At 58.5% G+C, this 57,671-nt stretch carries 43 protein-coding genes and 7 pseudogenes (1 of these 50 running past the window's edge); 35 read left to right on the forward strand and 15 right to left on the reverse strand.

The window, feature by feature from the left end:
• From SD70_RS38255 to SD70_RS18155, 16 genes and pseudogenes are all read left to right on the forward strand, one after another.
• On the forward strand, nucleotides 1–245 hold a 245-nt coding region (locus SD70_RS38255), incomplete at its 5' end, for a hypothetical protein (protein WP_231571288.1).
• Nucleotides 246–314: 69 nt separating this feature from the next.
• Complete coding sequence (locus tag SD70_RS33535) at nucleotides 315–4,130, forward strand: cadherin-like beta sandwich domain-containing protein (protein ID WP_197081073.1); 3,816 nt, start codon at nucleotides 315–317, stop codon at nucleotides 4,128–4,130.
• A gap of 18 nt (nucleotides 4,131–4,148) precedes the next feature.
• Nucleotides 4,149–4,778, forward strand: a complete 630-nt coding sequence (locus SD70_RS18100; RefSeq protein ID WP_052487592.1) for an alpha/beta hydrolase — start codon at nucleotides 4,149–4,151, stop codon at nucleotides 4,776–4,778.
• A complete protein-coding gene (locus SD70_RS33540) occupies nucleotides 4,766–5,155 on the forward strand; it encodes a hypothetical protein (protein ID WP_052487593.1) in 390 nt (129 codons plus the stop codon). Before SD70_RS18100 ends, SD70_RS33540 begins: the two co-directional genes overlap by 13 nt.
• Nucleotides 5,156–5,237: 82 nt before the next feature.
• Nucleotides 5,238–7,367: a sensor histidine kinase gene (locus SD70_RS18105; RefSeq protein ID WP_041048948.1), complete on the forward strand. Its 2,130-nt coding sequence runs from the start codon at nucleotides 5,238–5,240 to the stop codon at nucleotides 7,365–7,367.
• Nucleotides 7,368–7,370: 3 nt separating this feature from the next.
• Entirely contained in the window at nucleotides 7,371–8,072 is a 702-nt protein-coding gene (locus tag SD70_RS18110; RefSeq protein WP_041048949.1) for a response regulator transcription factor, read from the forward strand.
• 357 nt (nucleotides 8,073–8,429) lie between these two features.
• Nucleotides 8,430–8,906 carry an NAD-dependent epimerase/dehydratase family protein gene (locus SD70_RS18115; protein WP_156158082.1) on the forward strand — a complete coding sequence of 159 codons (477 nt, stop codon included), beginning with the start codon at nucleotides 8,430–8,432 and terminating at the stop codon, nucleotides 8,904–8,906.
• Between the two features lie 300 nt (nucleotides 8,907–9,206).
• Nucleotides 9,207–9,302: pseudogene (locus SD70_RS38260) on the forward strand (GntR family transcriptional regulator); the annotation flags it as partial.
• 223 nt (nucleotides 9,303–9,525) lie between these two features.
• Nucleotides 9,526–10,599 (forward strand): aminotransferase-like domain-containing protein, encoded by a 1,074-nt coding sequence (locus SD70_RS18120; RefSeq protein WP_231571289.1) that lies wholly within the window; start codon nucleotides 9,526–9,528, stop codon nucleotides 10,597–10,599.
• Between the two features lie 341 nt (nucleotides 10,600–10,940).
• Nucleotides 10,941–12,187: pseudogene (gene ilvA / locus SD70_RS18125) on the forward strand (threonine ammonia-lyase IlvA).
• 435 nt (nucleotides 12,188–12,622) lie between these two features.
• Nucleotides 12,623–13,680, forward strand: a pseudogene (locus SD70_RS18130) (BMP family lipoprotein).
• Nucleotides 13,681–13,825: 145 nt separating this feature from the next.
• Nucleotides 13,826–15,367, forward strand: coding sequence for an ABC transporter ATP-binding protein (locus tag SD70_RS18135; protein ID WP_231571290.1), 1,542 nt, complete (start codon nucleotides 13,826–13,828; stop codon nucleotides 15,365–15,367).
• Entirely contained in the window at nucleotides 15,360–16,442 is a 1,083-nt protein-coding gene (locus SD70_RS18140) for an ABC transporter permease (RefSeq protein ID WP_041048953.1), read from the forward strand. Before SD70_RS18135 ends, SD70_RS18140 begins: the two co-directional genes overlap by 8 nt.
• Complete coding sequence (locus tag SD70_RS18145; RefSeq protein WP_041048954.1) at nucleotides 16,439–17,401, forward strand: ABC transporter permease; 963 nt, start codon at nucleotides 16,439–16,441, stop codon at nucleotides 17,399–17,401. The genes SD70_RS18140 and SD70_RS18145 overlap by 4 nt, the downstream gene beginning before the upstream one ends.
• A gap of 462 nt (nucleotides 17,402–17,863) precedes the next feature.
• Nucleotides 17,864–18,313 carry a MarR family winged helix-turn-helix transcriptional regulator gene (locus SD70_RS18150; RefSeq protein ID WP_041048955.1) on the forward strand — a complete coding sequence of 150 codons (450 nt, stop codon included), beginning with the start codon at nucleotides 17,864–17,866 and terminating at the stop codon, nucleotides 18,311–18,313.
• A gap of 140 nt (nucleotides 18,314–18,453) precedes the next feature.
• The gene (locus SD70_RS18155) at nucleotides 18,454–19,833 is read left to right on the forward strand and encodes an MFS transporter (protein WP_052487594.1); all 1,380 of its coding nucleotides are present in this window, start codon (nucleotides 18,454–18,456) and stop codon (nucleotides 19,831–19,833) included.
• A 64-nt stretch (nucleotides 19,834–19,897) separates the two neighbouring features.
• Here SD70_RS18155 and SD70_RS33545 read toward each other — a convergent pair whose 3' ends face one another.
• Entirely contained in the window at nucleotides 19,898–20,932 is a 1,035-nt protein-coding gene (locus SD70_RS33545) for an SDR family NAD(P)-dependent oxidoreductase (protein ID WP_052487595.1), read from the reverse strand.
• Nucleotides 20,933–21,349: 417 nt separating this feature from the next.
• Nucleotides 21,350–22,324, reverse strand: a complete 975-nt coding sequence (locus SD70_RS18165) for an AraC family transcriptional regulator (protein ID WP_082053461.1) — start codon at nucleotides 22,322–22,324, stop codon at nucleotides 21,350–21,352.
• Nucleotides 22,325–22,509: 185 nt separating this feature from the next.
• On the opposite strand from SD70_RS18165, the gene SD70_RS18170 reads away from it, so the two are divergent.
• The 5 genes from SD70_RS18170 (at nucleotide 22,510) to SD70_RS18190 (ending at nucleotide 29,248) form a co-directional block, all read left to right on the forward strand.
• Nucleotides 22,510–23,691 carry a galactokinase gene (locus SD70_RS18170; RefSeq protein ID WP_041048956.1) on the forward strand — a complete coding sequence of 394 codons (1,182 nt, stop codon included), beginning with the start codon at nucleotides 22,510–22,512 and terminating at the stop codon, nucleotides 23,689–23,691.
• Nucleotides 23,692–23,759: 68 nt separating this feature from the next.
• Entirely contained in the window at nucleotides 23,760–24,752 is a 993-nt protein-coding gene (gene galE, locus SD70_RS18175) for a UDP-glucose 4-epimerase GalE (protein WP_041048957.1), read from the forward strand.
• Nucleotides 24,753–24,773: 21 nt separating this feature from the next.
• Nucleotides 24,774–26,429: a UDP-glucose--hexose-1-phosphate uridylyltransferase gene (locus SD70_RS18180; protein ID WP_082053462.1), complete on the forward strand. Its 1,656-nt coding sequence runs from the start codon at nucleotides 24,774–24,776 to the stop codon at nucleotides 26,427–26,429.
• Nucleotides 26,430–27,013: 584 nt separating this feature from the next.
• Nucleotides 27,014–28,207, forward strand: a complete 1,194-nt coding sequence (locus SD70_RS18185; protein WP_156158085.1) for a hypothetical protein — start codon at nucleotides 27,014–27,016, stop codon at nucleotides 28,205–28,207.
• A gap of 138 nt (nucleotides 28,208–28,345) precedes the next feature.
• Nucleotides 28,346–29,248: a DMT family transporter gene (locus tag SD70_RS18190; RefSeq protein ID WP_041048959.1), complete on the forward strand. Its 903-nt coding sequence runs from the start codon at nucleotides 28,346–28,348 to the stop codon at nucleotides 29,246–29,248.
• Between the two features lie 60 nt (nucleotides 29,249–29,308).
• On the opposite strand, the gene SD70_RS18195 is transcribed toward SD70_RS18190, so the two are convergent.
• Together SD70_RS18195 and SD70_RS18200 are read right to left on the reverse strand one after the other, a co-directional pair.
• A complete protein-coding gene (locus tag SD70_RS18195) occupies nucleotides 29,309–30,268 on the reverse strand; it encodes an ABC transporter permease subunit (RefSeq protein WP_041048960.1) in 960 nt (319 codons plus the stop codon).
• Nucleotides 30,269–30,271: 3 nt separating this feature from the next.
• A complete protein-coding gene (locus SD70_RS18200; protein ID WP_041048961.1) occupies nucleotides 30,272–31,339 on the reverse strand; it encodes an ABC transporter permease subunit in 1,068 nt (355 codons plus the stop codon).
• Between the two features lie 219 nt (nucleotides 31,340–31,558).
• Between SD70_RS18200 and SD70_RS18205 the strand changes: the two genes are divergently transcribed.
• The 4 genes and pseudogenes from SD70_RS18205 (at nucleotide 31,559) to SD70_RS18220 (ending at nucleotide 34,896) form a co-directional block, all read left to right on the forward strand.
• Nucleotides 31,559–32,410, forward strand: a complete 852-nt coding sequence (locus tag SD70_RS18205) for a carbon-nitrogen hydrolase family protein (RefSeq protein WP_041048962.1) — start codon at nucleotides 31,559–31,561, stop codon at nucleotides 32,408–32,410.
• A gap of 49 nt (nucleotides 32,411–32,459) precedes the next feature.
• Nucleotides 32,460–33,112 (forward strand): annotated as a pseudogene (locus SD70_RS18210) (GNAT family N-acetyltransferase).
• Nucleotides 33,113–33,178: 66 nt separating this feature from the next.
• Nucleotides 33,179–33,849 (forward strand): annotated as a pseudogene (locus SD70_RS18215) (GNAT family N-acetyltransferase).
• 129 nt (nucleotides 33,850–33,978) lie between these two features.
• The gene (locus SD70_RS18220) at nucleotides 33,979–34,896 is read left to right on the forward strand and encodes a GNAT family N-acetyltransferase (RefSeq protein ID WP_052487596.1); all 918 of its coding nucleotides are present in this window, start codon (nucleotides 33,979–33,981) and stop codon (nucleotides 34,894–34,896) included.
• 848 nt (nucleotides 34,897–35,744) lie between these two features.
• Here SD70_RS18220 and SD70_RS18225 read toward each other — a convergent pair.
• From SD70_RS18225 to SD70_RS18250, 6 genes and pseudogenes are all read right to left on the reverse strand, one after another.
• Complete coding sequence (locus tag SD70_RS18225; protein WP_041048963.1) at nucleotides 35,745–35,927, reverse strand: hypothetical protein; 183 nt, start codon at nucleotides 35,925–35,927, stop codon at nucleotides 35,745–35,747.
• A gap of 166 nt (nucleotides 35,928–36,093) precedes the next feature.
• The gene (locus tag SD70_RS18230) at nucleotides 36,094–36,612 is read right to left on the reverse strand and encodes an SRPBCC family protein (RefSeq protein ID WP_041048964.1); all 519 of its coding nucleotides are present in this window, start codon (nucleotides 36,610–36,612) and stop codon (nucleotides 36,094–36,096) included.
• A gap of 76 nt (nucleotides 36,613–36,688) precedes the next feature.
• A complete protein-coding gene (locus tag SD70_RS18235; RefSeq protein WP_041048966.1) occupies nucleotides 36,689–37,156 on the reverse strand; it encodes an HIT family protein in 468 nt (155 codons plus the stop codon).
• Between the two features lie 212 nt (nucleotides 37,157–37,368).
• Nucleotides 37,369–38,289, reverse strand: a pseudogene (locus tag SD70_RS38265) (phosphotransferase).
• Between the two features lie 101 nt (nucleotides 38,290–38,390).
• Entirely contained in the window at nucleotides 38,391–41,675 is a 3,285-nt protein-coding gene (locus SD70_RS18245; RefSeq protein WP_231571291.1) for an SNF2-related protein, read from the reverse strand.
• Between the two features lie 368 nt (nucleotides 41,676–42,043).
• Complete coding sequence (locus tag SD70_RS18250; protein ID WP_041048968.1) at nucleotides 42,044–43,663, reverse strand: SWIM zinc finger family protein; 1,620 nt, start codon at nucleotides 43,661–43,663, stop codon at nucleotides 42,044–42,046.
• A 289-nt stretch (nucleotides 43,664–43,952) separates the two neighbouring features.
• Here SD70_RS18250 and recQ point away from each other — a divergent pair, with 289 nt between their 5' ends.
• Both recQ and SD70_RS18260 read left to right on the forward strand, forming a co-directional pair.
• The gene (recQ, locus tag SD70_RS18255) at nucleotides 43,953–45,740 is read left to right on the forward strand and encodes a DNA helicase RecQ (protein ID WP_041048969.1); all 1,788 of its coding nucleotides are present in this window, start codon (nucleotides 43,953–43,955) and stop codon (nucleotides 45,738–45,740) included.
• 594 nt (nucleotides 45,741–46,334) lie between these two features.
• Complete coding sequence (locus SD70_RS18260) at nucleotides 46,335–46,628, forward strand: 4a-hydroxytetrahydrobiopterin dehydratase (RefSeq protein ID WP_041048970.1); 294 nt, start codon at nucleotides 46,335–46,337, stop codon at nucleotides 46,626–46,628.
• On the opposite strand, the gene SD70_RS18265 is transcribed toward SD70_RS18260, so the two are convergent.
• Nucleotides 46,613–47,053 (reverse strand): GNAT family N-acetyltransferase, encoded by a 441-nt coding sequence (locus SD70_RS18265; RefSeq protein ID WP_331436812.1) that lies wholly within the window; start codon nucleotides 47,051–47,053, stop codon nucleotides 46,613–46,615. The two genes, SD70_RS18260 and SD70_RS18265, sit on opposite strands and share 16 nt — an antisense overlap.
• A gap of 131 nt (nucleotides 47,054–47,184) precedes the next feature.
• Between SD70_RS18265 and SD70_RS18270 the strand changes: the two genes are divergently transcribed.
• Nucleotides 47,185–47,676 (forward strand): GNAT family N-acetyltransferase, encoded by a 492-nt coding sequence (locus SD70_RS18270; protein ID WP_041048971.1) that lies wholly within the window; start codon nucleotides 47,185–47,187, stop codon nucleotides 47,674–47,676.
• A gap of 47 nt (nucleotides 47,677–47,723) precedes the next feature.
• A complete protein-coding gene (locus tag SD70_RS18275) occupies nucleotides 47,724–48,560 on the forward strand; it encodes a sulfurtransferase (RefSeq protein ID WP_041048972.1) in 837 nt (278 codons plus the stop codon).
• Nucleotides 48,561–49,509: 949 nt separating this feature from the next.
• Here the strand turns inward: SD70_RS18275 and SD70_RS18280 are convergent.
• The gene (locus SD70_RS18280) at nucleotides 49,510–50,061 is read right to left on the reverse strand and encodes a TetR/AcrR family transcriptional regulator (RefSeq protein ID WP_041048998.1); all 552 of its coding nucleotides are present in this window, start codon (nucleotides 50,059–50,061) and stop codon (nucleotides 49,510–49,512) included.
• Between the two features lie 393 nt (nucleotides 50,062–50,454).
• Here SD70_RS18280 and SD70_RS18285 point away from each other — a divergent pair, with 393 nt between their 5' ends.
• The 3 genes from SD70_RS18285 (at nucleotide 50,455) to SD70_RS18300 (ending at nucleotide 53,279) form a co-directional block, all read left to right on the forward strand.
• Nucleotides 50,455–50,859: a VOC family protein gene (locus SD70_RS18285; protein WP_041048973.1), complete on the forward strand. Its 405-nt coding sequence runs from the start codon at nucleotides 50,455–50,457 to the stop codon at nucleotides 50,857–50,859.
• Between the two features lie 774 nt (nucleotides 50,860–51,633).
• The gene (gene argC / locus SD70_RS18295; RefSeq protein WP_041048975.1) at nucleotides 51,634–52,587 is read left to right on the forward strand and encodes an N-acetyl-gamma-glutamyl-phosphate reductase; all 954 of its coding nucleotides are present in this window, start codon (nucleotides 51,634–51,636) and stop codon (nucleotides 52,585–52,587) included.
• Between the two features lie 167 nt (nucleotides 52,588–52,754).
• On the forward strand, nucleotides 52,755–53,279 hold the full coding sequence (locus tag SD70_RS18300; protein WP_041048976.1) for a DinB family protein: 525 nt from the start codon (nucleotides 52,755–52,757) through the stop codon (nucleotides 53,277–53,279).
• A gap of 124 nt (nucleotides 53,280–53,403) precedes the next feature.
• Here SD70_RS18300 and SD70_RS18305 read toward each other — a convergent pair whose 3' ends face one another.
• Entirely contained in the window at nucleotides 53,404–54,282 is an 879-nt protein-coding gene (locus tag SD70_RS18305) for a pentapeptide repeat-containing protein (protein ID WP_041048977.1), read from the reverse strand.
• Nucleotides 54,283–54,497: 215 nt separating this feature from the next.
• On the opposite strand from SD70_RS18305, the gene SD70_RS35000 reads away from it, so the two are divergent.
• Complete coding sequence (locus SD70_RS35000; RefSeq protein WP_331436813.1) at nucleotides 54,498–54,686, forward strand: DUF1272 domain-containing protein; 189 nt, start codon at nucleotides 54,498–54,500, stop codon at nucleotides 54,684–54,686.
• A gap of 333 nt (nucleotides 54,687–55,019) precedes the next feature.
• Here SD70_RS35000 and SD70_RS18310 read toward each other — a convergent pair whose 3' ends face one another.
• Nucleotides 55,020–55,847, reverse strand: a complete 828-nt coding sequence (locus SD70_RS18310) for a helix-turn-helix domain-containing protein (RefSeq protein ID WP_041048978.1) — start codon at nucleotides 55,845–55,847, stop codon at nucleotides 55,020–55,022.
• Nucleotides 55,848–55,984: 137 nt separating this feature from the next.
• Between SD70_RS18310 and SD70_RS18315 the strand changes: the two genes are divergently transcribed.
• Nucleotides 55,985–56,434 carry an SRPBCC family protein gene (locus tag SD70_RS18315; protein ID WP_041048979.1) on the forward strand — a complete coding sequence of 150 codons (450 nt, stop codon included), beginning with the start codon at nucleotides 55,985–55,987 and terminating at the stop codon, nucleotides 56,432–56,434.
• On the opposite strand, the gene SD70_RS18320 is transcribed toward SD70_RS18315, so the two are convergent.
• Nucleotides 56,395–57,183, reverse strand: a complete 789-nt coding sequence (locus SD70_RS18320; protein WP_052487600.1) for an exodeoxyribonuclease III — start codon at nucleotides 57,181–57,183, stop codon at nucleotides 56,395–56,397. The genes SD70_RS18315 and SD70_RS18320 overlap by 40 nt on opposite strands.
• 318 nt (nucleotides 57,184–57,501) lie before the next feature.
• Here SD70_RS18320 and SD70_RS18325 point away from each other — a divergent pair.
• Nucleotides 57,502–57,671, forward strand: a pseudogene (locus SD70_RS18325) (GNAT family N-acetyltransferase) (it continues 381 nt past the right edge of the window).

Genomic DNA, 57,671 nt, shown 5'->3' on the forward strand with positions numbered 1-57,671 from the left:
ATAATGATGAATTTTATTGGACCACTTTTCAAGCAGGTTTCAGGTTACAGAAGATATGGCTGCACTGCGGATTGGAAATGTGGGTCTCCGGCATCGCCCACACTCGTGTTCCCTCGAACAGGGAAAGTAAAGGTGGGAACACGAGTTCAAAGGCGCACGCTACGCTCCAAGGCCTACATTTCCATCCTCCGTTCTGCCTTTCTTGGGCAACCCGGGGATTTATTTTTAAACCAAATTTAAACTGACGGCACTATTCTTATACCTTGTTGGGAGTACATGCAAGATGAATGAACATCGGGAGCGTGCATGGGAAGATGAGAGATTGGGTTTCACGAGGGCTGCGGCTGTTCATAGCCGGCATTTTGTTCATCGGGGGGGCGGCCGGAACGCCGCTGTTTGAAAAACGTGCGCAAGCGGCAGAGTACAGCTGGGGAAGCGATACAGCGATTACTGCCAGCGATTTGACGGGAGTTGAATATAACGGAAAATTCGTGGCCGTCGATAAAGCCGGAGAGGTGCTGAACTCCTCGGACGGCAAAACCTGGACGAAGGTAACAACCATTTCGAATGCGAGACTGAACGGGGTAGTATTTTCGTTCCAAGCTGCTGCGTTCGTCGCTGTCGGAACGGACACCGTAACCGGCGCTGCCGTTGCCTTCACATCTTGGGATAACGGGGCGACGTGGAATAGGCATAACGTAGGGGTCAATGCGGAATTAAAATCCGTTTCTTCCGCACAGATGGACAATACGATTGTGGCTGTAGGGGACAACGGTACGATCGTCGTTTCTTCGGACGGCGGAACGAGCTGGCATACGCCCGCGAGCGTCCCTTCGGGGTCGGCGCCCTCTTTCACCGGCACGGCCTTCTCCCCCAACGGCATGTTTATTGCGGTAGGCTCGGGGGGCGCATGCTGGTATTCCACTGATAGTGGAGAGAACTGGCAAGCCCTTTCGCTCGGCACGTCGGAAAACTTGAACGGCGTTGTGCAGCTTGGGGTCTTTTACGTGCTTGGCGACAACAATACAGTTTATATGGTTTGGCCGGATTCGAAATCCATTTACAAGGTTACCGGATTTCCCGACAGCGTGGCCGGAAGGAAATTTACAAGCATAGCAAGCGATTATCCTAACTCATATGTCATTGTGGGGAATAACGGAACCGTGCTCACTTCTCCCAACGGCAGCAGCAACTGGACGGACGAGTCGGTCGCAGGCGGCCCTGACTTCAATGCCATTATCGAATCGAATGGCGGGTTATATACGGCGGTGGGGACAAACGGCGCGATCTATCATCGCTTGAGCAGCAATGCGAATCTTTCCGCTCTGACTGTGGGACAAGCTTCACTAAGCCCTTCTTTTTCTGCGGCTGTAACAGGCTACTCGGCAAACGTTTCGAATGAGGTAAATTCGATCGGCATCAAAGCAGCCCTCGCGGACGGGAAGGCGCAGGGGCTGACGATTGGCGGTCAGACTGCAGCAAACAATGCAGCCATGAATGTCTCTTTGAGTGTGGGTCCCAATCCGATCGATATCGTGGTGAAGGCCCAGGACGGGACAACGAAGACGTATACGGTGACCGTGAACCGGGACATTTCCAAAAACTTGTCCCATCTGACGATCGACAGCGGAAAGTTGCAGCCGGATTTTGCACCCGGCCAGCCATACTATACGGCGACCGTCGCCCAATCGGTCAACCAGCTTGCCATCACGCCGACGCTTGAAGACTCGGCAGCTGCAATCAAGTTGGGAGGCAATCCGGTCGCGAACGGCCAGACGGTCAGCGTTCCCTTATCGTCAGGAGACAACACGATAATCCTGCAAATATTCGGTCAGATCCCGGGTGTCCATCAGGATTATACGCTTCAGGTTTACCGTACGTCAGCGCCTTACGATATCATGCTATCCCGGACAAGCGTAAGGGAAGATGCGGCGATCGGGACGACGGTCGGAAGCTTGACAGCGGCCGATGCGGATGCGGGAGATACGTTTACCTTCAGCTTGGCCGACGGCACCGGTGCGGATGATAACTCCAGCTTTGCGATTTCGGGCGGCCAATTAGTGACGAATGCGACTTTTCGGGCTTCGGCGAAAAGCCTTTACCGCATTCGGGTGCAAGTAACCGATTCCGCAGGAAACATCTATGAGAAGCCGTTCCAAATTCAAATCGAGGATGTGACCGCCCCCGTTATTACGGGAGTGACGGACCAGGCCAGCTATACATCCGCAGTGGCGCCGGATTCCCCCGATTCGGATATCGCAAGTGTCGAGCTCAGCCGGGATGGAGCGCCGGTTGCAGGATATGCGCTCGGTACGCCGATCAGCGCCACAGGCCGCTATGTGTTGAAAGTTTCGGATACGTCGGGAAATGCAAGCAGTGTACAGTTTTCCGTGCTTTCAGCCAACACCGCTTTGGCGGATGTGCAGCTTGACGGAACTGCCTTGAGCGAGTCGCCCGAAACCGCCGGTCTGTATACCGCCTTTGTCTCCACTGACGAAGAGACCGCCATGGCGGCCGTATCGCCCGCGGATGCGGGCGCGACCGTGACCGTTAACGGGCAGGCGGCGTCCGGCGGGCAAGCGGTGCCTATACGGCTGCGGTACGGGACGAATGAGATTCCTATTATCGTAACGGCTCAAGACGGCGTGCATATTCGATCGTATACGTTGAAGATCACTAGAAAATTGAGCTCCGTCGCTCGCTTGTCGTCGCTTGAAATTTCCGGGGCGACCCTCGAGCCCGCTTTTAACGAAAACGTGACTTCCTACCAGGCAACCGCGCCTTTTGACGCGAGTGCGGTTTCCGTCACGGCGGCAGTGTATGATTTGCGTGCCGCATTGACCATTAACGGACAGGGGGCCGTCAGCGGGCAAGCCATACCGCCTATCGCGCTTGGCGCAGAGGATAGAACGATTCAGATCGTAGTCACCGCGCAGGACGGCTCTACGCAACCATATACCGTTATCGTTCACAGGGAGGACGCACCGGGGCCGACCCAAGAGGAGCTGGACGCACAGGCTGTGACTTGGGATTTGGCCGGCCTGTCCATCGGCTATGTGCCAGGCGACTCCGAGAGCGGGGTAACCGGAAACTTGAAGCTGCCCGCTACAGGTGCAAACGGTACTGTTATTTCATGGAGCAGCAGCAAGCCGGCGGTTGTTTCGAACAGCGGGGCAGTCATTCGTCCTTCTTACAGCAGCGGGAATGCGGACGTCACGCTGACGGCGGAAGTTGCGAAGAACGGGGCAAGAGGGTCGAAAACGTTCCGGCTGGTTATTAAAGCCGAACCGATGCGGCCAACTGTCCCGTCCGATCCGGGAGACACCGGATCGGATGGCCCGGGGGCGGGAGCCGCTGTGCCGGAGAGCCCGGCACCGGGGGGCTCGGCGGTAACCCCTCCACCGCATACGGATGCCGGGCCGGCGCCGGACTTGTCGCAGAAACGAGACGAAGGCGCTGCGGCTGCGGGTTCCTACTTCATGTCAAAGGTCGTCGATGCTGCCGCTGTCGTTTCTTATTTCCAATCAAAAGCCGCAACGGCCAAACAGTCCCCGGCCATTCAGCCATTCCCGGATACGCAGCAACATTGGGCTGAGCGGGCGATTCGCACTTTTGCCGAGCTGGACATTGCCCACGGCTACGGAGACGGAACCTTTAAGCCGGACAACCAAATTACACGCGCCGAATTCGCGTTCCTGTTGACGCGCGCATTCGATATCCAGGCAGGCGGCTCCCAAGCCGACGCTTCGTTCTCCGATCTGAACGGCCATTGGGCTCAAGCCGTAATCGTGACGCTCGCTGATGCGGGGATTACCGGCGGCTACGGGGATGGCTCCTTCCGGCCTGACAAACCGATCTCCCGGGAGGAGATGGTCGTCATGCTGTCGCGCGTTCTGAACCTTCAGGCGCTGCCAAAGGATGGCGATAAGGGCAGCTTTACCGATCTGGGCGATTCTTACGCTTCCGAGCAAATCCGCGCGGCCGCGCAAGCGGGTATTATAAACGGCATGGCGGACGGCAGCTTCGTGCCGAAACAAAACGCTACGCGAGCAGAAGCTCTGACCGTTCTGCTAAACGCTTTGAACCGCATTCCGCAAATCAAAGCGGTTTTGGATACGTTCCAATCATAACTTTGGAGGACTATGGGAATGTTCATTCCGATCGTTATGCTGACGATCATTGGGGGAGCGATGCTCTATTTTGGAACGGCGGGCGTGCTTCTTTTGTTTGCACCTAAAGGGAAAAGAGTGACCTTGGAGCAGCTCGGGGCGGAGCCGATAACCCAGGATTTGTCCGGGCTTCCCGCTTTGTCGAAATATAGGGCGAGAGACGGGGCCGAACTGGAGTATCGATACTATCCCGCTCGCGGCGTTCCGGACAAGCCGGTGTTCATTTTGCTGCACGGCATCAGCGTGGACGGCAAGTATCTTCATACTTTGGCAAGCCGGATAGCGCAAAGGGCGATGGCTCACGTATACGTACCTAATTTCCGAGGATACGGCGAAGGGCCGCAAAGAAGAGGGGATATCGATTACGTCGGCCAGTTGGAAGACGATTTGGCGGATTTGATCCGCTTCATCCATATGGATCACCCGTCGATGCCGATCGCACTCGGAGGGCATTCGGCCGGGGGCGGTACGGCGCTTCGTTTCGCAGCCGGCAAATACGGAGCGCTTGTCGATGCCTGCCTGCTGCTTTCGCCTGCGCTTCCGCCGAGCGCTCCCATCCATAAAAAAGAGAAGCCCGCCAGCTTACCAGTCTCAGTATGCCTCGTCTGATCGGACTTATGATGCTGAACGCGGTAGGCGTGCAGGCGCTGGGCGGATTGCCGGTCATGCAAATCAACAAGCCCGAGGAGACGCTGGACGGCACGGAAACGCTGTCGCTCAGCTACCGTCTGCTCGTTTCGCGCATGCCGCCGCTCCGTTACGAGCCGTTCTTGCGGGCGCTGCCCGGATCGTCGCTTGTTCTCGTCGGCGAGCGGGATGAAGAGTTTGCGGCGGAGAAGTACGGCCCGCTCTTCGCTCTGCATACCGATGCCAAAGTCGAAGTGCTTCCGGGCCTGACTCATGACGGCATTTTGCTCGGCGAAGAAACGTTTCGCAAGGTTGAGGCGTGGTGGAACAAGCTTGATTTGAAACCGCGCGGGACTTAAACAATTTCGTGCACCCGGCTCGTAAGGCTTATGTTAAACTAATAGCAGTAGATGCGATTCGACTCGATTTGGGGAGGAACCGATGCGGAAGTCCGCGCTTCACAGCGTAATGCTGCTTATACTGTTGGTCGGCACGGTATTTTGCGCTGGCGAAGCCGGGGCTGCAGCGCAAACGCCATATGCTGTCCGCGGTGTACTGGATGCAACGGGCTGGAGCATGGAGCGGGATGGAGACATTCCGCTGGATGGAGAATGGGAGTTTTATTGGAACCGGCTTTTGGACCCGCATGAACTGAACGATCCGTCCTCCCTCTTGAATCCCTCCTATGTGAAAGTGCCAAAGGAGTGGCGCAGCTATACGATCGACGCCAAGCCTCTATCCAACGAGGGATATGCGACGTATCGGCTGCGAATCGGACTGGCTCCCGAAGAGTTGCATAAGCATGAGGCGCTGTACATTTCAGGGGTAGCCACGGCCTACCGCCTCTGGATCGACGGCATCCTGGCCGCTTCGAACGGCACTGTAGGGACCAGCCGAGACAGCATGATTCCGCGGAACTACGCCAAAATTGTGACGTTTACGCCGGATAAGCAGGAAATCGAGCTTGTGCTGCAAGTTTCCAACTTCGTTCAGCGAAAAGGCGGATTATGGGCGGCGATCCGGCTTGGGAGCGAGCAGCAAATGAGCTACGAACGGGACAAAAGGGTCACGGTCGAAGCCTCGCTGTCGGCGAGTCTTGCGATCATGGGGTTGTATCACCTCGTGCTTTTCCTGCTCAGACGCAAAGACAAATCGCCGCTGTTTTTTGGCGCGCTCTGTTTGCTCATTGCCGTACGGACGCTGTTCGTAGGCGAGGCGCTGGCGATTCGGCTGTTTCCGGACATCAGCTGGGAATGGGGCGCTAAGCTGGAGTATCTCGGCGTACTGCTCGGCATTGCCATGGTCATGGCGCTCGTATATGCCCAATACCCCGGCGAAATGGGCAGAAAGCTGCGCAATGCCGCCGTCTGGATCAGCGTCTGTTGCGCAGCGGCGGTACTTGCTACAACCGCCGGTTTCTATACTCGTCTGATGCTTGCTTTTCAGCTATGGATATTACTGTGCTTCGGATATGTCGCCTTCGTATACGTTCTGGCGCTGCTAAGAAGGAAGGAAGCCGCCGGTTCCAACTGCGTTGCGCTCTTTCTATTCATCGCTGCAGCCGTTAACGATACTTTGTACTACAATCATGTCGTTGCCACGGGAGATTCGTTTCCTCTCGGCTTGGTCGGAGCGCTGTTTATGCAATCGTTCGTTTTGTCGCGCAAATTTTCCCGTTCTTTCAAGCAGGTGGAGAAGCTTTCCGACGAGCTGGCAATCATCAACGAAACGTTGGAAGAAAAAATTAAAGAAAGAACCGTGCAGCTTCGCCAGTCGGTGGCCGGCTTGCAAAAGGCCAACGACGAGCTCTCGCAGCTGGAAGGGTCCCGACGCCGCCTGATGTCCGGCATTTCGCACGAGCTCGGCACGCCGCTTACGCTTATCCAAGGTTATGTGAACGGGATGATGGACGGAGTCATCGACCCGGGAGATCCGAAATATTTGCGGCTGATTTACGAGAAAACCGTGCATCTGGACCGGATCATCGGCGACTTGATGGAATTGTCCAGGCTGGAAGCGAGGCAGATGGCGTTTCTCTTTGAACCGCTTCCGGCGGAAGACTATTTTCGCCATATCTATGATAAATACGAGCTTGAGCTTCATTCGAACGGCCTGCAATTCGAGTGGAGCGGACTCGGGACGGCTGAGGAGAGCCCGGAGAGCGGCGGCGCAATCGCCGTTTTTTCGGGCGATCCGCTTCGGGTGGAGCAAGTCGTCTCCAATTTGCTTACTAACGCCACAAAGTTCACGTCCGCAGGCGGGACGATCCGGATGGAGCTGCGGTATGAGCCGGAGCCGGGCAGTGTCGTTTTGCGCGTATCGGATACCGGGGAAGGCATTCCCGAGGAGGACCTTCCGTTTATTTTCGACCGGTTCTATCGCGGCAAAGGCTCGAAGGAACGCCGGGCTGTCGGTACGGGACTTGGTCTCGCTATCGCCAAGGAAATCGTCGAGGCGCATGGAGGAACGATCGGCGTGGAAAGCGAGCCGGGTCAAGGAAGCACGTTTTATTTCAAGCTTCCGGCCTGGCACGAATCGCCTGGCGGCAGCTTAGAGGGAGAGGCGGGATAACCGATGGCGCATATTATGCTTGTCGAGGACGAGGCGGATATCCGCGAGTTGGTGCGGCTGTACTTGGTCAAGGAGGGGTACCGGGTGTCCGTCGCGGAAACGGGGGAACAGGCGATGGAGCTTGCCCTGAGAGACCGATTCGATCTGTTTGTGCTGGACGTCATGCTTCCCGATACGAACGGGATGGAGCTTTGCCGGCGTATTCGCGCCAGTTCCGATGCCGTGATTCTCTTCCTTACCTGCAAAAGGGAGAGCGACGACATTATCGCCGGTCTGGAGATCGGCGCGGACGATTATGTCGTGAAGCCGTTCAACCCGAATATGCTGGTGGCGCGGATTACGGGCCACCTTCGCCGCTCCGCTCTGGCCGCCGCTTCCGACGCGGGAAGACGCAAAGACGGCCGGCTGTGGCGGCATGGCCGTCTGGAAGTGGACTTTGGCAATTACGAGGTGCGGGTGGACGGAAACGCAATCCCCATGTATGCCAAGGAGAAGCAGCTGCTGACGTTTTTCATTCAGAACCCGAATCAGGTGTTCAGCGTACGCCAGCTGTACGAACACATTTGGGGCTGGGATCGCGAAAGCGACGAACGTACGGTCATGGTGCATATCCGCAATCTGCGCAAAAAGATCGAACAGGATCCGGGAAATCCGCGATATGTCGTGACTGTGCGCGGGTTCGGCTACAGGTTTTGCGTGGAATAGAGCGGGAGAGGGCGTCTCTTGTTTCATTGCCTGTTCGGGATGCTAAAGCGAATTGGACATCATTTGGAACGGTGCGAGCGCTTCCGCCAACCGCGTAAGCGCGAGCGCATCTTGTTTGATGGGTTCAGCTCAAGTCCTCGGCGCTATAGCCGTTCGGGAAAAGCGTATGTCCCGAAGGAAGGTGTAACCTGATTCGTTTTGCCTAGCGACCAGATTCGTAAAATGGCGTCATGCGGGACGCTATTAGAGCCTGAATAGACTAGCGGGGAAGGGGAAAGAGCCGGGGAAACGTTCCGCTCGGAGCCTAAAGGGTGGGGGCCTTACATCGCTCCTTCCGTCGATGTGCTTTCGCAGTATGTGGACAAAGGGATTCCGATTGTAACCGCTTTTCCCGGGCAAGTATACGGGGCCGACTCCTGGTTCCCGCAGCTGTTTCTGGAGCCTCTTGCGAAAAATAAACCGGTAACCGGTCTGAAAGGCCATAACCCCATTTTTTCGCCTATCCATGTCGATGATTGCTCCCGAGCCCTGCTATTTCTGCTGGATGCAGGGCAGCCCGGGGAGAAGTATATTCTCGTTGACGACAAGCCGATCCGGAGCGGGGACATTACGACGCTCGCCGCTCAAGCTCTTAACGTGCCGGACAAGAAGCGGTATGTTCCCACCTGGCTGTGCCGCATGCTGCTTGGACCGGTCCTGACCGAATATGCAACTGCCCATACGAACTTCTCGAACGAGAAGTTGAAAAAGGCCGGATTTACGTATTTGTATCCGACGATTCAAGCGGGCATTGCGAATGTAGTGGAAGAGTGGAGGAAGCGGGAAAACGCTTAACGAACGCAAAACGCGCTTCGCGGAAGAGGGGGGACCCGGCTGGGTTCCCTCTCGCTATTTACATATGCCGCAAATACATTGACAATCGAAAAGATCCAACTTACAGTGGTTTCTATGAACCACTTGCCGATTTTGCGGCGGCAGCCGTAACGAAAGCGAGGCCGCTCTCTATCATAAGGCCTTCGCGGAACAAGGCGGAGAGGCAGGGACGGCGGCGTGCACGTACAAATTCCATACCATCTGTATGCGGAGCGGCAGCCGACGAAGCTGCTGGCGCTGTACCATTCGCTGCGCGATTCCATGGTTGAGGGGCGGCTGCTCTATGGAGCACGGCTCCCGTCGACGCGGGAGCTGGCGCACATGTACGGTATTTCGCGCGGCACCGTGAACCAGGTGTACGACATGCTGGCCGCCGAAGGCTACGTGTCGAGCGAGCGGGGCAGCGGGACGTTTGTCCGCTACCGGCAGCCGGCGGACGCAGAGACGGCGGCGGAGGCAGCGGGCCGCCGCGCCGCGGGCGTGCGGCTGTCGGCATGGGGGCGGCGCGTCGCGGCGCTGCCCCCGGCGGCAGCGGCGGACAGCGGCGCGGGAGCGATCGACTTCGGGCGGTTCGTGCCCGATGTCGGCGCATTCCCGCGCGAAGCGTGGAGCCGCTGCCTGCACGCGCAAGTGCGCGGCCAGAGCGCAGCGGCCGAGCAGGGCGAGCGGGCGCAGCCGCTCGGCGACCCGGCGCTGCGCGAGGCGATCGCGCAATATGTGCGGCGGGCGCGCGGCATTGCCGCGCTGCCGGAGCACATCGCGAATCACCGGCGGCTCGATGCAGGCGCTTGCGCTGCTGGCGCAGCTGCTCGTCGGGCCGGGCGACACCGCCGTCGCCGAGACGCCGGCGTTCCGCGGCATCCGCCAGGCGCTCGCTGCGTGCGGCGCCCGCTGGATCGACGCCGAAGTGGACGCGCACGGCATCGTGCCGCAGGACTGGGCGGCACGGGCGATGTTCGTAACGCCGGCGCGGCAGTTCCCGACCGGCGCCGTGCTTAGCCTCGAGCGGCGGCAGACGCTGCTGCGCTGGGCGCAGGAGCGCGAAGCCGTCATCATCGAAGACGATTACGACAGCGAGTTCCGCCACGGCGGCAAAAGCCTCGAGCCGCTCAAAGTGCTCGACAGCAGCGAGCGGGTCGTGTACGTCGGCAGCTTCTCGAAGTCGCTGCTGCCCGGCACGCGCATCGGCTACGCCGTGCTCCCGCCTCCTTTGGCGGGGCCGTTCGCCCGCGCCTTGCAGCTGACGGCGGGGGCGTTCCCCGTCAATTTGCTGGAGCAAAAAGCGCTCGCCGCGTTTATGGCGTGCGGCGAATACGAGCGGCATTTGCGGCGGATGAAGCGCTCTTACAGCCGGAAGTTCCAGCTGCTGCTGCAGCTCGCCCGGGCGGAGCTGAGCGAGGCGTTCGACTGGATGGAGAGCGACGCGGGGCTGCATATTTTTGGCTGGTGGAAAGGGGCGGAGCGGGACTATTTGCGCTTCCGGGCGACGTGCGCCGAACGCGGCGTTCGGTTTGCGGAAGCGCAGGCACCGGCGGCGGCCGGAACGAAATACGGCATTTACCTCAACTTTCCCCATTTGTCCGAGGACGAGCTGCGGGAAGGGTGCCGCCGGCTGCGGCTCGCGTGGGAACAGCAAAGCCGCGATCGGCTATAAATGGACTGACGGCGGACGCCCGGACGTCAGGCTCGGCCATAACGCAGCGCAACCAGCCATAGCAATGCGCAGTCAGTTTGTACGGCCGCGGCGAACTTGGTATGATTACTGCAACAGACTCGGGCTGCCCGGTCAAGAATGGCTGCGCCGCGGACTTAAGAACGCGGGTCTCCGGCTTCGCCCACACTCGTGTTCCCTTGAATTTGAAACGATGGAGGAACTCGGGTTCAAGGCGCACGCTTCGCTCACAGGCCTACATTCCCACCCTCCGCTCCGCCTTTCTTGGGCAGCCTGGCAGACTCAGTCTAATTGAATAGAACCTTGAAAGGGGCGTATCCGCCTTGGCCAAATTACCTGTCGAGGATATCATTCGGGCGCGGCATGCGCTCAGCGAAGTGATCGACGAGACCCCGCTGCAGCGCAGCGACGTGCTGTCGCAGCAGTACGGCTGCAACGTATATTTGAAGCGCGAAGATTTGCAAGTCGTGCGCTCCTTCAAACTGCGCGGCGCCTACAATTTCATCCAAAGCCTTGGCGCCGAGGAACGGAGCCGCGGCGTCGTATGCGCGAGCGCCGGCAATCACGCGCAAGGTGTGGCGTATTCCTGCAATCATCTGCAAATTAACGGTCGCATCTTCATGCCGACGACGACGCCGCGCCAAAAAATTACGCAAGTCAAACGTTTCGGCGGCGACTACGTCGAAGTCGTGCTGAGCGGCGATACGTTCGACGATTCGGCCGAGCAGGCGCAAGCTTACGCGCGCGAGAACGGCATGGAGTTCATCCACCCGTTTGACGATGCGCGGACGATCGCAGGGCAAGGAACGGTCGGCTTCGAAGTCGTTCACCAGATGCCGCCCAGATCGACTACGTATTCGCGACGATCGGCGGCGGCGGTCTCGTAGCCGGCATCGGCTCCTACATCAAGAGCATCAGCCCGGCGACGAAGGTGATCGGCGTCGAGCCGGAGGGCGCCGCCAGCATGCGCCGCGCCTTCGACGAAGGGCGCGTCGTGCCGCTGGAGACGATCGACAAGTTCGTCGACGGCGCCGCCGTCAAGCAGGTCGGCCAGCTGACGTACGACATTTGCCGCGAAGTGCTCGACGACATCGTCCTTCTCCCGGACGGCAAAGAATGCACGACGATCCTCGAGCTGTACAACAACAGCGCCATCGTCATCGAGCCGGCGGGGGCGCTCCCGGTCGCCGCCCTCGATTTGTACCGCGAGCAAATCAGAGACAAGAACGTCGTCTGCATCGTGAGCGGCTCGAACAACGACATCGACCGGATGCAGGAAATTAAGGAAAGGTCGCTTATTTACGAAGGGCTCAAGCATTACTTTATCGTGGGCTTCCCGCAACGGGCCGGGGCGCTGCGCGAGTTTTTGGAAGAAGTGCTCGGCCCGAACGACGACATAACGCGCTTCGAATATACGAAGAAGACGAACCGCGAGAGCGGGCCGGCCCTCGTCGGCATCGAGCTCAAAAACAAAGAAGATTACGGCCCGCTGATCGAACGGCTGTCGAAGAAAGATTACGGCTTCGTTGAGATCAATCAAGACCGTACGCTGTTCAACCTGCTCATTTAGCCGGTGACGCGAGAAGAAAGCGCCTAGGCGGTCCGTACCAGGCGGCCCACCGCTTCTCGCAAGGAATCGGCCCGAGTATAGGCGAGCTTACTCACCGTTGCAGGAGGAGGAGATGGCTTGCGCCGTCTTTAGGAGTGCACGTTTTCCTATGAAGTTAAGCGCCGTTACAGAGCAATGCGTTACAAGCTCTTGTATTTTGGGAAAAGCGCTTCCCTACACGCCGGAGTGTGAGTTCCAGCATTTACAAACGGTTCAAATGCCGATATAATTTTTTCCGTAGTCGTGTGCTTTGGACAACCTCTTTGCGCCGATTAAACCTTTGGTCAAAAGACGGGCCGGCACACGCGCGGCATACATAATTTTACTCCGGAGCACTCATACTATGAGCGTCGTCTGGAAGGGAACACCAATCCGAATCGTGGGGGTTTTAGTCGAATGAAAAAGTGGTTTAGCTTATCGATGATGGTCGTGCTCACGTTAGCCATCGTGCTGTCGCCTGCGGCAAAAAAGACACGGGCACGCCGAATGCAGGCGGAGCAGCAGCGCCTGGCGGAGCCGCAGCAGGCGGAGCGGCGCCAGCCAAAACCGTAAAGATCGGCATGGTAACCGACATCGGCGGCGTCAACGACAAGTCGTTCAACCAAAGCGCATGGGAAGGCTTGAAAAAGCTCGAAGGCAACGGCGTCACGGTTAAATATTTGCAGTCCAAATCCGACGCCGACTATATCCCGAACATGAACACGTTCGTGAAGGACAACTATGACCTCGTCTGGGGCATCGGCTTCCTGATGGGCGACCAGCTGAAAACTGTAGCCACGCAAAACCCGAACTCGAAGTTCGCCATTATCGACAACGTTGTGGACGCGAAGAACGTCGAATCCGTTACGTTCGCCGAGAACGAAGGCTCGTTCCTCGCCGGCGTCGTCGCGGGTCTTATGACCAAGACGAACAAGATCGGCTTCGTCGGCGGCGTCGACATTCCGGTCATCAAGCGCTTCGATCTCGGCTTCGAAGCAGGCGTGAAAGCCGTTAACCCGAACGCTACGATCACCAAAAACTACACCGGCGCATTCGACAAGCCGGACCTCGGCAAAGCGGCTGCGGCGACGATGTACAACGCGGGCGTAGACATCATTTTCCACGCATCCGGCGCAACGGGCAACGGCGTATTCAACGAAGCGAAAGACCGCGTCAAAGCAGGAAAGAAAGTATGGGTTATCGGCGTCGATAAGGACCAATCACTCGAGTACGGGGACGATGTAACGCTTACGTCCATGGTCAAGCGCGTCGACGAGGCGGTTATCCGCGTCACCAAAGACGTCATCAACGGCCAATTCAAAGGCGGCACAACGCAAGTGCTCGGCCTGAAGGAAGACGGCGTAGGCTTGCCGGATACGTCCAAGAAAAACGTGCCGGCCGACATTCTCGCGAAAGTGGACGACTACAAGAAAAAGATCATCAGCGGCGAGATCAAAGTTCCGACTGCGCAATAATCGGGCAGCATGCCGCTGCGGCCGCGAGTCCGCCGCCACGGCGACATTTTGCATGCACATAGCATTACCCGGGGAGCAAGGCTAGTGTACTGGCCTTGTTCCTTTGGTTTTACGGCGTGACCCAGAGTGAGAAAGGATGGTTCCATTGAGCACGGCGGACACGGTAGTGGAGCTGAAAGGCATCACGAAGCGGTTTCCGGGCATCGTCGCCAACGACTCGATCTCTCTGCAGCTGAAGAGGGGCGAGATTCACGCGCTTCTCGGCGAAAATGGGGCGGGGAAGTCGACGCTGATGAACATTTTGTTCGGCTTGTACCAACCGGATGAAGGGCAAATTTTCGTCCGCGGAGAGCCCGTGACGATCGACAGCCCGAACAAGGCGTTCGATCTCGGCATCGGTATGGTGCATCAGCATTTCAAGCTGGTGCAGCCTTTTACCGTTACGGAGAACATCATTCTCGGCCTCGAGCCGAGCAAAGGCTTGAACATCGACTACAAGTCGGCGCACGCCCGGGTAGCCAAGCTGTCCGAGCAGTACGGGCTGAAGATCGATCCGAAGGCGCGCATCGAAAACATTTCCGTCGGCATGCAGCAGCGGGTGGAAATTTTGAAGACGCTTTACCGCGGCGCGGACATTCTCATTTTCGACGAGCCGACCGCCGTGCTGACGCCGCAAGAAATTCACGAGCTGATCGAGATTTTCCGCGGGCTTGTGGCCGAGGGCAAGTCCATCATCCTCATTACGCACAAGCTGAAGGAGATTATGGAGATCGCCGATACGGTCACGATTATACGCCGCGGCAAGGTGATCGATACGCTCAAGGTGGCGGAGACAAACCCGAAGGAGCTGGCCGAGAAAATGGTCGGGCGCGGCGTCTCGTTCCGAACCGAGAAGAAAGAAGCGCAGCCGGGGCCGGTCGTGCTCGATGTGAAGGATGTGACGTGTCTGGGCGGCAAAGGGCTGCCGGTGCTGAACGGCATCTCGCTGCAGGTGCGCGCCGGGGAAATCGTCGGCATCGCCGGCGTCGACGGCAACGGCCAGAGCGAGCTGATCGAGGCGCTGACGGGACTGCGCAGCATCCAAAGCGGAAGCGTTACGCTGAAGGGGAAAGACATCACCAACGAGAAGCCGCGGCGCATTTCGGAGGCGGGTCTGTCGCTCATCCCGGAGGACCGGCATAAGCACGGGCTTGTGCTTGATTTTACGATGAGCGAGAATATGGTGCTGGAGACGTATTTTCACCCGGAATTCAGCAAAGGCATATTCCTCAACTACGATGCGATCGACAAGTACGCGGAGCGGCTCATTCAAGAGTTCGACGTGCGCACGCCGAGCATTTACAACAAGGCCCGCTCGCTTTCCGGCGGCAACCAGCAGAAGGCGATCATCGCCCGCGAGATCGACAAGGACCCGGAGCTGCTCATCGCGGCGCAGCCGACGCGCGGCCTCGACGTCGGAGCGATCGAGTTCGTGCACAAGCGGCTCATCGAGCAGAGAGACCACGGCAAAGCGGTGCTGCTCGTCTCCTTCGAGCTCGATGAAATTTTGAACGTGGCCGACCGCATTGCCGTCATTTACGAAGGGCAAATTGTCGGCGAGGTGCTGCCGAAGGATACGAACGATCAGGAGCTTGGGCTCATGATGGCCGGCAGCAAGCGGATGCAGGGAGGTGAGGCTCGTGGGTAAGCTGCTTCGGTGGATCGGCAGCGATTCGTTCGTCGTGTCGCTTGTCGCGATCCTGCTTGGACTCATATGCGGCGCGATCATTATGCTGATCGGCGGGTACAACCCGATCGTCGCCTACATCGCATTGTTTCAAAAAATATTCGGCTCGCCGTACGATATCGGCGAAACGATACGGGAAATCACGCCGCTCATTTTGACCGGCTTGTCCGTCGCCTTCGCGTTCCGGACCGGCCTGTTCAACATTGGCGCGGAGGGGCAGTTCCTTATCGGCATGACCGGGGCGACGTTCGTCGGCGTGAAGCTGAGCGGGCTGCCTTGGATCGTGCACGCGCCGCTCGCTGTCATCGTCGGCGCTCTCGCCGGCGGTCTGTGGGGGGCGCTGGCGGGCTGGCTGAAAGCCAGCCGAGGCGTAAACGAAGTCATCACGACGATTATGCTGAACTGGATCGGGCTGTTCCTCAGCAACTACATCGTCGCGAGCTTCTTGCTCCAGCCGGGGCAGCAGCGCTCGTACATGATCCAGGACACGGCGTCGATGAGCTTGCCGTGGCTCGCCGCGGCGTTCGGCAATGCGCGCCTGCACTGGGGAACGGTCGTGGCGCTGCTCGCCGCGGTCGTCTTCTACATCATTCTGTGGCGCACCAAGCTCGGCTACGAGCTGCGCGCCGTCGGCCATAACCCGCATGCGGCCCAGTACGCCGGCATGAACGTGAACCGCCGCATGGTGACGGCGATGTTCACCGCCGGCATATTCGCCGGGCTGGCCGGCGTATTCGAGGTGCTGGGCGTGTTCCATTACCAGACCGTCATGGCCGCTTCTCCAGGGTACGGCTTCGACGGCATCGCCGTGTCGCTGCTCGGCATGAACAACCCGTTCGGCGTCGTGCTCGGGGCGGCGCTGTTCGGCGGACTGACGTACGGCTCGGCGGGCATGAGCTTCGGCGCCGACGTGCCGCCGGAAATTATCCGCATCGTGATCGGCAGCGTCATTTTCTTCGTGGCGACGCAAGGCATCGTCCGCTACGTGCTGCTGCCGTTCTATAAGCGCCGGGGCAAGGAGGTGGCGAAGGCGTGAATTTCCTGGATCAATTCGCCGATTTGATCAACATTACACTCGTGTTCGCCACCGCCCTTCTGTTCGGGGCGCTCGGCGGCATCGTCTCGGAACGGTCCGGCGTTACCAACATCGCCATCGAAGGACTCATGACGGCCGGCGCGTTCGCATCCGCCGTTGCGACGTATTATATGGAGCAGGCCGATTTGTCCGGCCCGGCGCCTTGGGTCGGCCTCGTGGCCGCCGCCGCGCTCGGCATGGTGTTCGCGCTCATTCACGCGGTCGCCTCGATCACGTTCAAGGCCGACCAAGTCATTAGCGGCGTCGTCATCAACTTCCTCGCGGCGGGCTTCACCGTCTATTTGGTGAAGCTGCTGTTCCAAGGGGCGGGGCAGACGGAGACGCTCAACGCCGTTTTCAGCAAGTGGGCCATCCCCGGGCTGTCGCAAATTCCGTTCTTCGGCCCGGCGATCTTCACCGCGTATCCGACGACCTACATCGTGATCATTCTCGTCTTCGTCGTCTACTACGTGCTGTTCAAGACGCCGTTCGGCCTCAGGCTGCGCTCCGTCGGCGAGCACCCGAGCGCGGCCGACACCGCCGGCATTCGCGTGCTGCGCATCCGCTATATCGCCGTGCTGCTGAGCGGCGCCTTCGCCGGCCTCGGCGGGGCGACGATTACGCTGACGACGACGAGCAATTTCTCGCACAATTCGATCTCCGGCCAAGGCTTCATCGCTCTGGCGGCGGTCATTTTCGGCAAATGGAACCCGCTCGGCGCGCTGGGGGCGACGCTGTTCTTCGGCTTCGCGCAGGCGCTGAACAACTGGATCCAGCTGTTCCCGTGGTCGAAGAACATTCCGCAGGAGTTTCTGTTCATGCTGCCGTACGTGCTGACGCTGCTCATGCTGGCCGGCGCCGTCGGCAAGGCGCGGATGCCGTCCGCGCTCGGCGAGCCGTACGACCCGGGCAAGCGGTAGGGCCAGGTAAAAAAAAGAGCGCAACCCGTCGTTACAGGGGTTGCGCTCTTTTTTTGCTCCAAACTAAAAAATATCGATGTAAATCGGGTAATCGGCTGCGTCATCGTCGTCTTTCTCGATCGATTCGGCTTCCTCATTTGCAACATCTTCGGCGTCGGTCAAGTTCGTCAGCTCCTTTCTTGTGGTGTTCCGGATACCGTTATTATGGTGGACATATTTTGGTTTATTCCGATAGCTTCCCCTAATTTCGTACAGGTGGGAGGCAGCTTTCGACGACCGATCATTTTCTCTGAGCTGCACTGCATCGGGAGCGAATCAATCGATTTTGCAGATTGTTTCCATTACGCCTCCCGTTACCTTCACGGTTGGCGGCAATAGCTTTCATGCGCAGAATAGTTTAATAATAAAACCATTTCGTGTACAATACGGAGTATAACGCGTCAACGATAAAGGAGCCGCATCATGGACAAGGGGCATCATATATCCGTTTTATGGCGAAACCTGCTGGATATGAACAGGCAAGTAAAGTTGTCGCTCTGCAGGATGAGCGGCAAGGCGAACATATCGCCTTCCGCCATGGGGCTCATTTTCCAGCTGGACTATCAGCCGCACATGAAAATGAACGACATTGCCGACTATTTATCCATTACGTTAGGCGCGGCAACAAGTCTTGTCGATAAGCTGGAAAGCCAGCATTGGGTGGAGCGGATCCGGTCCACGGAAGACCGCAGAATCATTTACGTGCAATTGACGCCAGAGGGAAAGAAACGGATTTCGGAGCTGAGGGAGGAGTATTCCCGGCAAGCCCAGATCATCTTCGAGCCGATATCCGCGGAAAAGCTGGAGGAGCTGAGCTCCGCGCTGAAGCTGATCGAGAAATATCTTAGCGATTCTAACCGGTCCGCGCCTTAATCAAATAACGCCAAAGCCGCAACAAGGCTCTGGCGTTATTTTTTTGCATTGACAATAAATGGCCGGCATGATACTTTAAAAATAAAAGTAATATTTCTAAACTATTTAGAAATCAAATTACTTTTCGGGTAGGAGGACTTATGAATACCGAAACTGCAATGGCTTCCGTCCGGGCCAGCGAATCCACGGCCGTGCTGCGGGAAGGGCTGCTGCTCGCCTTGCTCAGCTTGACCGTTACGCTGGTCGTTATGAACACTACGATGTTTAATGTGGCGCTGCCGCAAGTATCCAAAGATTTTGGCCTCAGCTCGACGATGGCTTCATGGATTGTGACCGGTTATTCTATCGTATTCGCCATCTTTTCCATTACTTACAGCCGTCTCTCGGATTTTATTCCGATCCGGTTGCTGCTCACGATCGGTTTGGCCGACCTGGTCGTCGCATCTTTGCTGGGCTTATTCAGCCATCACTTCATTCCGCTGCTGCTCGCAAGGCTCCTGCAAGCGGCGGGCGCGGCTTCGGCACCCGGCCTCGGGATTGTGCTGATCACCCGTTATATACCGGCTTCAAGGCGGGGTAAAGCCATGTCGTATATAATGTCTTCCGCATCTCTCGGCTTTGGCTTGGGGCCGGTCCTCGGCGGAGCCATTACCCAATATCTCGGGTGGAATTTTTTGTTCGTTGTCACCGGAATCGTCCTGGTGCTCATACCGTTCTTCTATCGAAGCCTTCCGCTTGAAAATGCGAATAAAGGGCATTTCGACTTGATCGGAGCTGTCCTTGTCGGCATCGGAACGACGGGGCTCTTGCTGTTCCTGACGACGTACTCCGCTGTCGCGCTCGTTGCCGGAGCCGTATCGCTCGTCGCCTTTTGGCTGCGCATCCGCCGCGTGCACAGCCCGTTCGTACAGCCTGCGCTGTTCCGCAACAAGGCATACATGACGCTGAGCGCCATGGGCTTTGTCTCCTATGTAGCGCAGTTTACGTCGTTATTTTTGATGCCGATGCTCCTGATTCGTCTGTTCGGAGTGAGCTCGGCGGCGACAGGGCTGCTTATTTTCCCGGGCGCCATTACAGCCGCCATTGCTTCTAACGGCATCGGGAAGCTTATCGACCGTTTCGGCAATAGGCCGCTGTTCCGCTGGGGACACGTCCTGCTGCTCGGCGCGACGCTGCTGTTCGCTATGTTTGGCAAAGTCTCTCCTTATGCCGTACTGGGGATTTACATGCTGATGAGCGTAGGGATCACTTCCGTGACCACCAGCGTATCCAACGAAATGTCGCGGATTTTGCCGAAAGATATGGTGGGAGCCGGGATGGGGCTTGCTCAGCTGACGCAGTTTTTTGGCGGAGCTTTCGGCGTGGCGATGACGGGAATTGCTCTTGTATGGCAAAAAAATTTGTCGCTTGCGGCCGCCTTCTCCAACATATTCTGGGTGATGGTGGTTGTTATGGCCGTTTCGGCTTTGCTCTCCGTCGCATACAGAGCTTCCGGCATGGCATATCGTTCAGCGAATTGAAGTGAAGTCAGCAGTGAGGTAAAAGCCCGCCGGCCGATCAATGCGCCTCGGCGGGCTTTTGGCGTTAAGAAGTGATGTCGCGTATGTCGAGGACCGGCTCCGCGCCGAAATCGGGATGCTCGAGCAAGGCCAGCAGGCGCTCGGCTGCCTCGTTCGGCGGCGTCAGGGAGCCGGATTCGTGCAGAGCGCGAAAACGCGGCAGATCGCGAAAGCGGCCCTCGTCCGCGGCGCGTATTGACGCCTGCATGGCGGTATCGATGACGCCAGGCGCGACGGAAGCGAGCTTCGCGCCGTACGGGAGAGCGTCTTGCTCCAGCTTCACGCAGCGCGTGAAATGGTCGAGCCCGGCTTTGGCGGCGCAATAGCTGCTCCAGCCGAAATACGGCTTGCGGGCGGCGCCGGAGGAGATGTTCAGCACGCGCTTATCGGCGGCGAGCGGCTGCGTGAGCCGCAGGAAGGCGGCCGTCAGCGCCATAGGTGCTGTCAGGTTGACGGCTACGTTCAGCGCGAGCGCCGACGTGCCGGCCTCATGGACAGGGCCAATCGGCTCGAGGACGCCGGCGTTGTTAATGAGCCTTAGGCGCGGTACGTCGGGCGGCGAAGCCGCTGCATCGCGCTCCGGCGGCGGGAACTGCGCCGCGCCGGAGGAATTCGGACGTTCGCCTTCGCTTGAGGCAGTGGCGGCGTGCGGGCTCGGGCGGGGCTCTGCGCCGGAAGCGTTGGGCGGACTCGGGCGAGTCTCTGCGATGGAAGTGGCGGGGGAGCCCGAGTGGGTTTGTGCGCCGGAAGCAGTGGGCTCAGTACTCGAAATCGTCTCTACGCCGGAAGCAGAGGCAAGCATGCCGCCGCCGATTCCGGCGCAGGCGAGCAGCTCCGCCATGAGCGGCTCCAGCTGCTGCAGGGCGGCCAGGTCGCGCTCGAACCAGTCGAGGCGGACGCCGGCCGTCTCGGCTTCGCGGCGCAGCGCAGCATTGTCGCTGCGAGCGACGCACAGCAAATGGACGTCCGGCCGGAGCAGCCTGCGCACGAACGCTTCGCCAAGACCGCGCGAAGCGCCTGTGATGATATATACGGTGGATGGTGTGATGGAATTGGGCATGGCTTTCGATTCGTCTCCTTGGAAGGTATATAAAGTTGCCTCACTATTGCGTTAAAGCGTTGAATCTGCTATAGCTGGAAAAAGTACCGTTATTGGGAAGATTATTTGGGCTCGAGCCATAATAACTGGAAACCCTCCGTTTAAAATTCCGCTCAAGCTCAAACCTGCGATATATGGCGAAATTAGCGGGACGTTTTCCAGCAACCAGGTCGTATCGGGCGGAAATCGGCCATATTAGCTGGAGGTTTTCCGGTTACTCGTTTGGCGGGCTTGCGCAAACCGTCTCATACGGTGGAATTGGGAGCGCGATTCTTCCTTGTTGCCCTTGTATGTGTCGCCTAATCGTCTGAGCACCGCTGCTTCCGGCGCGTTCCGACTGTTGTTTGCCGGCTCCATAGACTGGCCCGCCAGCCCCTTTTACTGCGGCCCATCCTCCGGCACCTCGCCTGAAACGTGAAACTTGCGCACAGCTGCGCGATATTCGCTCGGCGATTGGCCGTAACGGCGATGGAACTGTTTCGAGAAATGAAGCGGATCCTGGAACCCGACGGAGGCTGCGATTTGGCCTGTTGTCAAATCGAGCCGTTCCCGCAGCAGGCGGCGGGCGTTGTCGAGACGCAGGCGCAGCAGGAAAGTGACCGGCGACACTCCCGTTTGGCGCTTGAACAGCTTGGATAAATAAGCCCGGTTATAGCCAAGCGTTTGCGCCATCAGCTCGATCGAGACCGGCTCGGCGAACTGTGTCGATAAATATTGGATCGCTTGCCGCACGGTCGCTTCGACCTGCACAGGCGCAGCCGGTCCGCCGCCGTGCGGAGCTTCGGCAGCAAGTATGTCGCGGTAAGCGGCGCACAGCAGCAGCAAATGCCCGCACGCCTCCAGCGCGGCGCCAGGCGTGCGGCGCTGAAACGCGCGTTCGATCGCGCGGATGCAGCGGCCGGGCCGCAGGCTGCCCCCGGTGCGGGCGACGGGGCTGTCCGGCGTCAGCCCGGCGCTTTGCAGCAGCGCCGCTGCCCCGTCGCCGCGAAACGCGACCCAGCGGTACATCCACGGATCGTCAGAATCGGATTCATAGCGGACAAGCTCGCCCGGGCCGATCAGGAAGCTGTCCCCGGCACCAAGCGAGTGCGTTTCGCCCCGTACGGCGAACTCTCCTCGTCCTGCCAGCACGTGATGAAGCAAATAATAATCGACGACCTTCGGCCCGAGCCGGTGGCCGGGCTTCGTCTGACTGTGCCCGGCGAACAGCACGGCGATGCCGCCGGCCGCGGCAGGCTCCGGGCTTGAGACGACGAAGTAAGTGTCCGGCCGGGGGGCGGCTTCGGAGAGAGCCGCGGCGGCGCGCTCCGGAACGTTTTGGCGTAAATGCGGGTTGTGCTCAAGTTCACTCATTGCGGCTGCAAACCTCCTGTTTCATACACAGAAGTATAGCACGCAAACGGATAAAATCACATAATTCCATATCGAGCTAACATGCCTCCATAGAGATGCGCCGGCGGATGCGGTATACTGGAGCTAAGAAAGCGGGAAGTCCCGCAGAGCGTAATCCATTTTCGAAAATAGGCGGTGCTATGGTTATGGCAGACGTAGAGCAGTTGAAGCGGCGTTTTGTAGAGTTGTACGGAGGCGCAGAGGCGGGTATCAAGGTGTTCCATGCACCGGGCCGGGTCAATCTGATCGGCGAGCATACGGACTACAACGGCGGATATGTGTTTCCCGGCGCGCTCACGTTCGGCACAACGATGCTCATTCGTCCGCGAAACGACGGGCAGCTGTCGCTCGCATCAACGAGCTTTGAGATTCGCAAACAAATTTCCATGCAGGGCTTGGCTTATGACAAAGCGGACGACTGGATGAACTATCCGAAAGGCGTCGTCTATCATTTGCAGCAGAGCGGCTATGACATCGGCGGCTACGACATTCTTTATCATGGCGAGATCCCTAACGGGGCAGGTTTGTCCTCGTCCGCTTCGATCGAAGTGGTGACGGCGTACGGGCTGCTGACGATGGAGGGCCGGGATGCCAATCCCGCCGAAGAACGGATCCGCATCGCGCTGCTGTCGCAGCAGGTCGAGAACAAGTTCGTCGGCGTGAACAGCGGTATTATGGATCAATTTGCAGTTGCGATGGGCAAGAAGGACCATGCGATTTTGCTCATGTGCGACACGCTCGAATACGAGCATGTACCGTTCAACAGCGGCAGCTACAAGCTCGTCATCGGCAACACGAACAAACGCCGCGGTCTGGTCGACTCCAAATATAACGAGCGCCGCAGCGAATGCGATCAAGCGGTCGCCGATCTGCAAGGAGCTTATCCGGGATTGACCTTGCTCGGCCAGCTGACGCCGGAGCAGTTCGAGCAGGCGAAGCAGCTGATCAAGAGCGAGACGGTGCGCAGGCGGGCGCGCCACGTCGTGGAAGAAATCGACCGCGTGAAACGCGCCGTCGAGGTGCTGAAGCAGGACAATCTGGCTGCGTTCGGCAAGCTGATGATCCAGTCTCACGATTCTCTGCGCGATTTGTACGAGGTGACGGGGCCGGAGCTTGACGCGATGGTCGAGGAGGCGCTTCGCATCCCAGGCACGCTCGGCTCGCGCATGACCGGGGCCGGCTTCGGCGGCTGCACCGTATCGCTCGTGCACGAGGACAGCATCGGGCAGTTCCGGGAGCAAGTCGGCGAGCGCTACAAGGAGCGCACCGGGCTGACGGCGGACTTCTACGTCTGCGACATCGGCGACGGCGCGGTTGAAGTGAAGTAATCGGCTTTTGCAGGGTGTGGTGCAATTGTATCGGGGAGCTTTGATAAACGGATAGGAGGTTGGTATTCATGGCCATTTTGGTGACGGGCGGAGCGGGCTACATCGGCTCGCATACGGTGGCGGAGCTGCTGGCGAAAGGCGAGGAAGTCGTCGTCGTGGATAATCTGTATCAGGGACACAAGGACGCGGTTCTGGGCGGCAAGCTGTACGTCGGGGATTTGCGCGACGGCGCGTTTATGGACACGGTGTTCGGCGAGAATAACATCGATGCGATCATTCATTTTGCGGCGAATTCGCTCGTCGGAGAGAGCATGAAGGACCCGGCGAAATATTACCACAACAACGTGTACGGCACCCTGTGCCTGCTTGAGAAAATGAAGCAATACGGCGTAAGCAAAATCGTTTTCTCCTCGACGGCGGCGACCTACGGCGAACCGGAAAACGTGCCGATTCTCGAGAGCGACCGGACGATGCCGACGAACACGTACGGCGAAACGAAGCTGGCGATGGAAAAAATGATGCGCTGGTTCGACTTTGCCCACGGCATCAAATACGTTTCGCTGCGCTATTTCAATGCAGCAGGCGCGCACGCGAGCGGGAGCATCGGCGAGGACCACGATCCGGAGACGCATCTGGTGCCTGTTATTTTACAGGTGGCTCTCGGGCAGCGGCCGCACATCTCGGTGTTCGGCGACGATTATCCGACGGAAGATGGCACGTGCGTCCGCGACTATATTCACGTCAGCGATTTGGCCGACGCGCACGTGCTGGCTGTGGAGAAGCTGCGCCATGGCGGCGAGAGCGATATTTTCAACCTGGGCAGCGGCAAAGGGTACTCGGTGAACCAGGTGATCGAAGTTGCGCGCAAAGTGACCGGCCATCCGATACCGGCAGTCGTGGAACCGCGCCGCTCCGGCGATCCGGCGGTGCTGGTGGCGTCGTCGGAAAGAGCGCGGGCGGAGCTCGGCTGGAAGCCGTCGCGCGATTCGCTTGAGGACATCGTAGCCAGTGCCTGGGCTTGGCATAAAAGCCGTCCGAACGGATACGGCGACAGGGCTTGAACGCAGGGAGAGAGGCTTTCAATGGTACGAAACGATGCAGAAGTGAATAGAGAGAAGGCGGGGCTCGCGATCGAGCGCCTGCTGCGATTCGGAGAACAGCGCGGCTTGATCGGCGCGCTGGATGTCATTCCGGTGCGCAATGTGCTGCTCGATCTGTTCGGTTTGGTGGAGCCCTACTCCGGCAGCGTGCCTGCCGAGCAGCTCGACAGCCCGGTGGAGCCGCTGCTGGAGCTGCTTGACGCGGCAGTCGGTACGCCGCTGCTGCCGGACGATACGACGACGTACCGCGATTTGCTCGACGCGCGCATTATGGGGCTGCTCATGCCCCGCCAGTCGGAAGTGGCGGCCCGTTTTTGGCATACGGCGAAGTCGCGTGGCGCCGGGGCGGCGACGGACGACTTTTACCGGCTGTCGATCGATTCGCACTACATTATGATGGACCGGGTGCGGCGCAATCAGTACTGGCTCGCGTCGACGGCATACGGCGATCTGGAAATTACGGTGAACTTGTCGAAGCCGGAAAAGGACCCGAAGGAGATCGCCCTGCTCAAAAATGTGCAGTCGAGCCGGTACCCGAAATGCCTGCTATGCCTCGAAAACGTCGGCTACGCAGGGCGGCTGAACCATCCGGCGCGGCAAAACCACCGCGTCATCCCGCTCGAGCTGGACGGCGACACGTGGTATTTGCAGTACTCGCCTTACGTGTACTATAACGAGCATTGCATTGTTTTCTGCGAGCGGCATGTGCCGATGCGAACGACGCCGGAGACGTTCCGCAGGCTGCTCGATTTCGCCGGGCAGTTTCCGCATTATTTTGTCGGGTCGAATGCCGATTTGCCGATTGTGGGCGGGTCGATTCTCGATCATGACCATTTTCAGGGCGGACGGCACGTGTTTCCGATGGAGAAGGCGCCGGTGGAGACGGTGCTGTCGCATCCGGACTATCCGGGGGTGAAGGCAGGAATCGTGAAGTGGCCGATGTCGGTGCTGCGGCTGTCGAGCCATGACAAGGATAGTTTGCTGCGGCTGGCAACGGCGGTGCTGGAAGCCTGGAAGGGCTACAGCGACGCGGAGGCCGAGGTGCTTGCGTACAGCCCGGCAGCGGGCGAAAGCGGAGCGGCGGCGAGCGGCGGAGTGCCGCACAACACGATTACTCCGATCGCGCGCCATAACGCCCAAGGCGAGCTGGAGCTCGACTTGGTGTTGCGCAACAACCGGACAAGCGAGGAGCACCCGGACGGCATTTTCCATCCGCACCGGGAGCTGCATCACATCAAGAAGGAAAACATCGGCTTGATCGAGGTGATGGGCCTTGCGGTGCTGCCCGGCCGGCTGAAAGGCGAGCTCGAAGCCATTGCGGCAATTTTGACGGGGGCGGTTCCGGAAGTTGCGGAAGCGGCCGACGCGTTGAAGGAAACGGCGGCGTCGCCACAGGAAGGCATTGTGGCCGGCCTTATGCGCGATACGGCTCATCCGCTCCATAAGCACGCGGCTTGGGTCGGCGAGCTGATAGCGCGTTACGGAACAAAGCTGTCGGCGGCTGAGGCCGAGGCTGCGCTGCAGCAGGAGGTCGGCGCCAAGTTTTTGAACGTGCTCGAGCATGCTGGCGTCTACAAACGCGACGAGCGCGGCCAAGCGGCGTTCCGCCGCTTTGCGGCCTCGGTCGGGTTGGTGTGAGGAGCGGGACGCCGAGGATGGCGGTTGCGGTAGGGGTTCCGCCATTTGGTGGGCACTGAGGCAATCCCGGCGCTATGTTGGTGAGATCCGATTATAAGGGCAGTTTTGGCTGTTGCGTGGCGTTGTTTTGGCTACGCGATCGTTCTAAAGGTAAAGTGGAGTGAGACGTTAATTGCAAAATGTGCATTTCATAATGACGATTTCACCAAAATCCAGATGTAAGATGTATGTACACATGATTTTGGCGAAATGACCTCATTTGGGCGGATTGGCTTGTAAAACATGTATGTTTTACATTTGGTTCGATGTATCTCGCTGATTTTCCCTCAAATACATGCACGTTTTGCATTTAGCTTGTTTGCCGCATTCTAACTCAGACTTTTCTAACTCTTGATATCCGCAGTGAAGCGACAAGCTCTAATGCGCCCTTACTGCAACTGCGCGGAGTTGATTGCCGCTGCGAGAGCCGAGAATGGCCCCACAGTTTGCAAGGCCAACAAGCGGCAAGTTCGGCCTACAAGCATTGTTTGCGAGACATCGGCAGTTGGCCGCTGCATACAGCAGCCAGCCGCCGGTGTCTGTTGTTGTTTTCTGGGAAGGAGGAAGGAGGCGTGCGCTTGCGGCAATTCGACATCTACGCGTTTGCGGACTATTCCGGGGCGGCGAGTGAGAGAGAGCAGCGAAAGCATATTGCCTGGTGTGTCGGACGTGCCGGCGGCGAGGCGGAGGAGCCCGCGACGACAAGCTATACCCGTGAAGAGCTGGTCGTTGCAACGCTGCTGTTGTTGGGCAAAGCGACGGCTGCCGGGGAGCGGGTTATATTCGGCTTTGATCACAATTACGGCCTGCCGGACGGTTTGTACGAGGCGGCCACGGGAGCCAGCCTGCAGGATTGGCGGCAGCAGCTGGCGTGGCTTGCCGAAGGGCTCATGAAAAGCAGGGCTGCCGCACACCGCGCAGCGCAGCATGGCAAGGACGATGGCGGTCGCACCGTGCAGCTTTTGCCCTCGATGGAGGAGGAGCCCCGGCCGCGAGAATGGGCGGCAAGGGTGAACGCGATGATTGCCGAACGGCTTGGGACGGAGACAGGCCCGTTTTGGGGGCCGCATTTTACGCCGAGCCGCCGCCTGTTCCCGTTCGCGGATACGCCGCTCCGGTTGCCCGAACGCCGCGTGACGGAAACGCGCCGACCCGGCATGAAGTCGGCGTACCAGCTCGGCGGCGCCGGCTCGGTCGGCCTGCAGTCGCTATTCGGGATGGCCCGGCTGCACGAGCTGCTGCGCCGCTGCAATGCCGCCGGCATCCCGCTGCACTGCTGGCCGTTCGACGGCTGGACGCCGCCGCCGGACAAACACGTGATGGTCGAGGTGTACCCGACCATCTACCTCGCACCCACGCTATCCGCACCGCCGGCCGCCACGCCTACCGCCGGCGCAGGGTTCACCGCGGCCGTCACTGGCGCAGGCACATTCGCTGCCCGCGCGCCTTCGGGCGCCGGGGCTCTCGCCGGCGCCGCACCGGCCGCGCCCACGCCTACCGCTCGGCCGAACGCCACGCCAACCGCCGGCGACGTTACAACCGCCGCGGCCGCTCCCGCCCTCGGCCCGGCCGGACGCCAGCGCCGCACCGACGCCGGCGACGCCGCCGCGTGCGTGCGCTGGGCCCGCGAGCAAGACCGCCTCGGGCGGCTCGGCGTCTGGCTCGCGGAGCCGCCCGGCCTTACGCCCGAGCAGCGCCGCCGTGTCGCGCTCGAAGGCTGGGTGCTCGGCGTGCGCTAAAACGAACCCCTATAGCCATACAGCAACAACCAATCCCGGTCTGGACACATCTCTCTGGCGGGAGTATGATGCAGGAGAAGGTTTTGTCTAATTCGCCTCACTTTAGCATCATACATAAGAAAGAAGGCATGAGCCGCCGTGAGGTCCTACTTGCTTTTGCTTCTTTGCGTAACGCTATGGGGCGCCAATTTCGTTTTCGGCTCGATTCTTGTCCGGGAATTCCCGGCTCTGCACGTATCCGCTTACCGTCTGACGCTGACGACGCTGTTCCTGCTTGCGTATGCCGCCGCCACCCGCCGCTTCTCCAAAGTGACCTGGCGCGACATCGCATATTTAATTCCGCTCGTCCTCATCGGCACGCTGCTTAACCAGGTTTCCTTTTTCACCGGGCTGTTGACGACGGACGCGACGACAGCGGCGCTGATCCTGTCGCTCGCGCCCATCTTTACTTCGATACTCGCCCGCGTGTTCCTCAAGGAGCCGTTTACGGCCCGTATGGCTGTCGGCTCCGTTTTGGCGCTGTTCGGCGTATTTTTCGTCGTCGGCCATGGCGGAGCCGGGCTGCGCATGACCGCTGGCATCTGGCTCATGTTTGCGGCAATGATCACGTTCTCGCTCTCTATCATCCTGATGCGCAAGCTGACCGAGCGCCTCGACGCCTTTGCGGCGACGCTGTACTCGACCATTCTGGGCTTCGCCGCCGTGTATCCGGTCGCGGTATGGCGCGAGCGGCACGTCGACTTTCACCCGCATTGGTGGGCGTGGGCGCTGCTTTTCGGATCGGCGCTGCTCATCCAATGCATGTGCTCGCTCATTTGGAATGGAGAGCTTCGCAAGGTAGGCGCGGCGAAAGCGTCCATTTTTCTCAATTTGCAGCCGTTCGTCGCCATGGTGTTCGGATTCGTCATGCTCGGAACGCCGATTACGTGGACGCAGGTGATCGGCTCCGTGCTCATCGTCGGCGGCGTCGTCCTGGCGACATGGCAAGGGCTGCCCGCGCCGAAGCTCAAAACCGCCGCGCAGCGCACCGAGGCGCCCTAATCTGCCGCATCGTCAAAATGGCTCCTTCCCCGCCTGGGGGAAGGAGCCATTTTCGCTTCATTACCGAACCGTCGCCGTGCCGCCGTACCGCTTCTTCAACTGGGCGATCCAGAACTGCAGCGCCAAAATGACGGCCGCGAAGCAGGTGCCGGAGCTGATAATGATCCATGGATACAGCCTGATGTAGGTGGAACCGTACGCGATCAGCGCCGTCCACTCGCCGGTTGTGGTGATCGGAATGAAGTAATCGACAAAGAGATCCCACTCCAGCGTTTCCGAGCCGCCGATGCAAATGTGGAACACAGCAAGCTGGCCGATCAGGAACAGCACCTGGACGAACTCGGTCAGGAACAAGAACATGAGCTCAAGCCGCATGCCGGGCATGAGATGCCTGCGCATCGTGTGCAGTACGCCGCCGCCCATTAGGCGGGATGCCTCGACGTAAAGCTTCTCGTTGTAATATTTGGCGCGCTGCGCGATCTGGTAAGCCAAAGGGAAAATGCCGAGAAACGCAATCATCGCAAAATAAAGCACCGTAAACGTGAGCAAATGCTGCGGGTTGGCTTTGGCACCGAAGTTGAGCCGCAGGCCGAAATACATGCCGTACAGCGGCGGAAACAGAAACAGGAACGCCGGGACGGCGGAAATAACCCACTGCAACGTGCGCAGCGCGCCTGAGGTACGTCCCGTAACGCCGCTCCATAGCCCCCACGGCAGGGCAAAACAGAAGCGCAGCAGCGTCAGCGCAAGGGCGGTGCCCATCGTGTACTTGAAGCCGTTCAGCAGCAGCGACAGCATGTCGAAGCCGCGGTGGTCGGAGCCGAATATGAATTTGGTCCCGGGCGGGAACGGCGGCTTTTCGTATTTGAGCTTGCCGTCTACGGTGGTCGGTATGAGATTGATTTTGTCCTGCTGGCTGATGCCGTGCGGCTTTAGCCAGCCGCCGAAGACGGCGACAAGCAGCAGTAAGGCGATGATCGCCCAGGAGGCGTAATAGCTTTTGGTGGCGCGGGGTTTCATCGGTCAGGCGGCCTCCTTCGTGCTGATGACGAACGTGCGCCGCAGCAGCGCATACAAGCCGTGGAACGCGATGGCGATCGCGGCGAGGATGGCGCAAGTGACCGGCATGGCGCTGACGTTCTGGAAAGTCGGATTGACGATATAGCCGCCAAGCCCCATTATGTTGCAGATCGCTTCCGCGACGCCCATGCTGGCCAAGGCGAGCGTCGTCGCTTTCGGGAGTGCCGTGAGCAAATCCTCCAGCACGTTGCGCAGCACGTGGTTCAGCAGCACCTCGCGCCGCGACAGCCCTTTGGCCATCGCCGTTATGACGTAGTCCTGGGCGAGCTCGCGCTGAAAAGCTAGCCGCATCGTTCCGTACAGCAGCACGCCGGGCACGAGCGCGATCGTCAGGAAAGGAATGAGGAACGGCACCTCCTTGCCGATCTGCACGATCAGAATAAGCCGCTTGTCGGTGAACTTGCTGATGTAGATGGCGGCCAGCTGAATGAGCACGATGAGGAAAAAATCGGGCAGCGCGATCAGCAGCGAATGGACGCCGTCCATCGTTTCCCCGAGCCGTCGCCAGAGCGAGGAGGCGAACGACATGCCCACCCCGAGCACGACCGCAAGCAACAGGCCCGGCACGAAATAGGCGGAGGTGCGGACGAGCATTGCCTTCAGCTCTTGCTTGACCGGAATATCTTTGTTGATGGATGTGTTGCGGATCATGCCGAGATCGCCGCGCAGGTAGCCGCTGAGCTCATCTTTTAAAGTAAAGGTGTAGTGCTGCCACGAAATCGTCGGCTCGATCGGAACGGCATTTACGCGATAAATGCCTTGAATGCGGACGAGCTGGCTGGCATACGCCTGCGTTCGCCCGTAAGGCACCGATAAGATGCCTGATTTCGGATCGACGACAGTGACGTCCGGCAGCTTGGAAAGAGCTGCATTCCAATCGATAGACGGGCTGGCGATGGCCCGCAGCTTGTCCGGCGCTTCATTCAGGAACAAGGTGCCGATGTTGCTCAGGAGGAAAATGCCGACAATCGTCAGAACCCCGAGCAGTGTCCATTTCAGGAAAGCTTTCACCTGTAATCCTCTCCTATGGTGTTTTGACCGTTGGTAGTTTACTAATTTCATAGTGTAGCATCGGATGGTTGAAATTACCATTACAAAATTCGAGCCGGATAACGCTTTCATTGTAACAATGGAAAAGGGTAAGCTGCTCCTGCTCGGCCGATTGCGGCGAACGGGTTTTTGCCGGCGCCTATTTATGATATGGTGTTAGCAGAAAGGAGTGGGTTATGAATGAGAGTAGCAGCCGTACAGTATCATTTGCACACGATCCGCAGCTTCGAGGAGTTCGCTGCGCGCGTGGATCATTACGTGAAAACGGCGGCAGAGTTCGAAGCCGATTTCGTGCTGTTCCCCGAGCTGTTCACGACGCAGCTGTTGTCCATTGGGGACGAATCCGGACGGGCGCTGCCGATTGAAGCGCTGCCGGGCTTTACGCCGAAATATATGGACCTGTTCGCAGGGCTCGCCCGCGAGACGGGGATGCATCTTATCGGCGGCACGCACATTATCGAAGACGCGGGACGGTTATATAATGTTGCGTATTTGTTTTATCCGGACGGGCGGATCGGCGAGCAGCGCAAGCTGCACATAACGCCCACCGAAGTAAAGGAATGGCGGATGGCGGCGGGCAGCGGCCTGCAGGTGTTCGATACGGACAAGGGGCGGATTGCGCTGCTGATCTGCTACGACATCGAGTTTCCGGAAATTGTGCGGATGGCGAAGGCGCGCGGGGTGGACGTCATTTTCTGCCCGTCGTGCACCGACGACCGTCACGGCTTTCACCGGGTGCGCTATTCGTGCCATGCACGGACGATCGAGAACCAGGTGTACGTCGTCACGACCGGGACGGTCGGCTCGCTGCCGACGGTCGATTTTATGCGCGGCAACTTCGGACAAGCGGCGGTGCTGACGCCGAACGACGTGCCGTTCCCGCCGGGGGGCGTGCTCGCGGCCGGGGAAATCAACGACGATATGATCATCGTGGCGGACCTCAACCTGGAACTGCTGTACAAAGTGCGGGAAAAAGGCTCGGTCACGACGTGGCGCGACCGCCGCACCGATCTGTACCCGGACTGGGCGTAGCGAGGGGGCGGACAGCGTGACAGGCGTTGGCGGTTACTTCAAAAAGCTTATGGCGTTCGAGGACGGCCGCCCCGTGCCGGGCGGTATGGCGCGGACGACTTCGACGCCTTGATCGACGTGCAGCGGGAGGCGTTCCCGCCTCCGTTTCCAGCGGAGCTGTGGTGGAACCGGGAGCAGCTGGAGAACCATGTGCGGCTGTTTCCGGAAGGGGCGCTGTGCGCAGAAGTGGACGGAGTCGGCGTCGTCGGCTCGATGACTGGGCTGAGGGTGGCGTTCGATCCGTCGCATCCGATACATACGTGGGAGGAAATTACGGATTCCGGCTACATCCGGAATCACGATCCGAACGGCAACACGCTGTATGTCGTCGACATTTGCGTCAAACCGGCGTACCGTAAGCTGGGCCTGGGCAAGTGGCTCATGCAGTCGATGTACGAAGTCGTCGTGCAGCTCGGACTGGAGCGGCTGCTCGGCGGCGGGCGTTTGCCGGGGTACCACAGCGTGGCGGACGAGCTGACGGCGGAGCAGTATGTGGAGCGGGTGCTGACCGGGGAGCTGCGCGATCCGGTGCTGACGTTCCTGCTGCGCTGCGGCCGGCTGCCGATTGCCGTCGTACCCGGCTACTTGGAGGACGAGGAATCGCACGGTTATGCCGCTCTGATGGAGTGGCGCAATCCGTTCTTGCCGGCCGGGGGCGAGTGAGCGGGCCGGCAGGAAAAGGTGCGGTTGGGTGTTGACAGACAAGCTGATAAGGAAAGGGAGATCGAAATGGATTACATACGTATTACAAGCATTGACGACCCGCGCTTCGCGGCTATGCACAAGCTGATGCAGAACGTGTTTCCGGCTGAAGAGGTGCTGGCGTTCGAGCTGTGGAAAGAGCCGCTGGAGGATCCGGGCATCCGCGTATTCGTCGCCGAGCATGAAGGAGAAATCGTCGGCGCTACGGAATACCGCGTGTACGACGATTTTCGCGTGGCGATGACGGACTTTACGATTATCGGACGGCCGGGGCTCGGCATCGGCCGTTTCCTGGCGCAGCGCCGGTTGGCCGACATCGCGGCCGTGGCCCGGGGCGCCGGAGTGGAGCTTATCGGTATGTTCGCCGAAATTTACGACCCGTATCGCGTTCAGGACCATGCCTTTGGCGGCATCAAGCCGATGGATCCTTACGTGCGCCGCGAGGTGCTGTCGCATCTTGCTACCGCCGGCTGGACTTCGCCTATGTGCACCCGTCCTGGCAAGGGGACGGCGAGGCGGTCGGCGAGCTGGACCTGTGCTTCCTGTCTTTTGACGAAAGCTTGGAACAGCTGCCCGCCAGCCTAGTCGCCGCCTTCCTCCGCCGCTATTACGCCGTGCTGCCGAACAAGCCGGAGGCGTGGGAACGAATGGTGGCGAATGTGGAAAGCCGCGATACGTTGAAGCTGCTGCCGATTTGACCGTCTACTTGTACGCACGTCCCGGGGGGACTTCACCGGCAACGCTGCTTGGGCCGGGGGAAAATCCATTGCCAACGGAAAAATCCATAGGAATCCGAAGCTCCGCGCTGTAAGCTGAAGTCAAAACGATTGCAGAGCGAGGGATTCGTCATCGATAACGATATACTAAGCGGCATAATGCCGAGACAAGGGCTGAGCCGGCATGAGCTGGACGCAATCCGCGGGCTTGCGGAAATTTGCGAGCGGCACGACGGCATCAAGCTCAAGCTGAACTGGAGTATGCTGGAGTCGCGCCCGGCCGGAGAAACGAACGACCTGCTGGTTTACGAGCGCGGCCGGCTGGTCGGATTTTGCGGCATCTATGCGTTCCTGTCAACGGAAGCGGAGCTAAGCGGGATGGTGCATCCCGACTATCGGCGCCGCGGCGTTTTCACGCAGCTGGCCGCCAAGGCGGCGCAGTTATGCCGGGAGCGGGGAATGCAGCGGCTCATCTACATTTGTCCGCGCAACTCGGAAGCCGGGCAAAGCTTCCTTCAGCGGCAGAACCTTCCCTATCGCGATTCGGAGTACGCTATGGAGCTGAGCAATGCTTCCGCCGTGCCGCTTTCCGCTGCTTCTCTCCCGTCGGGAGTAACGCTGCGGCAAGGGGGCAAAGATGACCTTAATCAGCTGGCTGAGCTGAACCGAGTCGGGTTCGGGATGTCGCAGGAAGAAGCGACGTCATTAGCCGCGGCAACGCTCACTCCGCTCGAGATACCGTACTTGGCGGAGCGGGACGGGCAGGCGGTCGGGAAGCTGAACGTTTTGTTCAACGATAGCGCCGGCCTCGCGTTTGTTTTCGGCTTTGCCGTGAAGCCGGAGGAGCGGGGGCGCGGCATCGGCCGGGCTATGCTGTCCGGCGTGATCGAACGCATTCGCAAGGAGCGCGGACTGGCGCGCTTCGGGCTTGAAGTGGCGGCGACCAACGAGCGCGCGCTCGGCCTGTATGAGTCGTGCGGCTTCCGCACCGTCAGCGTCATCGACTACTATACGCAGCAGTTGAACTGAAGTCCGTCAACGCAACTGGTAGCGTGCCAGTCGCCCCCGCAATAGCGGGAAAAACTCGCACTGCCCGAGAAAGGCGGAGGATGGGATGTAGGTACGAAGAGCGTAGCGTGCGCCTTTGAACTCGTGTTCCCATCTCGAGGGAACGCGAGTGTGAGTGATGCCGGAGACCCACATCTCCAGTCCGCAGCGCAGCCATTCTTTCTCGGGCAACCTGAAAAAACTACCGTTAAAATAAGCTGGCTGTTACGGCGCGGAGGGATAAACGGGAAAAGCTCCAGCTATAATTCCGACTACTCCCGAAAATACTGGAGGAAAGGGAGATTAACTGGACAATTTCCTGGTAAAAGGTCGCGAACAGGGGCTGAGCCAAAAAGAATGGGAGGTTTTCCAGTTAACCGAAACGTTCTGCGCCGCTGTTCTCGTCAGCTAGAACCCGCCGATGCAAAAAAAGAAGCGAGTGCCGCGGTATACCGCAGCGCTTGCTTCTATTTTGCAAAGTTTGCGACCTCTCATTGCGAGGGGGCCGGCCTTTGATGCAGCGCTCCAGTACAAAGCTTTCGCTCCGGCGGTCCAGTCGGCGATATTTTGCGGGAACTGGGCCCCTAACGCTTAAATCGGCTGTCCAGCGGCCGTTTTGGCCTTTGCAGACCGGCAGCCGACGCCGCCCTATGGACCGCTGCAGACAGGCGTTAAAAGCAACATTTTGACTCGACCTGGCATCTATCCGAGGCTGGCTTTGCCTAGCACGTCGGATGCGAAGGCGAGCCGGATGTCTCCCTCGGTCAATCGTTAACACCCTGCGGCAAACGCTCGCCATTCAAGTCCATGTGCCGGTTGCCCTTACCCGCTTATTCCCCGGCGTCTGCCTTAGCCTCATCGGCTTTGTCGGTTTCCGTCAGAAGCTGAGGGTTTTTGATCAGGTGATGCTCGGCCGCTTCCTCGACGGTATTGTTTACGAACGCCATGTCCTGATTTTGCGGCTCCATGTTCGTAGTGCCGGTATAATTACCGCGGTGCTTGCTGTTTTCCATCGTCCACGTCCTCCTTGCGTACTGTAGTTTCGAGAGGCCTTCCATTCTGCGCGCTAAAGCTGATTCCGCTACGGATATCGCTCAGTCCCCAAGGACGGCATACAGCCGTTCATCCTCGTTGCGTGCGCCTCATTCGGAGAGAGTGCTTTGCTGTAAGCTTTTGTTACTATGCGTCTTGACGTGGAGAATTATTCCTGCTGTTCGAGGCCGTCTTCCGGACCGGAGTCGGAGGGTGGGTGATGCCCGCGGTCAAATAAGCGTTCATGTTGTCCAGCTCCCGGCGGTACATCGAGCGGACGATCGGCGGTGACACGAGCCGTTCGGCCAAGCCCGCAAATCCGGGCTTGCAGGGGAAATCCGTCGTCAGCTTGAGCAGGCACTGCCGCCCGTTCGCGGACGGAGTCAACGTCCAAACGGTCGTCACACCCGCAGCTTCGTCACACTCCCTGACAATCCGACCCGGTTCCGGTTCTGTGACCGTCATCACGAGCGTCTGGCGGGCGCCCATCACGTTCATGCCCAAGCGAAAGACGGTTCCTGCGCCGTTTCCGCCCTGCAGCACCTCAAGCGATTCGAATTGTTTGGGCAAAATGCGGCGGTGCTCTTCCATGTCGATAACGACTTTGTAGACTTCTTGCAGCGGTGCGTCAATCATACGGCTAACGGCAACTTGATAGGTTTTCATATCCGGTTACCTCCCGATTGTTAGGGGTGCTCGGCGTCTTTTATCTATATGCAGGTCGCTCTGGGAAATGGCAGAATTAGCGGTTTTGATTGGCGGCTATCACTTTTTGCAGCTTAGGTCGCAGCTCGTTTATCATCGCTTCAAGCTCGTGATCGCTCGGTCTTACGTTGTCTGCATACATCAGGTTTTTGTCCGTCCACCAGACGGGACCTTTGGGGTTCGGCTCGTCGCTCCGCCTCGGGAATAAATGCCAGTGCAAATGCGCATCTCCGTTTCCAAGCAATTCATAATTTAACTTGACCGGTTTGAAACAGTCGTACACGGCCTCGGCAACCCAGCTCATTTCCAGGAGAAAACGTCGCTTGGTCGCTGAGTCCAAGAAATGAAGCTCCGTTACATGATGCTTACAGATGAACAGCGTGTAGCCTTTGAAGAATTGGTGATCCCCGATTACGGCAAACCCTGTCTCTAATTCGGCTACAAAATATGGATTTTTGTTATCCCTGATCATCGCAATTCTCTCACAGATGAAGCAGTCCCCCATAAAAATCGCCCCTTTTTCCAGTTATTATAAATATCATACAGGTCAGAAGGGGCGGGAGGTATGTGGTTATGGCATTAATTCATGGGTTTTTGTGACCTCTAAGTTTAAAACGCAAAAGCGAAATGAAATCAATCCGAACAGTATGAAAAGCATCCGTTTACAATGAGTTATGCTTCGTGGAAAGGAAGTTTATTTATACGGTTTCAAGAGGATTATTGTTGGAGCGCATTCTCGATACTGTGCCGAGCGGCCTCGACAAGAGCATCGTCGCCCAGGTCATGGCCGTATACAAGGAGCACAAAGGCTGCGAACAAGGCGAAAAAACGGGCAAGCCGCCGCGAGGTATCGTCCGCTTCCCCGTATAAGGCGAAAAACGACTCGCGCGCCTCGGCAGGAATGTAGCTGTATACAATCGACAAATCCAGCGCCGGGTCGCCGATATGGACGTCGCCCCAGTCGATGACTCCGGTCAGCACGCCACGTTCGTCCGCGAGGACGTTGCGGATATGAAGATCCCCGTGAACGAGAGTTTTGGTGCGGCTGCCGATCATGCCTATGTCGGTCCTGATGCTCTCCATCACAGCGTGGACAGGGGTGTCCTCCAGCCACAGCCGGTGCTGCCGGGCCTCTCCCAGCCGCTCGGCCAGCTGGTTGAGCCGTTTGGCCAAGTCCGTCCTGCCGTGCGTATCGTCGGATACCCCGAGAGAACGGGCCTTCTCGACCGGAAAACGGTGCAGCTCGCGCAAAAACCCGGCAATCGCAGGAACAGCCTGAGCCTTGACGGCAGCCGGAACCGGTCCCGGCTATTTGCCGCGCACGAAACTGAACCCGGCGAACGGCCATGGATAATCCGCTGCGGGCGATCCGGAGCAGTACAGCTTCGGAATGTCGAGCGGCATGTCAAGCCCCGCAAGCGCCGGCAAAATCGCGCATTCTCGCTGCAGCAACGCTATAGCGATGTCGCGCCGGGGAAACCGAAAAGCGTAAGCTTCGTTCACAAGATAGACGGTGTTGTCAAAGCCTTCGCCCGCCGTTTCCAGGCGGACCGGAGCGAGCTCCGGGAACTGCTCCGCAATAAGCCGCGCCGCTTGAGCGGAATCGACAACGTGTTCCGGCGTCCATACAGGGTTCATACTGCACACCTCCTAACGCTGGTCCTTTCGTATACATTCCGTGCTCCATCCGCACTTCTTCCGCTGTTATCACGGTCCTCCTCACAATGCTCCTTGCGAGGCTACCATTCCACCCATTCGCGGCGCAGCGCGAACAAATCGCGCAGCTCGTCGGTGGACAGCTCCGTAATCCAGTTCTCGCCGCCGCCGACGATTTGCTGGCTGAGGTCGGCCTTGCGCTCGATCAGTTCGTCGATGCGCTCCTCCAGCGTGCCGAGCGTGACGAATTTGTGCACCTGCACGTGCCGGGTTTGGCCGATGCGGAAGGCGCGGTCGGTCGCCTGATTTTCCACGGCGGGGTTCCACCAGCGGTCAAAATGGAACACATGGTTTGCCGCAGTCAAGTTGAGCCCCGTGCCTCCGGCCTTCAAGGAGAGCAGGAACACCGCGCCCGCCTCCTCGTCCGGCAGCGACTCGTTCTGAAACGCCGCGACCATCCGGTCTCGCGTCGCTTTCGGCGTGCCGCCGTGCAGGAACAGCACCTTCTCGCTAAGCTCCTGCTCCATAATGCGCTGCAGCATGTGGCCGGTTTCCACGAACTGCGTGAACACGAGGCAGCGGTCGCCTTCCTGCCGCAGCTCTTGCACCATTTCGAGCAGCCGTTCGACTTTGTTCGAGCGGTTTCGCCACGGCGCCGAAGCCGGCTCCCGCAGCAGCAGCGACGGATGGTTGCACAGCTGCTTCAGCCTGGTCAGCGCGGACAAGATTAGACCGCGGCGCTCCATCAGCGGCAGCTTGTCGATGCGCTCGAACATGTCGCGGATGAAGTTTTCGTACAGTGATCCTTGCTCTGCCGTCAGGGAGATGAACGTTTTGGACTCGTTCTTCTCCGGCAGATCGAGCTGGATCGCCGGGTCTTTCTTCAACCGCCGCAGCAGGAACGGCCGGATCAGCTTCTGCATCTGCCGCATCAGCTCGGAGTCGCGCGTCTTCTCGATGGCTGTCACGTAACGATGCGTGAATTCGCGGATCGAGCCGAGGTACCCCGGGTTGATAAAATCGAATATCGACCACAGCTCGGTCAGCCGATTTTCGATCGGAGTGCCGGTCAGCGCGATACGGTGGTAGCCGGACAGGCGGCGAATGGCGGACGCCTGCTTCGTGTAGGCGTTTTTGATGTTTTGCGCTTCGTCAAGGCAGATCGAATTCCACTCCACTTTGGCGAGCTCGGCTTCGTCCAGATGCGACAGCGTATATGAAGTCAGCACGAGGTCGAAATCTTTGACGGCTTCGCGGAAAGCATCGCCCTTAATGCGCTGCGGGCCGTAGTGGAGATACACCCGAAGCGACGGCGCGAAGCGCTTCAGCTCCATCTGCCAGTTACCGAGCACGGACGTCGGGCAGATGAGGAGAGAAGGCTCGGGGGGATTTTCGTTTTCCTTGACGTGAAGCAGGTAGGAGATCCATTGGATCGTTTTGCCGAGCCCCATGTCGTCCGCCAGACAGCCCCCCAGGCCGAAGCGGCGCAGGAACAGGAGCCAGGACGCGCCCTCGGCCTGGTAATGGCGGAGCGTGCCGCGGAACGATGCGGACGGCTCGAACTGCGGAATGTCCATTGCGCTCGTCAGCTGGCTGGCCATGTGGCGCAGCTGATCGTTCAGCTCCACCTCGAGCAGCAGCTGCCGGTTCCAATCTTCGTCCGCCTCCAGCTCGGCATTCGGGATGGCGGCCGTCTGGCCGCCGGCAAAATGGAGCGCCAGCGCCTCGCGCAGCGACAGCCCGTTCTTTTTGCGGGCTTGTGCCAGCACCTGTTCCAGCTGCGCCAGCGTAGCGGCGTCAAGCTGTATCCATTGGCCGCGAATGCGGACGAGCTGCCTTTTCTCGGCAAGCAGCTGGCGGAATTCCGCTTCGCTCAACTCCAGGTCGCCGACGGCGAGCTTCCAGTCGAACTCCATAATTTGCTGCAGGCCGAACATCGACTCCCCGCCGGTGCCGACCGACGACCGCAGCTTCGCCTTCAGGCGCGGCCGCTGCTTGCGCAGCCGGTCCCACCACGCCGGGAGAAATACGGCACAGCCGGCTTCGGCAAGGCGCACGCTCGCTTCGGCGAGGAAGCGCCACGCCTCCTCCGAGGTGAGCTCGGAACGCAGCGCGGCCGACACGTCCGGCCCGCCGCCGGGGCGGGCGGGCGGCGCCGATTTGAGGGCGACAGCGTTGGAGCTTTTGGCGTCGGGAGCGGCTGCTGCCAATTTGTCGGGGCCGGTGGCGTCCCCGGTAGCAGTTTCGGCTGCTGTGGAATGCTCGGCCGCGCCGGTCACATCCTGAGCGGCGGCATCGCCGGTGGCCGATTCGCCTTCCAGGGTATGGTCGAAGGCCTTAGCGGCACCCACGGCGGTTGATATATTCTCTGTTGAAATGGCGGCATCGCGAGCGGCGTTCTCGGCGACGCTTTCGCCTCCTTTGTAACGATCAGTAGCGCCGGTGCCATCCTCAGCACCTACGATGGTTCCGTCGGCATTCTCCGTTGCGTTAGCCGGGGTCCCGGCGCTTGCCGTTTTACCGCCGTCAGCTCGGTCGGCGCCAAGCCACGGCACAAGCCGCACCATCTTCGCAACATCGCGGCGGATGCGCCCCAGCTCCGGCAGCCATGCCTCCGGCAGCGGCGGTTCGTCCGGCGCCGGGTTGCCGTCCGCATCCGTAACGGTGCGGAGCACGTCTTTGCGCTCGCGGTCCTGCAGCACGAGCCGAAGCTGCCAGACGTAGCCATCCAGCGGCTCGACGAGCTGCAGGCACGTGCGGAACGGCGAAGGGTCGCGCTGCCAGCCGATGGCGACAAGCCAGTCCTCCTCATCCAGCCACAGCTCCTCCGGCGGGAGTTCCCCGCGCCGCATCGCGGGAAACGCTGCCTCGAGCCGGCGCAGGGTGGCCTTCTGCGCGCCGTCCTCGTCGACCCAGGACGGCACGAGCGCGTCCAGCCAGCGCTTTACCTCCGGTGTCACGAGGGGCCGCACGTCTTCGTCCAGCTCCAGCTTCCAGCCGATCTCGCCAGTCCGCCATTTGGCGTAATCCGGCATGAAACGGCCCTCGGTCAGAGCGCGCCGCACCGGATGCGCCAGCTGCCGCAGCGCCGCCGCCTCCCGGCTCCAGCCGATCGAAGCGTGCTGCGCAGGCGCCGGCTCGGCAAAATAGTCGAGCGCTTCAACCGCCGGCAGCTCCACGCCTTCCTTGCCCTGCCATTCGGCCGTTTCCACAAATGTGCCGTAGAACGAAGGTGCATGCCACGCGAACAGCAGGTGCTTCAGTTCCATAGCGTCCCAGACTCCGCCCGTACTGCGGGCGCCCCACAGAAAGAGTGAACCTCCCGGCATCCATTCCACATTTACGGTCATCGTCGCAGTATCGATCACGGAACGCATGCCTCCTTTCGGCGAAAAATACCGGCACCTTGGCTAGCCTTCACTGCCGTTACCGGCGACCGTCATGTTACCTGTGCAGCCCGCGCATTTTGCCGTGCATCCCCACAGTCCTATCCGCCAACTGTCGCAGGTGTCTGTATCCGTCACGTCCCCGGTGCTACTATATCAGCGGCCGTCGCGTTACCTGTGCGGCCCGCGCATATTTGCCATGCATCCCCGCAACCATACCCGCCAACTGTCGCAGGTGTCTGTATCCGTCACATTCCCGGTGCTACTATATCAGCGACCGTCGAGTCACTGTTGAAGCCTGCACATGCCGCCCCGCGCGTCCACTTGGCCAGCCCCACACCAGCTTCGCATTACCGTGTGGGCGGCACCGCATATCCGGTCCGCTTCAGCTCTTCCTGAAACGCCCGCAACCGCGCAAACTTCATGGCCAGACGGTGCACATAGCGCTCCCATTCGGCCTCGCGGCCGAGCCGCTTGTAGTAGGCCTGGAGCTTTTTCAGCAGCTTGATGGCGGTTTTGTAGGACGTGCGGTTTTTCTCCAGCACCGCCCGCTCGACGGCTTGCGTATATAGCGGCAACAGCAGCGCAGGGTCGTGCTGCTCAACCGCCTTCAGCTCTGCCGCATACAAGTTGAGAGGCGAAATCCGATTCGAGAGCTGCAGGTCGACCCATTGCCGGTAGCGCTGCGTCTGCAGCAAGTACGCCGTGTAATAATAGTACGAACGCGGCAGCAGCGATTCCATCGTCTCTACCCATTCCGCGTCCGATTCCTGATGCTTCACCGCATCCGTCCAATATTGGCACAGCGTGCGGAAATCGTCGTGCGACGCGGTCGGCATCGCCGGCTTTAACCAGCGCAGCCAGCGCAGCAGCCCTTCCGTATCGCCGGCCTCGTGGGATTCCCGCAAATACAGAAAAAAGTCCCCCGGCCGCATGACGGTCAGCTTCTCCAGACGTTTCGGCAGCTGTCCGCCGTCCGCACCCATAAGCACGTCAAAATGCGCCCTGGCAAGCGTTAGCGCCGTATGCCTGCGAACAGCCGCCCCGCCAGCCCCAGCCTCGGCCGCGAGCCGCTCGTCGAGCCATGCCGCTTCCTCCTCGCGCCATTCCCGAACCGGGATATGCCGCCACAAGTAACGGTATACATACAGCCAATCGACCGGCGATTCTTTGCCGCTTAAAGCCCACTCCCTGAGCAGCGCCAGCGTTTCCCGCCATAGCTTCCGCTCGCCGGCCAGCACTGCGGGCGGCAAATCTTGCATCGTTTCCTTCAGCATCTCCACGCATTGCCCTGCCGTCTGCTTACTGCCCGTCTCGTGATAATAAGATAAATACGAAGCCTTCGTTTCCAAGTAAAAATATTCGATCTTGCGCAGCATGAACAGCACGACATGGAGCCGGTACAGCCGCAGCGGCCCCTCCTCCCAGCCTCCGGCGAACGGCAGCAGCGACTCCCAGGCGGCGTCGCGGAACGACTCGATCGAATATTGATGCGAGACCGAATACCCATAAAACCGCTGCTCGAAAAATCGCTGCCACTCCGCGGCCGGCCCCTTCGGCTCCGGCGGGAGGGCGCGCGATTCCGGCTTCGCCGCTTTGGCCGCTGCCGTTTTCGACAGCCGCGCCCGCTGCAGGGTCGCTTGCTTCAGCTCCGCCAGCAGCAGCTCCGGCCGTCCGTAGGGAGCGTACAAATAAAACACGACCGAGGCGATATGCTCGCACATGTCGTCAAGCGGACAAGAGCATTCGCTGTTTTCGAACGATTCGATGTCCACCGTCACTTCATGCGGCTTCCGGTCGCCATCCAGCACCGAAGCGTAGATGAGCGTGCCGTAGCGCAGCTCGGCCTGCACGATTTTGCCTTTATGGTAATGTTCCCAGCCGCGCTCCAGAACGGCCGCGTCGAAGCGCTTCGGGGCTTGCTGAATCAAATATTGGATGCGGTTTTTCGGGAGCTGCAGCTTCAGCACGCCCGGTTCACCTCCGCTTCGCGCCGCCACGTTCGGCGCGCGAGGCGCAGCCGAAGTTCAGGCGCGGCTAATACGTTTAAGGGAGCCCCCGCGCTGCAAAACAGCACCATCCGCGCGTGTTCCCCGTCACGAAGCAAAAAAAGCTCTTCCCCTCAGTGTATCACGATTTTCTCGCTTTTGCCTACGTATTAGCTTTGGCTGGAAAAGGCCCAAATAAACGGTCGGCGGCCCGCTCGCTTTCGTGATATGATACGGAGTGACGATACCGAATGGCAAGGAGCTTTTATTCATGCTTACAGAGGCGCAGAAGCTGCTGAAACAATATTACGGTTACACGTCGTTCCGCCCCGGGCAGGAGCACATTATCCGCTCGCTGCTGGAAGGGCGCGACACGCTCGGCATTATGCCGACGGGCGGCGGCAAGTCGATCTGCTACCAAATTCCGGCGCTCCTGATGAAGGGGCTTACGCTGGTCGTTTCGCCGCTCATTTCGCTCATGAAAGACCAGGTCGACGCGCTGGGGACGCTCGGCATCCCGGCCGCTTCCATCAACTCGACGCTGACCGGCAGCGAAGTCGGCCGCGTGCTGCGCGAGGCCGAGAGCGGGCGGCTGCGCCTGCTCTACGTCGCCCCGGAGCGGCTCGAATCCGACTGGTTCCGGGAGCGCGTGCGCGAGCTGAACATTCCGTTCGTCGCGGTTGACGAGGCGCACTGCGTGTCGCAGTGGGGGCATGATTTTCGCCCGAGCTATACGGCGATTTCGCCGTTTTTGCGCAGCTTGCCGAAGCGGCCGCTCGTCGCCGCCTTCACTGCAACCGCGACGCCGGAGGTGAAGCGCGACATCGCCGATTTGCTGGAGCTGGAGCAGCCGGAGATCGTGATCACCGGCTTCGCCCGCGACAACCTGGCCCTGCATATTCTGCGCGGCGAAAATAAGCGCGACTACATCACGCGTTACGTGCAGGCGCACTCGCACCAGCCGGGCATCGTCTATGCGGCGACGCGGCGCGAAGTCGAGGAAGTGTACGAGATGCTGCGCAAAAAAGGCGTCGCCGCCGGCAAGTACCATGCCGGAATGGCCGACGCCGAGCGGGCTGCGGCTCAGGAGGCCTTTTTGTACGACGATGTCCGCGTCATGGTGGCGACGAACGCATTCGGGATGGGGATCGACAAGTCCAACGTGCGCTACGTCATCCATCACAACATGCCGAAGAATATGGAAGCTTATTACCAGGAAGCCGGCCGTGCGGGGCGCGACGGGGAGCCTGGAGAGTGCATTTTGCTGTTTGGGGCGCAAGACATCCTGACGCAAAAATTTTTCATCGAGCAGAGCAACCTCTCCCCCGAGCGCAAATCGAACGAGTACAAAAAGCTGCAGGCGATGGTCGACTTCTGCTACACGCCGAAATGTTTGCGCAGCGCGATTCTGCAGTATTTCGGCGACACGCAGGAGGATGAGCCGTGCGGCATGTGCTCCTCGTGCAAGGACGACCGGGAGACGGTCGACATTACGGTCGAAGCGCAAAAAATTTTCTCCTGCATCAAGCGCATGCGCGAACGGTTCGGCATCTCGATGGTGGCCAGCGTGCTCAAGGGCTCTGGCGCCAAAAAGGTGCTGGAGTACCGGTTCAACGAGCTGCCGACGTACGGCATTATGAGGAATTTCACGGAGAAGGATATCTCCGACCTGATCAACGTGCTCGTGGCGGAAGGCTATCTCGGCTTGTCCGAGGGGCAGTATCCGACGCTCAAGCTGCAGGAAGGCGCGTTGGAAGTGCTGCAAGGGCGGGTAACCGTTTATCAGAAAATCGCCCGCAAGCCCGCTGCGGCGGCTGCCGGCGATGACGGCCTGTTCGAGCGCCTGCGCCAGCTGCGCAAAGAGCTGGCGCAGCGCGACAAGGTGCCGCCGTACATCGTGTTCTCGGACAGCACCTTGCGCGAGATGAGCGAGTTGCGACCGATTACGGCGGCGGAGCTGCTGAACGTGAAGGGCGTCGGCGAGGCGAAGTTCCGCTCCTACGGCGCGGCGTTCCTCGACGTGCTGCAGCGCTGGGTGAGCGGGGAGCGCACAGGGTAGGCGGCCGGGAGCGGAGATCGAGCGCCGGGAGTATGCGGGGCGACGACCGCGGGCTGCCCGCCGGGCGTGGGCAGTGAGAGCGGCAGGGAGCGGATGGCACTGGTGAGTGCGGTATCTTTGCGGCAAGAGGTGCGGGTGCGTGTTGGGCATTCCGATCATGCGGCGGGCCAATACGCGCTCATGTAAGGCCAGGCTGGAGCGGTTATGGCTGGGTGCGCTTGCAACTAAAATTTGCGGCGCCCTCGCTGGATCGCTTCGCCCCGGGGTGAAGTTTCCTCACCCTCTCGCCCCAATGCATCAGCATAACGTACTGTAGTTCCGCTATTGGGGGCGATTGCCCGCTTGCCGTTTGCGATAACGGAACATTGTTCCGTTATTTTTACTCCTAAGCGGTTTTGGTGCCCGATATTGCCCGAAATCCGCGTGTTAACGGAACGGCATTCCGCTAATTTCGGGAAATACTCGGGAAATGGGCAGATAGCGGAATGACGTTCCGTTAACGCCCATCCGCCCAAGCCGGTCGCCGGCTGTGGCGGCATTCCGACCGGCGATAGCCGCAAATCCTAGTAAAATCCGTAAAGGAGCGATCGGCACATGGAGAAGCTGACGGAAGCGCGAATCGAAGAGCTGCTCGGCAGCAAGGCGCCGGAGTGGGCACGCGAGGACGAGAAGTGGATTGTGCGCAAATTTCGTTTTCGCGAATTTTTGCAAGCGGTGGCGTTTGTGAACGCGGTGGCGCAGGAGGCGGAGCGGCTGAACCACCATCCGTTCATCGCCATCGACTACAAGCTCGTTACGCTGCGCATGACGTCTTGGCATGCTGGCGGCTTGACGGAGCTGGACTTCACGGCTGCAGCGGCCTTCGACGCCGCTTACGCATCGCTGTAAACCATGCAATGAAACTCGCCCGGCCCGGTGGGCGTATCGCGGACATATGTGTCCACGATAGTGAACCCGGCTTTCCGGTACGCCCGGATCGCCCGTTCGTTCCACGTCAGCACCTCAAGGTCGATGCCGCAGCCGGGCAAGCGGCGCTTCGCTTCGGCAACGAGCAGACGCACGAGGGCAGTGCCGAAACCGCTCCCCCGGCCGCACAGCTCAGGCTTAAGGCCAAGCCCGAGGCGCAAAATCGCGCCGCCGTCCTCGCCGGTTAACGGAAACAGCTGCCCGTAGCCGCAAAGCGTACCGGCGCCATTCACGACAGCGACGTACTGCGCGTCCCTTAGCTGCGGATCGGCGAACTCCTCGCTGCGGGCGAGCATTTCTTCCCACGGTGTCCAATTGTACGTATCGTACGGAGCTCGTATCGCCAAGCACATACCTCCGGGCCGTGCTCCTCACGGAAATGGACTACCTGCCAGTCGGCTCCTTGCGATAAATCGCCATTATATACCACAACAATTCACCTCATTCGTTACAGACCTCAGGAGGACTGCATTATATTATGAACCCATCGTACAGCATTCGCCCTGCAGAACCGGGGGACCGCGAGCAGCTGAAGGCGCTGATGCTCGCTTACATCGTCGACTTTTACCGTTGTCCGCGGCCGGATGACGACAAGCTGAATGCGCTCGTCGATGAGCTGCTGCTGGGCCGGATCGGGCGCCAGTGGGTCGCCGAGACAGTGCCGGAGGCCGGTGCGGAAGCGGGTGCCGGCAACGGGCGGCGTCTCATCGGCTTCGTTACTTTATATTATACGTACAGCACGCTTCGCGCTCAAAAAGCGGCCATCATGAACGACCTTTACGTCGACGGAGAGTTTCGCGGCAGCGGGGCGGCGCAAGATTTGTTCGCCGCGATCCGCGATTTTTGCCGTCAGGACGGATGCGCCTATTTGTCGTGGGAGACGGCCGCGGACAACTTCCGGGCGCAACGTTTTTACGAAAAAATGGGCGGCCAGCGCGGCAACTGGCTCACCTATTCTATCGATTTGTAGCGTGCTATACTGGAACGAGAATTCCACAAGTAGAGGAGCGGTTGCAGGTGAAGCATATCGTCAGCATGGCTTGGCTGGCCGAACATTTTTCCCGTCAGGACGTCGTCGTCGTCGATTGCCGGTTTACGCTGGGCAAGGGGGGAGAAGGGCGCAGCTTTTATGAACAGGATCATATTCCGGGAGCGTTCTACCTCGATCTGGAGCAGGACTTGTCCAGCCCGGTCATGGAGCACGGCGGGCGCCATCCGCTGCCCGATCTCGGCGCGCTCTCGATCAAGCTCGGCGAAATCGGCGTTACCGCGGGCGTGAAGGTCGTAGCGTATGATGACCAAGGCGGGGCGATGGCGTCCCGGCTATGGTGGCTGCTGCGTTTTCTCGGGCATGAGCAGGTGTTCGTAATGGACGAAGGGTACAAGGCCTGGAAGGCGGCAGGCTATCCGGTAACGGCTGAGAAGCCGCTGCCGCGGCCTGCGACATTCTCGCCGAAAGTACAGCGCCATATGCTGATCGCTCTGCAGGAGCTGAAGGAAAAGCTCGGTTCGCCCGGCGTCGTGCTGCTCGACTCGCGAGAAAGCAAACGGTACCTTGGACTGGAAGAGCCGATCGACAAAGTGGCCGGGCATATCCCGGGGGCGCGCAACTTTTTCTGGAAGGGGAGCTTGGACGAGTCGGGACGGTGGCTGCCGGCGGAGGCGCAGCAGGAACGTTTTGCCGAGCTGTATCCGGACCAGGAGCTGATCGTCTATTGCGGTTCCGGCGTGACGGCGTGCCCGAACGTGCTGGCGCTTAGCGAGGCGGGGTTTCCGAAGGTGCGGCTGTACGCCGGGAGCTGGAGCGACTGGATTAGCTATGAGGAGAATCCGATCGCGACGGGAGAGGAGTAAGGGCTGAGAGGCCGTATCGGACGCGGGGTGGAGGGCTGTGACAGGTTGCTGTTTGGTGACCTGTTGCGGCCCTTTTTGGCGTTCTCGTTCAACAGCTTGCAAACAAGAACCCGAAGAAAGCAGTTACAGGAACCCAGGAGGCAGCCGCAGTGAGGCGGTCGGGTCTGGTGGTTGTTGAACACTTGCGAGTTTTGTTTTCGTCCGTCCACAGACAAGGGCGGGGCCGCCTTTGGCGGGTAACAAGAATAAGGGTCATTTGACAGCGCTTCGCTTGAGTTCCGTTGCCGGCCCCTACCTTCCGTGGGGAGGAACTTGAGGAAGCACTTGAGCGTTCGGGGCGTATGTTTACGGGTAGCAGGCGATAGCCCTTTGGTTGTGTTACAAGGTCGGGTGTCCCGTGTACAAAGTTTGTTCTACCTGCATGTATTGGACGTACTGGCGAACGTGGTCGGCAGTCAGTTCGTCCAGCTTGAGCGTAGGGTATTGTTCACCCAGCCAACAATGCAGGTAGCGATAGTGGTCCTGTGATCGCTCAGCGTCCGGGGCTTTAAGCCTGCTGTTTCCTTCGAACGAAGGAAGAGTTTGAAATAATGATCGAGTGGGTGGTGCAAGGTAATCACAGCGGAAGTCAAACGTTCGCGTGTTGCTGTGGACATATGAAACGCTCCTCTCAAAAAGAGTGCAAAAAGGCCGCCAAAACTATGGCGGCGTTACTTCTGTTCGTTTTTAATAATTGCAAATTCTGAAAATCCAAGCGGACAAGCAATCTCTGTATTGTTTGAAGAAAGGCCGATAAGCTAGCTGGCAGGTTACTGCAATAGCGACCCTACAACCACCAGCAAGAGGGTTTGATCGCGTTGCGTCAGGATGCCGAAGCTTGTGGGCGCGCAAAACAGATATTCGCTGGTCCGCCATCGATGTCCGGCCAAGCAGTGGTAGGCGTCACGTACTAAAGTGAAGCGAGTACGCGTTTGATGATCGCCTTTACGAACTGGTCGTCGATCGGTTCGCGTGAGAACCAGCGGCGGTAGAAGAGCGGCCCCAGCAGGGCTGCAACGATCGTTGACACGTCGGCTGTTGCCGACAGCTCGCCCCTGCCTACCGCGCGATGCAGGACCTCTCGCAGGGGGGCGGCGTGTCCGCGCTGAATCCGACTGTGGATTTCCGCGAACTCCGGATTGCGCTCGGCGGTGTCGACAATTGACGGCAGGACGAAGGACCAATTCGCCGTCGGTAGCAGATGCGCGATTTCCACCAGGATAGCCGTGACGTCACCTTCGAGTGAGCCGGTGTCGGGCGTTTCCTGCTCGGCAATCATCCGTGAACAGGCGTCGATCACCAGTGCTTCCCGCGTCGGCCAGTGGCGGTAGATGGTCGTCTTCGCGACTCCGGAACGACGCGCCACCTCGTCGACGCTGAAGCTAGCCACACCGCCTTCGCTGAGCAGTTCAAACGCAGTGGTCAGGACGGTATGTCGTGAACGCTCGACGCGTCTAATCATATTGGCCGACGGCACCCGTTCAGATTTCTTAGACGTAGTCACCATCTTCCCTCCAACATAAAAGTACTTAAACTGGGATTCGTTGCTTTAAAATAAAAATTCCTTCACATTATACCATGGAAGCAAACTTGGCGCCGGGTCCCAGAGACGATTTTGCAAGTGGGCGAGTTCTCGTCACTCAGATTGACGTTCGTTCAACGGCATCTCCTCCTGGACTTGACGCCGGGGATTTCGGCTTGCCATTACAGCACACCTTGTTTGTGCTTCTGTGAGGCAACGAATTGTTTTCGAGCACCATTTTTGTTAGTCATACGGCCACTTGTATTTTACAGGTCAATATGATACGATACGGTATCGTAGCGTATAATTCCATTATGGAAAGGATGATGTCTCGTGAATTTCGCTTCTGTACGGATCATTACCGACGACTTGGATCGACTCGTCGTGTTCTATGAGAAAGTCACGGGTGTTTCGGCGAAGCGCCCCGCGCCTGTCTTCGCTGAGTTCGTTCTGCCTTCGTGTACCCTGGCGATCGGCCACTCCCAGACGGTGCAACTGTTCGGCGCTGGTTCCGCGCGCGCGGCCGACAACCACACCGTCATCATCGAGTTTCGCGTCCACGACGTCGATGCCGAGTACACGCGCTTGAAGCCGCTTGTCGACGAGTGGGTACAGGAACCGACCACGATGCCATGGGGGAACCGCTCTGCACTGTTTCGCGACCCCGACGGCAACCTCGTCAACCTCTTCGCGCCGGTTACCGAGGAAGCGCTCGAGCGGTTCAGCGGCAGGCCTTGACGGACAGTGTTCCTAGGCTAAGCGTACTAATGGAGTTCGCGCTTGAAACTCTCCTGCCCGCCGCGGGGCGTGTCAATGTCGGTAGTATCCTGGATCGGGAGCTGGCGGTTGCAGAAGCTCTCGGGAACGAGGGAGTTCAATGGTTACTGCTTTGCAAACAACCATTCAACAAGCTGCAAACAGCACTCTATCAGTCCATCCACGCCCAATGCCAGGCGTTCGCCATTTTCTTCGGGGTGCTTGTTGCGTCTTGCTGTCCTCAGGTTGGGGTTGGCTTTGGTTCAAGAGGCATAGCGTTCCGAGCCGCGTCGTGTACGGGCTTCTTGCTCTTAATGACCCCCCAAGCGTAGTCCATGGGGATCGTTTAACTCTTGCTTTTGAGTATCCCACGAGGTATTCCCGCCGCATGGATGGCGATACCTACTCTTTGGCGTTGGAAATATTTCGGATGGGGGTTCGTGGGGGATAAGTAGCTGGAGCGACTGGATTTCGTACCCCGAGAATCCCATCGCGACGGGGGAAGAGTAAAGGCCGAGAAGCCGCGTGGGACGCGGGATGAGGGCTGTGGCGGATTGCCGAGAGGCGGGCTGCTCACGGCCCTTTTTTGCGTAGCTCTGCAGGGTTGCAAACATATTATTCGGGGTAAGTAACCTCCCGTCGTAAAGGAACGCAGGGGAGAGCTATTGGCAAATGAAATTTGATAGAAGCTAAAGGTTTGTGTATAATTATGCATAATAACGAATTAATATGCAATCCGGCGGGAGGTGGAGTTTGATGCAATATAAAGTATTTGTTGACGGACAAGAAGGTACGACCGGTTTGAAGATCTTTGAATACCTGTCAAAACTATCGGACATAGAAATTCTCAGGATTGACTCCGACAAAAGAAAAGATACTGAAGAACGCAGTAAATTCCTTAATGGGGCAGATATCGTATTCCTATGTCTTCCTGATTCGGCTGCAAAAGAGTCCATTGCGCTGGTGAAAAATGAAAAAACCAGAATCATTAATGCCAGCACTGTCTTCAGAACTGATAAGAATTGGGTATATGGTCTGCCCGAGTTAAAAAATCAAAGAGATTTAATACGGGGTGCGTCGAGAGTATCCGTTCCGGGCTGCCATGCAACCGGCTTTATTCTTACCGTTAGACCGCTAATTGAAGCGGGCATTCTTCAAAATGATTATCCCGTTACGTGCTATTCCGTGACAGGCTATTCCGGAGCTGGAAGAAGCGGCATAGAGGAATACGAGAATTCATCGTTAGCTGCCGCAAAAAAACTCAATGTTCCAAGACATTATGCGTTGCAGCTCAACCATAAGCACTTACCGGAGATGAAGATGTATTCAGGGCTTTTATATGAGCCATTATTCACACCCGTTAAAGCTAATTATGCGCAGGGAATTGCCATGTCAGTTCCCTTAATCAGCAGGAATTTGCCTAAAAAGTCTTCCGCAAAAGATGTACATGAAGTATTGTCAGCGTATTTTGAATCGGAGCGTTTTGTTCGTGTGATGCCGTACGATTCGGGAGATTACCTTGACGACGGGCACTTCATGATTTCCGAATGCAATAATACGAACCGGCTGGACATTTTTGTTTTCGGACAAAACGACAAGATAACGATAATTTCAAGATACGATAATTTAGGTAAAGGTGCGTCGGGTGCTGCGATACAAAATATGAATCTCATGCTCGGATTCGATGAAGGAAACAGCTTGGCGGGCTAATTGCAACCCCCCTCTCTTCCCGCCGAAAAGAAACCTTTACCGAGGGCACGAAAGTAGTCTCCGCCTTCATCCCTAAGCTCGTCCGATAGCTAACGGAGATGCCGGAAAAACGGGAAGTGCGTGGAAATATATGTTAGAATGGTCTCATCACGGAAAGGAGCGGTTATATGCACTTTACGGTGAAAGAGGCCATTGAGGTTCTGGAGCGTACGCCGCAAACGTTGGAGCATTTTTTATCGGGCTTGTCCGACGGATGGTTGCGATGCAATGAAGGTGAGGGAACATGGAACGTCTCTGAAGTGATCGGGCACCTCATCGAGGGAGAGAAAAACAATTGGATCCCAAGGTTAGAGTTCATTTTGCAGGAAGGCGAAAGCAAACCGTTCCCTTCATTTGACCGTTACTCCCATCTGAATGGAAAACCTGAAAGAACTATCGAACAAAAGCTGCTCGAATTTAAATCGCTTCGAACATTAAATATAAGCAAACTTCAAAAGCTTGTTGAACCTGAAGCGCGCCTTGAAGTGACGGGGGCACACCCCGCTTTCGGCGTAGTGAAGGTAAGAGAGTTGATCTCTACGTGGGTTGTTCACGATTTAACGCACATGGCGCAAATCGTGCGGGTAATGGCCGAGAGATACCGGGCGGACGTCGGGCCTTGGCATCAATATTTAGGCATATTGAAAAAGTAAGGCTGCCTTCAGGCTGCAAACAGCCTGCAAAAAGAACTCGCCGCACTCGGATTTGATGCCGGGGCGGCGAGTTCTTTTCATTAACCCTAACGTTTTGCGACTTTGGCGGTGACGCGGTTGCGGCTTATCTCCGCTTGCTGAAGGCGGGCCAATGCGCCGGGCGAGTGAGTGGCGGAGGGAGCTTCGTGTCGGCATCGCCCTTCGCCGCGTTGAGCTGGGCCTGGGTGAGGAAAATAGCCCCGGTGAGGTCGGCTCCGCTAAGGTCTGCGTCCCGGAAATCTGCTCCGATAAGATCAGCCACTCTCAGGTCGGCTCCTCTAAGGTCAGCGGCAATAAGATAGGCTCCTCTCAAGTTGGCATATCTGAGGTCCGCGCCTCTGAGATTGGCACCGATGAGGTCAACTCCCCGGCCGACGGTTTTCTGACGCTTTAGAGGCCCCTTCTCCTTGCGCCGGGCTTCATCTCGCACGAGTTCGCTGGTTTGCAGGAGCAGGGCATTGACATTTGCACGTTGTGCCGCCACGTCCAATTTCACGAGAGCGTTGGGATCCAGGCGAGTGAGGCGGTTCGTCTCCTCGAGCGCCGAGCGGAGCTCGTCATGGATCGAACGGGCCGGCGGCAACGTCAGCGCTTCGGCCAAATACCAGAGCAGCTCGTGAAGTTGCCGCATAATCGGAAATACTTCGAACATTTGCTTCGCGGATTCGGGGGCTTGCCGCCAGTCGCGCCCGCCGAAGGTGATTTGCGAAACCTTTTGCCCTGCGCCGAAGCAGTCATAAACCGTGCAGCCGCGGAAACCACGCTCCCTGAGGCTGTCGTGAACGCCGCAACGGAAGTCCGATCGCAGATTTTGGCAGGGTTGTCCGGCGGCTTTATCTACAGCGAAATCGGCCGAGGCTGCGAAGGGCAGCGCAACGCAGCACAAGCCAAAGCATTGCTCGCAGTCAGCCTGCATACTGAGGCGGAAAGAATCGTTATTCTCGGGCATATATATCTCCTTCATTTCATCGCATTCCCATACGTACAGCAATTCCTTATATGTTAATACTCAATATTTTTTCCGTCAAATCGTGTTTCAGCAAGATTGCGCTAATAGACAGGGAATGCGAAGTGGCACATTAATTTGTTGAATAAGTGGCTCTTTTCTTGCAACCAATTGTTTGATTAAATTGTTTGGCAACCAAAAGAGGGGAAGGGTCGGGTTCTATGGCTTTGGAAATGAGAGGAAACTGCGAAAGATGTGCGAAGGAGCTTCCAGGACATTCGATTGCATATATTTGCACGTATGAATGCACCTTTTGTCATGAGTGTGCAGAAAATATGAATTGCGTATGCCCGAATTGCCAAGGCGAGCTTGTTAAGAGGCCGAGAACTCGAGAAATGCCGCTAAGCTCGCTAGGTTCGTAAAATAGCGGCGTTAAAAGTGAAGTAACGGGGGCCGGGAAAGCGAGGGCGACAGGCGTTTCAGACGCTGATTGAAGGCTGTGGCGCTTGGCGTCATGCGGCTTTCAGCTGCTCTTTTGCGCTATGTTTAACAGTGCGCGAGCATGAAACGGAAGGACCTCACAGCTGTTCCTTAACTTCCCACACTGCTTATATTAAAATCACAGAAAAAAGACCGAGTGCGCCAACACTCGGCCTGTACGAATGGCTTGGAGGGGGGTGTCCCTTCAAGTTGATGAACGGTACATAAATCCACCTTGGGCCGAAGAAACTCGAGGTGGGTTTTTACTTTCTCTTCTAGTTATTCGAGTGCCCGATTTCCTTGACGTACTCTTGCGGCGATTTGCCGATCATGGCTTTAAAATCTTTGATAAAATGCGCCTGGTCGTAGTACCCCAAATCGTGCGACAGCACGGACCAGTCAGGGACGACGCCCTTTTCCATCAGCTCCGCCGCTTCCTGCAGCCGGTACCGCTGGATGACCCACTTCGGGCTGACGCCGACGTAGCGGCTGAACAGACGCTGCAGGCTCCGTATGCCTATGCCGAGCCGGGCCGCTACATCATCCACCTTGGTAATGTCCCGGTTGTCGATGACGGTTTGCACAATACGGTCAATCAAGTCAACGTTGTCATCCCGCTGGGGAAGCCGTTCCCGCAAAAAACGTTCGGCAAGCCGGGCCATCGGTTCCCCCGGCTCCTGAGCGAGCACTTCCTCCCGCACCGCATCCGCACCCGCCCCGAAAACGTCCCGGATATCGAGGATCCGTCCGGTAAGGAGAGATACGGGCTGTTTCCAGAACGGGTAAAAACCGCCGGGGCGGAATTTCACGCCCAGCACCACGCCCTCGTCTTGCAGGATACGGGCGTACGTTTTTTTCGGGACGCCGTAAATGCCGGCATAAGTCCCTTTGTGTTCTTGCTCGAACGACAGATTGACGTTGGGATAAGATAAAATAACTTGACGAAAAGGCGCTTGTCCCCTCAAGTCCCACCGGATCGCCCAGTATTGCTCGACAAAACAGGCGAGATCGGGAGCGGGGTCGAAGCGCATGAGCGAAAACTTTTGCTTGCCGGCTTCCGCCCGCAAAATACCTCTATCGGATTGGGCTGCAGCCCGTTTCATGAACAATCCCTCCAATGCAAAGCCGGCTTGTCGCGTTTTTACAATACCCGACGCGGATTTCGCTCTATACTTGAGACAAGCAGTCTGACGCAGTTCGCGCAGCGCTATCCAATTGACCACCGAACGGAGGAACCGTTATGGATCTCAAGTATGTCATGTATATCGATGGAAAGCCCGAGGATGTTTGGCAAATTTTCGTGAAGCCTGAAGCGACGAAAGCGATATTTTTCGGGAGCGTGCTGAAGTCGACTTTCGAGATAGGCTCTCCTTACGAATATGTCGGCCCCGGCAACGACGGCGACGAAACGGTTCATGTTTACGGTAAGGTGCTGGCCTACGAGCCGTATCGGCTCATGAGCTTTACGGAACACCCCGGGCCGTCCTATCGCGACAATCACGCCGAGCTGGAAACGAGAGTTACGCTCACGCTCGAGACGGTGGGGAATTGCACCAAGCTCACCTTGCTTAACGATCAGTGGCCGGACAACCATCCTTCCTACGACAGTACCAAAGAGAGCTGGCCTATGATTCTGAGCAACATCAAAACTTATGTGGAAACGGGTAAAACGCTGGATTTCGGCTGGTAAGCAATTTCCAGTACCACGGGACAGTGATCGCTTCCCAATACGGCGGCGTCGATCTGCGCGTCGACGAGGCAGGGAATGAGCTTTGAAGACACGAGGAAATAGTCGATTCGCCATCCGACGTTTCGCTCTCTGACTTTCGGCATATTCGACCACCAGGTGTAGGCGTCCGCACGCTCGGGATAAAGATGACGGAACGTATCGGTAAAACCCGAGTCCAGCAGCCGGGTCATCTTGTCCCGTTCTTGCGGCGTGAAGCCGGAATTGCCCCGGTTGGATTTGGCGTTTTTCAAGTCGATCTCCTGGTGGGCGACATTCAGATCGCCGCACACGACAACAGGCTTATGGGCGTCCAGCTGCAGCAAGTAGCTGCGAAACCGCTCTTCCCATTCCAGCCTGAACTCCAGCCTCGACAGATCGCGCCTGGCATTCGGGGTATAGACGTTGACGAGATAAAAGCTGTCATACTCGAGCGTAATGATCCGCCCCTCCGGCTCCGTCTCTTCCTCCAGACCGTACCGCACCGAAAGCGGCTCGATTCTGGAAAATACGGCGGTGCCGGAATATCCTTTCTGCAGCGCGTAATTCCAAAATTGCCTATATTCTTCACCCAAGTCGAGTTGAACTTGTCCTTCCTGCAGCTTCGTCTCCTGAATGCAGAAGATGTCAGCCTCCGCTTGCTTGAAGTAATCGATAAATCCTTTGGCAAGACATGCCCTTAACCCGTTAACGTTCCAAGATATCAGCTTCATGATCGTTACCCCCTGGCAAAAGAAGGCCGGGACCTGTTTCATACAATCCCGCCTTCATAAATGTACAACAGAATGCGAACTTCCGGTAGACCGGCAGCGGGAAGATTTCGGCCTGTCTGACGATATCGCAGCGAATGGAAAAAGGCAGAAGAAGCCTGGGTGACCGCTTCTTCTGCCTTTTTTCGCTCCTTTATGCCGTACAGTTGTCGGCGCTGCCGGTGCGGAAGCGGGAACATTTTTCCGAAAGGGTGCGTCTAACAGAAAGGTGAACAAGGTGCAGTCCGGCAGTGACATTATATCGGAGGAGCTGTTAAAACAATGAGCAGTTATGCGGGTGAAAGGGTATATATTCGATTTATCGGCGCAGATGACGCTCCTGCCTTGCTGGACCTTTTGCAGCGCAACCGGGAGCTGTTCGAACAGGTAGTGCCTAAGCGCAACGACTCGTACTACACGCTGGAAGAGCAGAGCAAAATTATCGATCGTTG

Origin of the sequence: Gordoniibacillus kamchatkensis, from assembly GCF_000829455.1 — a bacterium.
In the GTDB taxonomy this organism is placed as follows: domain Bacteria; phylum Bacillota; class Bacilli; order Paenibacillales; family NBRC-103111; genus Gordoniibacillus; species Gordoniibacillus kamchatkensis.

Excerpts from the sequence above, each read along its gene's own strand:
- SD70_RS33535 (WP_197081073.1), top strand. The coding sequence starts at position 315 with ATGAGAGATTGGGTTTCACGAGGGCTGCGGCTGTTCATAGCCGGCATT.
- SD70_RS18100 (WP_052487592.1), top strand. The coding sequence starts at position 4,149 with ATGTTCATTCCGATCGTTATGCTGACGATCATTGGGGGAGCGATGCTC.
- SD70_RS33540 (WP_052487593.1), top strand. The coding sequence starts at position 4,766 with ATGCCTCGTCTGATCGGACTTATGATGCTGAACGCGGTAGGCGTGCAG.
- SD70_RS18105 (WP_041048948.1), top strand. The coding sequence starts at position 5,238 with ATGCGGAAGTCCGCGCTTCACAGCGTAATGCTGCTTATACTGTTGGTC.
- SD70_RS18110 (WP_041048949.1), top strand. The coding sequence starts at position 7,371 with ATGGCGCATATTATGCTTGTCGAGGACGAGGCGGATATCCGCGAGTTG.
- SD70_RS18120 (WP_231571289.1), top strand. The coding sequence starts at position 9,526 with ATGTCGGCGCATTCCCGCGCGAAGCGTGGAGCCGCTGCCTGCACGCGC.
- SD70_RS18150 (WP_041048955.1), top strand. The coding sequence starts at position 17,864 with ATGGACAAGGGGCATCATATATCCGTTTTATGGCGAAACCTGCTGGAT.
- SD70_RS18155 (WP_052487594.1), top strand. The coding sequence starts at position 18,454 with ATGAATACCGAAACTGCAATGGCTTCCGTCCGGGCCAGCGAATCCACG.
- SD70_RS33545 (WP_052487595.1), bottom strand. The coding sequence starts at position 20,932 with ATGCCCAATTCCATCACACCATCCACCGTATATATCATCACAGGCGCT.
- SD70_RS18165 (WP_082053461.1), bottom strand. The coding sequence starts at position 22,324 with ATGAGTGAACTTGAGCACAACCCGCATTTACGCCAAAACGTTCCGGAG.
- SD70_RS18170 (WP_041048956.1), top strand. The coding sequence starts at position 22,510 with ATGGCAGACGTAGAGCAGTTGAAGCGGCGTTTTGTAGAGTTGTACGGA.
- galE (WP_041048957.1), top strand. The coding sequence starts at position 23,760 with ATGGCCATTTTGGTGACGGGCGGAGCGGGCTACATCGGCTCGCATACG.
- SD70_RS18180 (WP_082053462.1), top strand. The coding sequence starts at position 24,774 with ATGGTACGAAACGATGCAGAAGTGAATAGAGAGAAGGCGGGGCTCGCG.
- SD70_RS18195 (WP_041048960.1), bottom strand. The coding sequence starts at position 30,268 with ATGAAACCCCGCGCCACCAAAAGCTATTACGCCTCCTGGGCGATCATC.
- SD70_RS18205 (WP_041048962.1), top strand. The coding sequence starts at position 31,559 with ATGAGAGTAGCAGCCGTACAGTATCATTTGCACACGATCCGCAGCTTC.
- SD70_RS18225 (WP_041048963.1), bottom strand. The coding sequence starts at position 35,927 with ATGGAAAACAGCAAGCACCGCGGTAATTATACCGGCACTACGAACATG.
- SD70_RS18230 (WP_041048964.1), bottom strand. The coding sequence starts at position 36,612 with ATGAAAACCTATCAAGTTGCCGTTAGCCGTATGATTGACGCACCGCTG.
- SD70_RS18235 (WP_041048966.1), bottom strand. The coding sequence starts at position 37,156 with ATGGGGGACTGCTTCATCTGTGAGAGAATTGCGATGATCAGGGATAAC.
- recQ (WP_041048969.1), top strand. The coding sequence starts at position 43,953 with ATGCTTACAGAGGCGCAGAAGCTGCTGAAACAATATTACGGTTACACG.
- SD70_RS18260 (WP_041048970.1), top strand. The coding sequence starts at position 46,335 with ATGGAGAAGCTGACGGAAGCGCGAATCGAAGAGCTGCTCGGCAGCAAG.
- SD70_RS18270 (WP_041048971.1), top strand. The coding sequence starts at position 47,185 with ATGAACCCATCGTACAGCATTCGCCCTGCAGAACCGGGGGACCGCGAG.
- SD70_RS18280 (WP_041048998.1), bottom strand. The coding sequence starts at position 50,061 with ATGATTAGACGCGTCGAGCGTTCACGACATACCGTCCTGACCACTGCG.
- argC (WP_041048975.1), top strand. The coding sequence starts at position 51,634 with ATGCAATATAAAGTATTTGTTGACGGACAAGAAGGTACGACCGGTTTG.
- SD70_RS18300 (WP_041048976.1), top strand. The coding sequence starts at position 52,755 with ATGCACTTTACGGTGAAAGAGGCCATTGAGGTTCTGGAGCGTACGCCG.
- SD70_RS18305 (WP_041048977.1), bottom strand. The coding sequence starts at position 54,282 with ATGAAGGAGATATATATGCCCGAGAATAACGATTCTTTCCGCCTCAGT.
- SD70_RS35000 (WP_331436813.1), top strand. The coding sequence starts at position 54,498 with ATGAGAGGAAACTGCGAAAGATGTGCGAAGGAGCTTCCAGGACATTCG.
- SD70_RS18310 (WP_041048978.1), bottom strand. The coding sequence starts at position 55,847 with ATGAAACGGGCTGCAGCCCAATCCGATAGAGGTATTTTGCGGGCGGAA.
- SD70_RS18315 (WP_041048979.1), top strand. The coding sequence starts at position 55,985 with ATGGATCTCAAGTATGTCATGTATATCGATGGAAAGCCCGAGGATGTT.
- SD70_RS18320 (WP_052487600.1), bottom strand. The coding sequence starts at position 57,183 with ATGAAGCTGATATCTTGGAACGTTAACGGGTTAAGGGCATGTCTTGCC.